Origin of the sequence: Gottfriedia solisilvae (genome assembly GCF_002128405.1) — a bacterium.
GTDB lineage: Bacteria > Bacillota > Bacilli > Bacillales > Bacillaceae_G > Gottfriedia > Gottfriedia solisilvae.
The window spans coordinates 1-52844 of the sequence record NZ_NETJ01000011.1 but is presented as its reverse complement, the minus strand read 5'-3'; the positions used below and the strand labels follow the sequence as shown (position 1 = coordinate 52844).

54 protein-coding genes, 2 tRNA genes and 1 rRNA gene are annotated in these 52844 nt (G+C 34.3%); 1 reads left to right on the top strand and 56 read right to left on the bottom strand.

Annotated elements, in window-relative coordinates:
• Positions 1 to 402: 402 nt before the first annotated feature.
• The 45 genes from lysS to metG form a co-directional block, all read right to left on the bottom strand.
• Positions 403 to 1884, bottom strand: a complete 1482-nt coding sequence (lysS, locus tag CAB05_RS21250; RefSeq protein ID WP_088004100.1) for a lysine--tRNA ligase — start codon at positions 1882 to 1884, stop codon at positions 403 to 405.
• Between the two features lie 132 nt (positions 1885 to 2016).
• Positions 2017 to 3015 (bottom strand): tRNA dihydrouridine synthase DusB, encoded by a 999-nt coding sequence (gene dusB, locus CAB05_RS21245; RefSeq protein WP_088004098.1) that lies wholly within the window; start codon positions 3013 to 3015, stop codon positions 2017 to 2019.
• Positions 3016 to 3052: 37 nt separating this feature from the next.
• Positions 3053 to 3253, bottom strand: a complete 201-nt coding sequence (locus CAB05_RS21240; RefSeq protein WP_088004095.1) for a helix-turn-helix domain-containing protein — start codon at positions 3251 to 3253, stop codon at positions 3053 to 3055.
• Positions 3205 to 3702, bottom strand: coding sequence for a 2-amino-4-hydroxy-6-hydroxymethyldihydropteridine diphosphokinase (gene folK, locus CAB05_RS21235; RefSeq protein WP_088004093.1), 498 nt, complete (start codon positions 3700 to 3702; stop codon positions 3205 to 3207). The genes CAB05_RS21240 and folK overlap by 49 nt, the downstream gene beginning before the upstream one ends.
• Entirely contained in the window at positions 3695 to 4060 is a 366-nt protein-coding gene (folB, locus tag CAB05_RS21230; RefSeq protein ID WP_088004091.1) for a dihydroneopterin aldolase, read from the bottom strand. The genes folK and folB overlap by 8 nt, the downstream gene beginning before the upstream one ends.
• Positions 4060 to 4896: a dihydropteroate synthase gene (gene folP / locus CAB05_RS21225; RefSeq protein WP_088004089.1), complete on the bottom strand. Its 837-nt coding sequence runs from the start codon at positions 4894 to 4896 to the stop codon at positions 4060 to 4062. Before folP ends, folB begins: the two co-directional genes overlap by 1 nt.
• A 2-nt stretch (positions 4897 to 4898) precedes the next feature.
• Positions 4899 to 5765 (bottom strand): aminodeoxychorismate lyase, encoded by an 867-nt coding sequence (gene pabC, locus CAB05_RS21220; RefSeq protein WP_088004087.1) that lies wholly within the window; start codon positions 5763 to 5765, stop codon positions 4899 to 4901.
• Positions 5762 to 6349, bottom strand: a complete 588-nt coding sequence (gene pabA / locus CAB05_RS21215; protein WP_088004085.1) for an aminodeoxychorismate/anthranilate synthase component II — start codon at positions 6347 to 6349, stop codon at positions 5762 to 5764. Before pabA ends, pabC begins: the two co-directional genes overlap by 4 nt.
• Positions 6346 to 7761: an anthranilate synthase component I family protein gene (locus CAB05_RS21210; protein ID WP_088004083.1), complete on the bottom strand. Its 1416-nt coding sequence runs from the start codon at positions 7759 to 7761 to the stop codon at positions 6346 to 6348. The genes pabA and CAB05_RS21210 overlap by 4 nt, the downstream gene beginning before the upstream one ends.
• A 137-nt stretch (positions 7762 to 7898) precedes the next feature.
• The gene (gene cysK, locus CAB05_RS21205) at positions 7899 to 8819 is read right to left on the bottom strand and encodes a cysteine synthase A (RefSeq protein WP_088004081.1); all 921 of its coding nucleotides are present in this window, start codon (positions 8817 to 8819) and stop codon (positions 7899 to 7901) included.
• Positions 8820 to 8974: 155 nt separating this feature from the next.
• Positions 8975 to 9850 carry an Hsp33 family molecular chaperone HslO gene (hslO, locus tag CAB05_RS21200; protein ID WP_088004079.1) on the bottom strand — a complete coding sequence of 292 codons (876 nt, stop codon included), beginning with the start codon at positions 9848 to 9850 and terminating at the stop codon, positions 8975 to 8977.
• 13 nt (positions 9851 to 9863) lie between these two features.
• Positions 9864 to 10628 (bottom strand): type III pantothenate kinase, encoded by a 765-nt coding sequence (locus tag CAB05_RS21195; protein ID WP_088004077.1) that lies wholly within the window; start codon positions 10626 to 10628, stop codon positions 9864 to 9866.
• Between the two features lie 172 nt (positions 10629 to 10800).
• Positions 10801 to 12723: an ATP-dependent zinc metalloprotease FtsH gene (gene ftsH, locus CAB05_RS21190; protein ID WP_088004074.1), complete on the bottom strand. Its 1923-nt coding sequence runs from the start codon at positions 12721 to 12723 to the stop codon at positions 10801 to 10803.
• A gap of 80 nt (positions 12724 to 12803) precedes the next feature.
• Positions 12804 to 13343: a hypoxanthine phosphoribosyltransferase gene (hpt, locus tag CAB05_RS21185; RefSeq protein WP_088004071.1), complete on the bottom strand. Its 540-nt coding sequence runs from the start codon at positions 13341 to 13343 to the stop codon at positions 12804 to 12806.
• Positions 13344 to 13352: 9 nt separating this feature from the next.
• Positions 13353 to 14741: a tRNA lysidine(34) synthetase TilS gene (tilS, locus tag CAB05_RS21180; RefSeq protein WP_088004069.1), complete on the bottom strand. Its 1389-nt coding sequence runs from the start codon at positions 14739 to 14741 to the stop codon at positions 13353 to 13355.
• Between the two features lie 70 nt (positions 14742 to 14811).
• The gene (gene prkT, locus CAB05_RS21175; RefSeq protein ID WP_158093327.1) at positions 14812 to 15828 is read right to left on the bottom strand and encodes a serine/threonine protein kinase PrkT; all 1017 of its coding nucleotides are present in this window, start codon (positions 15826 to 15828) and stop codon (positions 14812 to 14814) included.
• Positions 15791 to 16546, bottom strand: coding sequence for a VWA domain-containing protein (locus CAB05_RS21170; RefSeq protein WP_488168254.1), 756 nt, complete (start codon positions 16544 to 16546; stop codon positions 15791 to 15793). Before CAB05_RS21170 ends, prkT begins: the two co-directional genes overlap by 38 nt.
• 60 nt (positions 16547 to 16606) lie before the next feature.
• Entirely contained in the window at positions 16607 to 19081 is a 2475-nt protein-coding gene (gene spoIIE, locus CAB05_RS21165; protein ID WP_088004061.1) for a stage II sporulation protein E, read from the bottom strand.
• 403 nt (positions 19082 to 19484) lie between these two features.
• Positions 19485 to 19556 (bottom strand) — tRNA-Glu (locus tag CAB05_RS21160).
• Between the two features lie 10 nt (positions 19557 to 19566).
• Positions 19567 to 19643, bottom strand: a tRNA-Met gene (locus tag CAB05_RS21155).
• A 190-nt stretch (positions 19644 to 19833) separates the two neighbouring features.
• A complete protein-coding gene (locus CAB05_RS21150) occupies positions 19834 to 20304 on the bottom strand; it encodes a S1 domain-containing RNA-binding protein (protein ID WP_088004059.1) in 471 nt (156 codons plus the stop codon).
• Between the two features lie 84 nt (positions 20305 to 20388).
• On the bottom strand, positions 20389 to 20766 hold the full coding sequence (locus tag CAB05_RS21145; RefSeq protein WP_088004057.1) for an FtsB family cell division protein: 378 nt from the start codon (positions 20764 to 20766) through the stop codon (positions 20389 to 20391).
• Positions 20767 to 21378, bottom strand: coding sequence for a spore cortex biosynthesis protein YabQ (yabQ, locus tag CAB05_RS21140; RefSeq protein ID WP_088004054.1), 612 nt, complete (start codon positions 21376 to 21378; stop codon positions 20767 to 20769).
• On the bottom strand, positions 21375 to 21683 hold the full coding sequence (yabP, locus tag CAB05_RS21135; protein ID WP_088004052.1) for a sporulation protein YabP: 309 nt from the start codon (positions 21681 to 21683) through the stop codon (positions 21375 to 21377). Before yabP ends, yabQ begins: the two co-directional genes overlap by 4 nt.
• A gap of 87 nt (positions 21684 to 21770) precedes the next feature.
• Positions 21771 to 22040 carry an RNA-binding S4 domain-containing protein gene (locus CAB05_RS21130; RefSeq protein ID WP_088004050.1) on the bottom strand — a complete coding sequence of 90 codons (270 nt, stop codon included), beginning with the start codon at positions 22038 to 22040 and terminating at the stop codon, positions 21771 to 21773.
• A gap of 23 nt (positions 22041 to 22063) precedes the next feature.
• Positions 22064 to 23518: a bifunctional methyltransferase/pyrophosphohydrolase YabN gene (gene yabN, locus CAB05_RS21125; RefSeq protein WP_088004048.1), complete on the bottom strand. Its 1455-nt coding sequence runs from the start codon at positions 23516 to 23518 to the stop codon at positions 22064 to 22066.
• Positions 23519 to 23536: 18 nt separating this feature from the next.
• Positions 23537 to 25126, bottom strand: a complete 1590-nt coding sequence (locus tag CAB05_RS21120) for a putative polysaccharide biosynthesis protein (protein ID WP_088004046.1) — start codon at positions 25124 to 25126, stop codon at positions 23537 to 23539.
• Between the two features lie 304 nt (positions 25127 to 25430).
• Entirely contained in the window at positions 25431 to 25967 is a 537-nt protein-coding gene (spoVT, locus tag CAB05_RS21115; RefSeq protein ID WP_088004044.1) for a stage V sporulation protein T, read from the bottom strand.
• 278 nt (positions 25968 to 26245) lie between these two features.
• Positions 26246 to 29776: a transcription-repair coupling factor gene (mfd, locus tag CAB05_RS21110; RefSeq protein ID WP_088004042.1), complete on the bottom strand. Its 3531-nt coding sequence runs from the start codon at positions 29774 to 29776 to the stop codon at positions 26246 to 26248.
• Positions 29777 to 29900: 124 nt separating this feature from the next.
• Positions 29901 to 30134, bottom strand: coding sequence for an anti-sigma-F factor Fin (locus tag CAB05_RS21105; protein ID WP_158093326.1), 234 nt, complete (start codon positions 30132 to 30134; stop codon positions 29901 to 29903).
• 94 nt (positions 30135 to 30228) lie between these two features.
• Positions 30229 to 30792: an aminoacyl-tRNA hydrolase gene (pth, locus tag CAB05_RS21100; RefSeq protein WP_088004037.1), complete on the bottom strand. Its 564-nt coding sequence runs from the start codon at positions 30790 to 30792 to the stop codon at positions 30229 to 30231.
• A gap of 97 nt (positions 30793 to 30889) precedes the next feature.
• A complete protein-coding gene (locus tag CAB05_RS21095; protein ID WP_088004035.1) occupies positions 30890 to 31843 on the bottom strand; it encodes a ribose-phosphate diphosphokinase in 954 nt (317 codons plus the stop codon).
• A gap of 39 nt (positions 31844 to 31882) precedes the next feature.
• Positions 31883 to 33241, bottom strand: coding sequence for a bifunctional UDP-N-acetylglucosamine diphosphorylase/glucosamine-1-phosphate N-acetyltransferase GlmU (gene glmU / locus CAB05_RS21090; protein ID WP_088004033.1), 1359 nt, complete (start codon positions 33239 to 33241; stop codon positions 31883 to 31885).
• Positions 33242 to 33373: 132 nt separating this feature from the next.
• Positions 33374 to 33664, bottom strand: a complete 291-nt coding sequence (gene spoVG / locus CAB05_RS21085) for a septation regulator SpoVG (RefSeq protein ID WP_056474486.1) — start codon at positions 33662 to 33664, stop codon at positions 33374 to 33376.
• 217 nt (positions 33665 to 33881) lie between these two features.
• Complete coding sequence (locus tag CAB05_RS21080; protein ID WP_088004030.1) at positions 33882 to 34253, bottom strand: RidA family protein; 372 nt, start codon at positions 34251 to 34253, stop codon at positions 33882 to 33884.
• A 51-nt stretch (positions 34254 to 34304) separates the two neighbouring features.
• Positions 34305 to 35141, bottom strand: coding sequence for a pur operon repressor (gene purR, locus CAB05_RS21075; protein ID WP_088004028.1), 837 nt, complete (start codon positions 35139 to 35141; stop codon positions 34305 to 34307).
• 53 nt (positions 35142 to 35194) lie between these two features.
• Complete coding sequence (gene ispE, locus CAB05_RS21070; RefSeq protein ID WP_088004026.1) at positions 35195 to 36064, bottom strand: 4-(cytidine 5'-diphospho)-2-C-methyl-D-erythritol kinase; 870 nt, start codon at positions 36062 to 36064, stop codon at positions 35195 to 35197.
• 164 nt (positions 36065 to 36228) lie between these two features.
• The gene (locus CAB05_RS21065) at positions 36229 to 36408 is read right to left on the bottom strand and encodes a small, acid-soluble spore protein, alpha/beta type (protein ID WP_088004024.1); all 180 of its coding nucleotides are present in this window, start codon (positions 36406 to 36408) and stop codon (positions 36229 to 36231) included.
• 92 nt (positions 36409 to 36500) lie between these two features.
• The gene (veg, locus tag CAB05_RS21060) at positions 36501 to 36770 is read right to left on the bottom strand and encodes a biofilm formation stimulator Veg (RefSeq protein ID WP_069033953.1); all 270 of its coding nucleotides are present in this window, start codon (positions 36768 to 36770) and stop codon (positions 36501 to 36503) included.
• A gap of 206 nt (positions 36771 to 36976) precedes the next feature.
• Positions 36977 to 37852: a sporulation peptidase YabG gene (yabG, locus tag CAB05_RS21055; protein ID WP_088004022.1), complete on the bottom strand. Its 876-nt coding sequence runs from the start codon at positions 37850 to 37852 to the stop codon at positions 36977 to 36979.
• A gap of 221 nt (positions 37853 to 38073) precedes the next feature.
• Positions 38074 to 38949 carry a 16S rRNA (adenine(1518)-N(6)/adenine(1519)-N(6))-dimethyltransferase RsmA gene (gene rsmA, locus CAB05_RS21050; RefSeq protein ID WP_088004019.1) on the bottom strand — a complete coding sequence of 292 codons (876 nt, stop codon included), beginning with the start codon at positions 38947 to 38949 and terminating at the stop codon, positions 38074 to 38076.
• A complete protein-coding gene (rnmV, locus tag CAB05_RS21045; protein WP_088004017.1) occupies positions 38949 to 39503 on the bottom strand; it encodes a ribonuclease M5 in 555 nt (184 codons plus the stop codon). Before rnmV ends, rsmA begins: the two co-directional genes overlap by 1 nt.
• 276 nt (positions 39504 to 39779) lie before the next feature.
• On the bottom strand, positions 39780 to 40988 hold the full coding sequence (locus CAB05_RS21040; RefSeq protein ID WP_088004015.1) for a resuscitation-promoting factor: 1209 nt from the start codon (positions 40986 to 40988) through the stop codon (positions 39780 to 39782).
• A 183-nt stretch (positions 40989 to 41171) separates the two neighbouring features.
• Positions 41172 to 41942, bottom strand: a complete 771-nt coding sequence (locus CAB05_RS21035) for a TatD family hydrolase (protein WP_088004013.1) — start codon at positions 41940 to 41942, stop codon at positions 41172 to 41174.
• A 423-nt stretch (positions 41943 to 42365) separates the two neighbouring features.
• On the bottom strand, positions 42366 to 44345 hold the full coding sequence (gene metG / locus CAB05_RS21030) for a methionine--tRNA ligase (protein ID WP_088004011.1): 1980 nt from the start codon (positions 44343 to 44345) through the stop codon (positions 42366 to 42368).
• A gap of 314 nt (positions 44346 to 44659) precedes the next feature.
• Here metG and CAB05_RS21025 point away from each other — a divergent pair, with 314 nt between their 5' ends.
• A complete protein-coding gene (locus CAB05_RS21025; protein WP_088004009.1) occupies positions 44660 to 44947 on the top strand; it encodes an AbrB/MazE/SpoVT family DNA-binding domain-containing protein in 288 nt (95 codons plus the stop codon).
• Between the two features lie 129 nt (positions 44948 to 45076).
• Here CAB05_RS21025 and rsmI read toward each other — a convergent pair whose 3' ends face one another.
• From rsmI to rrf, 11 genes are all read right to left on the bottom strand, one after another.
• Positions 45077 to 45955 carry a 16S rRNA (cytidine(1402)-2'-O)-methyltransferase gene (rsmI, locus tag CAB05_RS21020; protein ID WP_088004105.1) on the bottom strand — a complete coding sequence of 293 codons (879 nt, stop codon included), beginning with the start codon at positions 45953 to 45955 and terminating at the stop codon, positions 45077 to 45079.
• Positions 45955 to 46218: a GIY-YIG nuclease family protein gene (locus tag CAB05_RS21015; protein WP_088004006.1), complete on the bottom strand. Its 264-nt coding sequence runs from the start codon at positions 46216 to 46218 to the stop codon at positions 45955 to 45957. Before CAB05_RS21015 ends, rsmI begins: the two co-directional genes overlap by 1 nt.
• Complete coding sequence (locus CAB05_RS21010) at positions 46205 to 46942, bottom strand: tRNA1(Val) (adenine(37)-N6)-methyltransferase (RefSeq protein WP_088004004.1); 738 nt, start codon at positions 46940 to 46942, stop codon at positions 46205 to 46207. Before CAB05_RS21010 ends, CAB05_RS21015 begins: the two co-directional genes overlap by 14 nt.
• Before the next feature lie 198 nt (positions 46943 to 47140).
• Positions 47141 to 47500: a DNA replication initiation control protein YabA gene (gene yabA, locus CAB05_RS21005; RefSeq protein ID WP_142283146.1), complete on the bottom strand. Its 360-nt coding sequence runs from the start codon at positions 47498 to 47500 to the stop codon at positions 47141 to 47143.
• Between the two features lie 12 nt (positions 47501 to 47512).
• Positions 47513 to 48340, bottom strand: coding sequence for a PSP1 domain-containing protein (locus CAB05_RS21000; protein WP_088004002.1), 828 nt, complete (start codon positions 48338 to 48340; stop codon positions 47513 to 47515).
• A 3-nt stretch (positions 48341 to 48343) separates the two neighbouring features.
• Positions 48344 to 49339: a DNA polymerase III subunit delta' gene (gene holB / locus CAB05_RS20995; RefSeq protein ID WP_088004000.1), complete on the bottom strand. Its 996-nt coding sequence runs from the start codon at positions 49337 to 49339 to the stop codon at positions 48344 to 48346.
• A gap of 12 nt (positions 49340 to 49351) precedes the next feature.
• Positions 49352 to 49792: a YaaR family protein gene (locus tag CAB05_RS20990; protein ID WP_088003998.1), complete on the bottom strand. Its 441-nt coding sequence runs from the start codon at positions 49790 to 49792 to the stop codon at positions 49352 to 49354.
• 96 nt (positions 49793 to 49888) lie between these two features.
• A complete protein-coding gene (gene tmk, locus CAB05_RS20985; RefSeq protein ID WP_088003996.1) occupies positions 49889 to 50518 on the bottom strand; it encodes a dTMP kinase in 630 nt (209 codons plus the stop codon).
• 11 nt (positions 50519 to 50529) lie between these two features.
• The gene (locus tag CAB05_RS20980) at positions 50530 to 51948 is read right to left on the bottom strand and encodes an aminotransferase class I/II-fold pyridoxal phosphate-dependent enzyme (protein WP_088003994.1); all 1419 of its coding nucleotides are present in this window, start codon (positions 51946 to 51948) and stop codon (positions 50530 to 50532) included.
• A 375-nt stretch (positions 51949 to 52323) separates the two neighbouring features.
• A complete protein-coding gene (locus tag CAB05_RS20975; protein WP_088003991.1) occupies positions 52324 to 52512 on the bottom strand; it encodes a sigma factor G inhibitor Gin in 189 nt (62 codons plus the stop codon).
• Positions 52513 to 52767: 255 nt separating this feature from the next.
• Positions 52768 to 52844, bottom strand: a 5S ribosomal RNA gene (rrf, locus tag CAB05_RS22780); the annotation flags it as partial.

The window sequence follows — 52844 nt, the reverse complement described above, 5'->3', positions numbered from 1 at the left end:
TCAAACTCTCCATAATAGTTAAGTTTAAATCTTGTATTGCTCAAAAAACTAATAATTGACGTTTTACTTCATGTTTTGTTTAGTTTTCAAAGTTCACTTTGTCGCTTCAGAAGCGACTTAAACATCATAACATTTTCTTTCAAATGTTGTCAATGTATTTTTGAATTTTTTCTTTTGTTGTCTACATCGTTTTAATGTGACAACGTTTAATAATATAACATCAAAAAACTATAAACACAATACCTAAATTTAAATTCTTTTTTTTCAGAATCTATATTTTATTCTACGTGCGAATTGAGTTTAATTAAGTACGCTTTTCTTAACATCAATACGGTACTAAATGGACAGTCAGTATTAAAAAAGCTGACTAAACTGTATTCGTTTAGTCAGCCAAATTCTATATTATTTATGTCTCATAAGCGGGAATAATAATACGTCACGAATTGAAGGCGAGTTAGTTAACAACATAACTAGTCTGTCGATACCAATACCTAATCCTCCAGTTGGTGGCATACCATGTTCTAATGCTTCGATATAATCGTCATCCATCATATGCGCTTCATCATTTCCAAGCTCACGTTCTTTCAATTGTGCTTCAAAGCGTTGTTTTTGATCAATTGGATCATTTAGCTCTGTGAATGCATTTGCATGCTCACGAGCTACGATAAATAATTCAAAACGATCTGTGAAACGAGGATCATCTGCGTTCTTTTTCGCTAATGGTGAAATTTCAACCGGATGACCATAAATAAATGTAGGTTGAATTAATGTTTCTTCTACTTTTTGTTCAAAGAACTCATTAATGATATGTCCTACAGACATATTGTTATTAATCTCTACATTATGCTCTTTAGCAAAATCCCTTGCTTGTTCTACTGACATTTCAGGCCAGAAATCCACTCCACATGCTTCTTTAATAGCATCAACCATATGAAGTCTTGTCCATTTTGGCTCTAAGTTAACAGTATACTCACCATAAGGGATCGTTGTTGTACCTAAAACTTCTTTAGCAATATGAGCTATTAAGTTCTCAGTCAGTTCCATGATGTCTTGATAATCTGCATACGCTTCATATAATTCAATCATAGTAAACTCTGGATTATGACGAGTTGAAATACCTTCGTTACGGAATACACGTCCGATTTCATAAACTTTTTCAAGTCCACCTACGATTAATCGTTTTAAGTGTAACTCAATAGCGATACGCATATATAATTCCATATCCAGTGCGTTATGATGTGTGATAAACGGTCTAGCTGAAGCTCCACCTGCGATTGCATGTAACATAGGCGTTTCAACTTCTAAATAACCTTGGCTATCTAGGTAACGTCTCATTGATTGGATGATTTTACTACGAGAAATGAACGTTTGACGACTTTCCATGTTCATTAAATCTAAGTAACGTTGGCGATAACGTTGTTCCACATCTTGTAAACCATGGAACTTATCTGGAAGTGGTAATAATGCTTTCGCTAGGAAAGTATATTCCTTTACCTTAATAGATAATTCTCCAACATTTGTTTTAAATACTTCACCTTTAACACCAACAATGTCACCTAGGTCAGTAATGTCAAAGATTTCGTAGCTCTCTTCACCCACAGCATCTTTACGAACATAGATTTGAACTTGTCCATTTAAATCTTGTACGTGAGCAAATCCAGCTTTCCCTTTACCACGTTTCGTCATTACACGGCCTGCGAATGAAACTATAATTGCTTTTTCTTCTAATTCTTCTTTAGAAAATTGATCAAACTGTGCTAATAGTTCACTTGAAGAGTGTGAACGTATAAATTTTTTACCGAAAGGATCGATTCCTTTTTCTTCAAGAGTTTTCAATTTTTCCCTACGAATCAGGGCTTGGTCATTTAATTCTTCGTGACTCATCTTCTCATCTCCACGTTTTTATTAATAAGTATATAAATACAATTTGATTTTAATAGAAAAACTGCCAGGTATCTATCTGGCAGTTTTGTTTACTATATCATATTATATTTTGTCAAGGGAAACCTGTCAAACTTACAAAGCTTCAACAGCTTCCATTTTTGTTTCTACTTCATTAACATACGCCGTTAATAGATTAACCATTTCTTCTCGAGTATTCACTTCGTTGATTTGGTTACGAACTGTTGTAGTACCTTTCATACCTTTTAAATACCATGCAGCATGTTTTCTCATTTCCAATACAGCAACATGTTCATTTTTCAATTCAATTAATCGGTCCATATGCAATAGACATACATCAATTTTTTCACGTGGTGCTGGCTCTGGCATTAAAATGCCTGATTCCAGATACTTAACCGTGCGATAAATCATCCAAGGATTTCCTAGTGCCGCTCGTCCAATCATTACGCCATCACAGCCAGTTTCATCTAACATACGCTTAGCATCTTGAGGCGATTCTACATCACCATTTCCGATAACTGGAATTGAAACCTGATTTTTAACTTCTTTAATCCAGCTCCAATCAGATTTCCCCTCATACATTTGATAGCGTGTACGACCATGAATTGCAACAGCCTTTCCGCCAGCAGCTTCAACAGCTTTTGCATTTTCCACTACATATATATGATCATCATCCCAACCAAGTCGCATTTTAACAGTTACTGGTTTACTTACATTTCGAGATACTGCATAAACCATTTCATGAATCTTATTAGGGTCTAATAACCATTTTGCACCCGCATCAACTTTTGTTATTTTTGGTACAGGGCAACCCATATTAATATCAATAATATCTGCATTTGTATTTTGATCTACGTACTTAGCAGCTTCTACTAATGATGATTTTTCACCACCAAAGATTTGTAAGCTTAATGGTTTTTCACGTTCATCCATATAAAGCATATCTAACGTTCTTTTGTTATTGTGAAGAATCGCTTTATCACTTACCATTTCAGCGCAAACTAATCCTGCGCCAAATTCTTTTACAGTTAATCTAAAAGCCGAGTTACATACCCCGGCCATTGGTGCTAGTACGACGGGATTTTTCATCTCGATGTCACCAATTTTCAGCACATCCCATCCTCCTTCCAATTCACTTCAAATCTAAAATCTATATCGATAGTTCCTCTACACTTACTTTTAATTGTTTTGCACACTCATGCAAAAACTGTTCCGATGGCATACGATTCCCACGTTCTACTTCTCCTAGAACGGAAACGGATACGCCTAGATTTTTTGCAAAACCTTCTTGGGTATAGCCTTTTAACTTTCTAAAAGCCCTAATTCTTCTCCCCCATTTTTCTGCTTCCATAATCGTACCCCTTTGTCTTCTAACAATTTATTTTCAACCTTAAATGATGGGTTAATTTCTTTTAAAGGTATTAATACAAAGCTTCTTTCAAACATTCTAGGGTGAGGTATTCTTAGGTGCTCAACTTCTATATTTTCTTGATTATAGAGTAAAATGTCAAGGTCTATTGTTCTTGGACCCCATCGTATTTCTCTCTTTCTACCAAGATTTTTTTCTATATTCTGTGTTGCTTCAAGCAATTGTAACGGCGTTAAATTGGTAGAAATTTTAATGACTAAATTTAGAAATGGTTCTTGATCAACGTAACCTACTGGATCTGTTTCATAAATCGATGAAACTTGTTCAACAATTATACTTTCATGTTGTCCAATTTCTTGTATTGCTTTTTTAAGAAAACCTTCTCGATCTCCTATATTTGTACCTAGACTTATGTATGATTGATTATTCATGACGACCTCTTGTTATTTCTACTGCTACGTAATCATAATGACCTGGTATCGGCGGATCTGGTTTGATCACTTTCACTGTACATTGCTGTATTAAATCGTATGTATGTAATATTTGTGAAGCCACCTCTTCAGCCACTGCCTCAACTAAATCATACGGTTTACCTTGAACGACTTCTTCGCATGTCTTGAATAAATCTGCGTAACTTACTGAATACGCCAAATCATCCGTTTTTCCTGCTTTTTTTGTATCTAATTCGACAATTAAATCCACATTAAATCGTTGTCCAAGTGTTTTCTCTTCTTTGTAAACACCGTGGTACCCATAGAATTTCATCCCTGTTACATAAATTTTATCCATCATTGATCTCCTATCTGTAACATTGCATCCATCATTTTAGCCATTCGAGAAATCGGAAGAACATCATGAACTCGAACGATTTCACAACCCTTTGTTATACCAAGACAAACAGTCGCTCCTGTCCCTTCCAACCGTTCATCGACTTCAGTTCCAAGGACTTGTCCAATAAATCTTTTTTTCGAAGTACCAAGTAGAACTGGGTAATCTAGAGATTTAATTTGCTCTAATTGATTCATTACTTCTAAATTTTGTTTAGCTGTCTTTGCAAATCCGATTCCTGGATCGAGAATAATCATCTCATCTTTTACACCAGCACGTTTTGCAATTTGAATACTTTCAACTAAATCACATATCAAATCGCTCATCAAACTGTAATAATTTTCGCTTGTTCGATTATGCATTAAACAAATTGGAACATTGTAAGATGCTGCAACCTCTGCAATACGAGGATCTTTTTTCGCTCCCCAAACATCATTAATGATTGTTGCACCAGCTTCAACAGCTTGTTTTGCTACTTCAGATTTATACGTATCTATTGAAATCGGAACGTCTATTTCATTGGAAAGAGCTTTGATTATCGGAACAACCCGTTTAATTTCTTCTTCCTCACTGACCACTGCCGCTCCAGGTCTTGTAGATTCTCCGCCTACATCTATAATCTTCGCTCCATCAGCAATTAGTTTCTTTGCATGTTGAATCGCTAGTTCTACCTCGTTATATTTGCCACCATCGGAAAATGAGTCTGGCGTGGCATTTAAAATTCCCATAATAATTGTTTCATTGTGTATTGGTAATGAATAATTCCCGCAAAGCAAAGGTGTTCTTGCTCTTCTCATAATTATTCACTCCTTTCTATTTCATATCTGCTAAATAAACGTGATGTGTAGTTACGATAATTTTTTTGAAGTTTATAAATAAGACTGTCCTCATGTAAGGCATATTCATGTTTATCAATTATCGTAATTGGAATCATTTCTTGAATTGAGTTTGTAATAAAAATCTCATCACTATCAATCAACTCTGCTTCTGTATAGAAACCTTCTTCGCAAATAATACCGTTTATATTTGACCAATGAAGTACAAATTGTCTTGTAATCCCATTTAATATTCCAGTATCGATGTGAGGAGTATACATTCTACCATTCTTTATAAAAAAGATATTTGAAACGATCCCCTCGGAAATGTATCCTTCCTTCGTTAGAAAAATCCCTTCTAAACTAGGAGAGCCACCGATTTCTTTCTTACCAATAATATTATTTAGATAATGATGCGACTTTAATCTTTCTTTACCTTCAGGAGAATTTCTTGGTGTATGTAGAATGACCCCTTCCTTTTCAGTTATTTTTGAAGGGGGCATTGGTTTAACAAAGATGATCGTATTTGGTTTTTGATACATTCCCGTATATAGACCAATCTCTCCATCGCCTGCAGAAACATTTAAACGAATATAAGCATTGTTTAAATTGTTCATCTCAACTAATTGAATTAATATATCTCGTATTTCGTCATTTGACATATTCCACTCAATATTTAATTCATTTAAGGAATTTCTTAAACGATTAAGATGATCGAATAATAGGAATGGGTGTCCATCATAAATTCTAAATGTCTCAAACACACCTAATCCATATAAAAACCCATGATCAAATGGAGAAATCTTCACTTCAAAATCATTTAAGTAATCTCCATTGAAGTAAATCTTCATACTTTACTCCTAGATGGTTTATATAACACTAAAAAGTTCTTAAGCATCTCTTTTCCAAACTGAGACATAATTGATTCAGGATGGAATTGAACACCTTCAATAGGCAATGTTTTATGTTTTAAGGCCATTATTTCTCCATCACTTGTCCAAGCTGTAACTTGTAATTGATCTGGGAAGCTTTTCTCATCAACAATTAAAGAGTGATACCTCGTCACATCAATCGGTGATGGCAAGTCACTAAATAACCCCATGCCTTCGTGAGTAATAGAAGAAGTCTTACCATGCATAAGTGTTTTTGCACGGATTACTTCACCACCGAACACTTGAGCAATTGCCTGGTGACCTAAACATACACCTAAAATAGGAATTTTACCGGCGAAATATTCAATGGCTTTTAAACTAATACCTGCTTCATTTGGAGTACATGGTCCTGGTGAAATCATCAAATAAGTAGGGGCCATTGCTTCTATTTCCTCTAAAGTGATTTCATCGTTTCTTTTTACAGCCAGTTCTTCACCTAGTTCACCTAAATATTGTACAAGGTTGTAAGTAAAAGAATCGTAGTTATCAATCATTAAAATCATGCTTGTATACCACCTAACTTAGCTTTTTGTTCACTTACCTTCTTTGCTGTCCATAACGCTTGAGCTTTCTTTAAGCTTTCCAAATACTCGTGCTTAGGGTTTGAATCAATTACGATACCTGCTCCTGCTTGTACATATGCTTGTTGATCCTTCGTAATCATAGTTCGGATTGTAATATTTAACTCCATATCACCTGTAAAGCTAATCCATCCAACTGAACCTGTATAAATTCCTCGTTTTGTTGGCTCTAGCTCCTCAATAATCTCCATTGTACGGATTTTAGGTGCACCTGTAATTGTTCCTCCGGGAAATACTGCTTTTAGCAAATCGAATGAATCTTTATCTTCTTTTAATTCTCCTCGTACATTTGAAACCAAATGCATAACATGTGAGTATTTCTCAATTACTAATAACTCATCCACTTCGACTGAACCATATTTACATACTCGGCCTAAATCATTGCGCTCTAAATCAACTAACATAATATGTTCAGCCTGTTCTTTTTCATTCGAACGTAGTTCTTCCATTAATTGAGCTTCTTCCTCAGGTGTGTTACCACGAGACCTCGTACCAGCGATTGGTCTTGTCCAAACTTCTTGATCTCTCTTTGCTACAAGTAGCTCTGGTGAACAACTTACAATTTGAAATTCATCAAATTCTAAAAATGACATATATGGAGAAGGATTGATTTCTCTTAATTGCTCGTAAATATGAATCGGGTCTGTTACCAATGTTTCTGATTGAAGAACCGATAAATTCACTTGAAATACATCACCAGCACCAATATAATCCTTTACCTTCCCTACAGCCTCAGTAAAGATTTCCTCAGACATATAAACTGTTTTTTGAAGCTGATCGGTGCTTTTTGTATCTATGTTTATTTTTTCCACTTCTTTTATAAAGAATGCTTCTAGTAATTCTAACTTTTCTAATGCAGTCTCTTTATTTTCGATTTCATCAATCGCAATTAAATATAATAACTGGTCTTGGTGGTCGAAAATGATAACCTCATGAAATACAAGTAAATATACATCTGGTATGTTATATACGTCTTCTGCAAGACTTGGAATGTCCTCGATATAACGATTGCAGTCATATGTGAAATACCCAATCGCTCCACCTTGAAATGGAGGTAAATCATCGCGCTTTTTGATTGTGAATTTGGTTAAATACTTTTTCGCCAGATCAATCGGATTACCGTTCTCTTCTGATTTTCCTAAATGATCTTCTATTGTTAACTGATTATGTTTGCCATAAATTTTTGCAACGGGATTTGATGCCATAATTGAATATCTTCCATCACGTCCACTTTCAAGTAGTACGGCATTCTTTTTATCTTTGGCCATCTCTACAAAGTGATTGAAGAAAGATTTGTTAAAATTTAATACTTTTGAAAATATTTCATACTTCATGAGAAATCCCCCTCTGATTGCTTCCTTTTTTCATTTTACACAAAAATTAGGAACTAAGGAACTATACATCAAAGCATTTCATTGGATAACAAAAAATCCCTCCGCATTGAAGCAAAGGGATTGTTTAAAATTTTATTTTATTCGAATTGATATAAAGCTGTACTTAAGTAACGCTCACCATTACTTGGAATAATAGCTAGCACTTTTTTACCTTTTCCTAGCTTTTTAGCAACTTGTTGAGCTGCATTGATAGCTGCTCCAGAAGAAATACCAACTAAGATTCCTTCTTCTTTTGCTACTTTTCTTGCAGTCTCCATTGCTACATCATTTTTAATTTGGATAACTTCATCATAAATTTCGGTATTTAAGATGTCTGGAATAAATCCTGCACCTATTCCTTGAATTTTATGCGGTCCTGGTTTACCACCTGATAAAACCGGTGAATCTTCAGGCTCAACAGCTACAATTTTTATACCTGGATAAGCTTCTTTTAATACTGCCCCAGCTCCAGAAATTGTACCACCTGTACCAACACCTGAAACAAATGCATCTAATTGTTCGCCCATTTGATCAACTATCTCAGGACCCGTTGTTAAACGATGTACTTCAGGATTTGATAAATTTTTGAATTGCTGCGGAATAAAGTATCCATGTTCTTTTGCAAGCTCATCTGCTTTACGAATTGCTCCACCCATACCTTCTGGACCTGGTGTTAATACTAATTCTGCTCCATAAGCACGTAGAAGATTGCGTCTTTCAATACTCATCGTTTCTGGCATTACTAATATTGTTTTATAACCTTTAGCAGCAGCAACCATCGCTAGTCCAATCCCCGTGTTTCCACTAGTTGGTTCGATAATTGTGTCTCCTTGTTTTAATAAGCCTTTTTTCTCTGAATCCTCAATCATTGCTAAAGCAATACGATCCTTTACACTGCTACCTGGATTCATAAACTCCAGTTTTAAGTAAATTTCCGCACTGTCCTCTTCTACAAATCTGTTTAGTTTCACTATTGGAGTTTGACCGATTAATTCATAAACCGAATTTGCAACCTTCATTTCCCTTCACTCCTAATCCCAAGTATATTGACCTGTTTAATATACATTATTATAAAAAGAAAAGAATCTGTCAAACAATTTATACTATTCACAAACTTGTATGCCTACATAACAAATTATGAATGGTTTATCTGACAAATTCCTAAATTTTCACCTTACATTTGGCTGATTAATTCTTTTAATTGCTCTTCTGAAAAATGGTAAGCTTCGTTACAGAAATGACATTTAACTTCTGCCTCACCATCTTCTTCTAAAATTAGTTGTAGTTCCTGTTTACCTATACTAACTAATGCCCCTTCGATTCTTTCTCTAGAACATTGGCATTGGAATTTTACATCCATTGTTTCTAAGATTCGTACTTCTTCTTTCCCTAAAACTTCATATAGAATTTCTTCCGGAGTAAGTCCTTCTTCAATTAATTTAGAAACTGGTTTAATTGTCTTTAAGCGATTTTCAATTTTTGTAATACACTCATCGTTTGCACCAGGCAGGATTTGAATAATAAATCCTCCACTAGCCAAAATCGTATGATCAGGGTTTACTAGAACACCTACACCTACAGATGAAGGTGTTTGCTCTGATACAGCAAAATAGTATGTGAAATCTTCTCCTAGCTCACCAGATACAATTGGTACTTGACCAGTAAATGGCTCTTTCATGCCAATATCTTTTACTACTGATACTGTGCCTACTGTACCAACTGCTTTAGCAACATCAATTTTTCCAAATTGATTCAGTTCAGTTTGTACATGAGGATTTGCAACATAGCCACGAACCTCACCTTTTGCATTACTATCAACTAAAATATGTCCAAGTGGACCATTACCTTCAATCTTAAGTGTTAATTTTTCCTCACCTTTAAGCATAGCACCCATCATAGCTCCAGCAGTTAACGTACGACCTAAAGCTGCAGATGCATTTGACCATGTATCATGACGTTCTTGCGCTTCCCTTACGATGTTTGTTGATCTAACACTATATGCACGTACCTCACCATTAAAAGCTAATGCTTTTACTAAATAATCCTTCATGATGAACTCCTTTTTATGAATTTCTTTTATAAATTAAATGTAATCCTTTTAATGTTAAATATGGATCCATCACATCAATAATATCCGACTCTTTAGATATTAAAGATGCAAGACCACCAGTTGCTATGACAGTAGGTTCTACCTTTGCTTGTTCTTTCATTCGTTTCACAATACCTTCAACTTGACCAACATAACCATAGAGAATTCCAACCTGCATCGCCTCAACTGTTGTTCGGCCAACAATATTAGAAGGTCTAGTTAGTTCAATCCGTGGTAACTTAGAAGCTTTTGTATAAAGTGCTTCTGTGGAAATATTAATTCCGGGTGCAATCGCTCCACCAATATAATTTTTATTTTCATCAATATAACAATATGTCGTAGCTGTACCAAAATCTACAATAATTAGAGGACTACCATATTGCGCAATTCCAGCAACAGCATTTACAATACGATCTGCACCGACTTCTTTCGGATTATCATATTTAATATTTAAGCCTGTCTTAATTCCAGGACCGACTATTAATGGTTTTTGTTTAAAATATTTCGTAGCCATTCTTTCTAACGAAAACATGATAGGTGGGACAACTGATGAGATAATCACCGCGTGGAATTCTCTAAATTGAATTCCCGCATATTGTAATAATGAACCAATCACCATTCCATATTCATCTTCTGTTTTATATCGATTTGTTTCGATTCTCCAATGATGTATTAATTCATCTTCTTGATATACACCAAGAACAGTATTTGTATTTCCAACATCTATTACAAATAACATAATATCCACCGACTCTCCATTTCAGAAATAAAACCGATAATTTTTTATATTTTTCGTTTCAAACCTCATTTTTATCACTATAAAAAATATGATAACACAAGTTATTATTAGATTAAAAATAGTTGCTTTGAGAACAAAAAAGAAAGAGTGTCTGGATAGACACTCTCTATTTTTATTCTGTAATTTTTGGTTCAGTTGGTTCATCGTCCTTTTTAGGAGCAATGTTAACTTTAACCTCGTCAGTAGAAGCTGTTGATGTAGGAAGTGTACCTTGTTCCCAAAGACTCTTAATTCCTTTAGCATCTAACGTTTCTACTTCTAATAAAGTGTTAGCAAGTAAGTCTAATTTATCGCGGTGCTTCGTGATAATATCAGTTGCCTTTGCGTAACAGTCTTTAATAATTGTTTGAATTTCCACGTCAATTTCATAAGCAATCTTATCACTGTAATTTTGCTCATTATTAAAGTCTCTTCCAAGGAATACATTACCTCCTTGAGATTGACCGAACTGAAGTGGACCCAATTTATCACTCATACCAAATTCAGTAACCATACGACGAGCGATACCTGTTGCACGTTGGAAGTCATTATGAGCTCCTGTACTTACTTCACCAAATACTACTTCTTCAGCTACACGTCCACCAAGTAGACCTGTAATTTTATCTAGTAATTCTGGCTTCGTCATAAAGTATCGATCTTCTTTTGGTAACATAACTGCGTAACCACCAGCTTGACCACGAGGTACGATTGTTACTTTGTGTACCATTTCAGCTTCATCAAGCACTTGGCCAATTACTGTGTGACCAGCCTCGTGGAACGCAACAATTTTACGTTCTTTTTCAGATATGACTTTGTTTTTCTTAGCAGGACCAGCAATTACTCGGTCAGTTGCTTCGTCAATATCAAGCATATCAATTTTCTTTTTATCACGACGAGCTGCTACTAAAGCCGCTTCGTTTAATAAGTTTTCTAAGTCAGCACCAGAAAATCCAGGTGTTCTTTGCGCAATTGCTTTTAAATCTACTTCAGGATCTAATGGTTTGTTTCTTGAATGAACTTTTAATACTGCCTCACGTCCTACAACATCTGGACGGTCAACTGTAATTTGTCTATCAAAACGTCCTGGACGTAATAACGCTGGGTCTAATACATCAGCACGGTTTGTTGCAGCAATGATAATGATTCCTTCGTTTGCACCGAAACCATCCATTTCTACAAGTAATTGGTTAAGTGTTTGCTCACGCTCATCGTGACCTCCACCTAATCCAGCACCACGTTGACGACCTACTGCATCAATTTCATCAATGAAAATGATACATGGCGCATTTTTCTTCGCATTTTCAAATAAATCACGAACTCGAGAAGCACCTACCCCGACAAACATTTCAACAAAATCAGAACCACTGATTGAGAAGAATGGCACGCCAGCTTCTCCAGCTACAGCTCTCGCTAATAATGTTTTACCAGTACCTGGAGGTCCTACTAAAAGTACCCCTTTTGGTATTCTTGCGCCAAGTTCTGAGAATTTACGCGGATCTTTTAAGAATTCAACAACTTCGACAAGCTCTTGTTTCTCTTCATCTGCACCTGCAACATCTTTAAAACGCACTTTTTTCTTTTCATCATTATAAAGACGTGCTTTGCTCTTCCCAAAGTTCATTACACGGCTTCCGCCACCTTGAGCTTGATTCATCAAGAAGAAGAACAGAATGAAAATGATAACAAATGGAATAAGTGAAGTAAGGATTTGTACCCAAGCACTAGTAGTTTCAGCTTGATTTACTTCTACTTTACCCTTAATTCTTTCCTTTGCTATTGCCTCGTTAATTATTTTAGTTGTTTCATCACTAATTGGAACTTGAGTTTGGAATTGTTCACCTTTTTTCGCACCAACAAATTGACCTCTTACTATGTATACTCCATTTTTTGGTTGGGATGTTAATGACTCAACTTCACCTTGCTGAACAGCAGTATAAAATTTATCGTAACTTACTTTCTTTACTTGAGATTCGGACCCATTGAAATATGTAACAACGCCGATCACAACTAAGAAGATTAATATGTAAAAGACTGTATTACGGAAAATTCGATTCATTCCAAACCTCCTCTCTTTCGATTTGATTACTTTATATAGTAGCATAGTTATACTATGTAAACAAACGAATAAAACTTGACTTATTTCGTATAAACTTCAGGCTTTAAAACGCCAACATAAGGCAGATTTCGATAACGTTCGATATAATCTAAACCATATCCAACTACGAAAGCATCAGGTACTTCAAAACCTACAAGATCTGCTTCAATGTTTGCTTTACGACCGCTTGGCTTATCTAATAAAGTTACAATCTTTACTGTATTAGCTTTACGGTGTTTAAATAATTCAACTAAATAGTTTAATGTAAGACCACTATCAATAATATCTTCTAGAATAACGACATCTCTTCCTTCGACAGAAGTGTTTAAATCTTTGACGATTTTTACCTCACCAGAAGAAACTGTGCTATGTCCATAACTTGAAACGTCCATAAAATCGATTTCAATATATGTATCGATATGTTTAATTAAATCAGACATGAAAGGAAGAGCACCTTTTAAAACACCCACTACTAGTGGAAAGCGATCTTTGTATTCTTCTGTTAGGACTTTACCTAATTCTTTCACTTTTTCTTGAATTGCCTCTTCACTAACTAATACTTGTTGAATGTCTTGTTTCATTTTTTCCTCCTAGAAACTCTTTGAAACGACCTGTATTGCAATAAGTGGTTCATCAACCGGAAAATTTCTTTCAAAAGCAGATTTTTTTACGAATGGAATCCAAAGTATCTGATCTTGACTATCGGTAATAATCGGCCATTCATTGCGTAATGATAGTTTCATTTTTTCATCAATAAATATATCTTTTATCTTTTTTGACCCATTCATACCCTTTAATGACATTCTGTCACCATTCTTTCTATTTCGAACGATGAGTGGAAAAGATACATCTTTAACTGAGCAAATAAACATATCATTTTTTGAGTCATGATATTCGCTTATATATTCAATTTTAAACGTAAAACCGTTTGGGGTTTCATATATACCTGGCTCGTGAATTGAAATAGTATAATATTTCACATTCACATCCGTGAAAGCAAATGAACATTCATCATAAGAGCGTGTTACGATTAAACCTTCAGGTAAATGCTGTTCCCAAGCAGTTTTTCCGTCCTTCAACAAAGTCAGAATTGAATTTATATGACCTTGTGTCAAGCCATTAGGGATATGTAGGTAAACATATTCTAATATTAGTTGAATACATCTTCTTTGTAAAGATATAGGCATTTTTAATAACAGTTCTATATCAATAGTAACTGCTTGTTTTTGTTTATTTTTTATAACTGTATTCAAAGCTTCTACAGATAATTCCATTAAATAGTGCTCATCTTCAAGAAGTTGTCTACTAAACGTTTGAAATCGTTTATGAGCTATTGGGTTCTCCTCAAAAATAAATGGAAGTACTTGATGTCTAAAGCGGTTTCTCGTATAAACGTTTTTAGCGTTGCTCGGGTCTTGACGAGGAGTTATTTGATGGTCTTGACAATAAGAAATTAAATCGTGTTTTCTAAGCTCCAAAAAAGGACGTATAATCTCTCCTGTACTAAATGGACGTCTTTCTCTTATACCAGCATAACCTACTGTAGAACTTCCCCTAACAAGTCTCATTAATATCGTTTCAATCTGATCTTCACCATGATGACCGAGCGCTAAATAGTTTGCATGATACTTCGTCATGATTTTATCAAAAAATTGATATCGACAATCTCTTGCAGCTTGCTGAGAGCTTAAACCAGTTTCTTCTATAAATTGATTAACATTTAGCCTCTCGCCTTCAAATACAACATTGTTTAGGAGACACCAGTTTCTTACATATTCTAAATCGTCTAATGACTCTTGTCCCCTAAACATATGATCTACATGAGCAACGACTAATGAGAAATCATACTCTTCTCTTACTGATGAAAATGCATGAGCCAAAGCCATTGAATCTGGTCCGCCAGAAACACCGATGACAATACAACTTTTTGATGGAATTCTATTTTGTTTGATAAAATCATTCAATTGATTAATAACCATTTATTCCTACTCCTAATGAAAAGCAAAATTATATATATATGTTATCATTACTACACTTGGAGTACTATGATTAAAGCTGATAATAAAAATACAAGGCATAAGCTAAACCTAATAGTAAAACAATTGTTGAGGTTTCAAACCAATGGCTTCTTTTTTTCTTTTGCATCACTTTAACTTGAGTTCTAGTTGCCGCTTGACCGGATCTAGTTACATTTGGAGTCTTTGCATTTGATGTTTTAGATACTTTTTTCATTTGATGATTTCTTTTCGTAATCCTCTGTTCATGCATTAATAAATCCTGCTTCATTTGGTCGGCGCTTGTATATTTGCCTTCTAATCCCTTTAATAAAAATTCTTTATAAGGTTTTAGTGATGGCGTTTGATAAATAACTTGTTCAATTTGTTTAATGCCTTGTCCATTTTTCAAAAATTGCTTTTTAGAATGTAAATTAATAAAAATCATCGATACAGAAAATAAATCATAGGAGACCTCTGCTTTCCTAGAGCCTAATCCCCAATATCCTCGATCGAAAAACTCCGTAAATTCTTTTACTGCACGTCCCATTTGAGTTACGCCACCAAAATCAATCCACTGAATTTTATAGGGCTCTTTAGTGACTAGTAAATTGTCGGTCTTTAAATCTCCAAAAATATATCCCTTATCATGTAGTTTCGATAATAAAGATAGAAGTTGGATGATAAAAATACTGCTCCATTCCATTCCATTTCGTTCAATGAATTGAGGCAAGCTAACCCCGTTAACATATTCCATCACATAAAAATAATAACTTTCTTTCGTATATGGATCTATATAGTCATCCACATCTATAAAAGAAGGCCCGAGGAATGAACCTTGGACCTTTGTAATTTTTTTAAGTACATTTACTTCATTCGTTATATTTGTAGAATCTTTACTCAACTTTAATGCAATTTCACCGTTTTTAGATAAAGCCAGATATACGGTACCATTTGCCCCGTTTCCTAATAGACTCTTAATTTTATATTGATTTTTATTCCACTTACCAGTAATTAGAGTACCTGCCGCTAAATTAATCTGCCCATTCGATTGATTGTTCATCATCACCATCGTATTTACCCCTACTATAGCTTTGGTCATTAAAATAATTTAGAGCTTCTCGTAAAGCTGGACCAGTCGGTGTTAGTCCACCCATTGTTAACTTAGGAAAAATTGTATTTAGCTTTTCCAACTTAGGCGTCCAGTCGAGTATTTTATCAACATCATTATGTTTCCCTGGAAATATAAATAATGAAAATGCATTATCACCAGTTCGTGAATTTAAGCTGATTTGTAGATCAAACAATGATTCTTTAACAGTTTCTAACTTATCTTTCATACTAGCACTTGTATCTACTAAAATAATAACTTCTAAACTAACGGTTTCTCCAATATCTTCAACAACCTCATAAACCTCTTCACGCTTTGATGGAGGAAGTGATTCAATTGAATTACTTGAACCTAATATTTGTTTTAATTCCTTATTAACAAAACCTTGAATTGTCTGTGTCATTGCTTTTCTTGTAACCATTTGAACTGTTTGAGAGAGTTGCTTTGAATAAACGATTTGGCTAATCCCTCCACCAGCAATTGCAATATCTTCTATTTCTTTTAAACCATCCCCACTTTTAGATTGTTCATCTAAAATTCCGATAACATTTACTGTAATGCCATATTCTTTTGCTAAGCTAGCTACCGCTAATGGATCTTCCCCGTGGTTTGAATAACCATCAGTAATTAATAGAATTTGTTTTAACTTTCCCTTATACATACTAAATCCCCTCCGCATAAAAGTTGTTACCATTTTGTCCAAATATGGGAGGGGATAAACCTTATATAATTTTATTTACTACGCCATTGCACTATATGAAGCAATAGAAGACCATTTAGGCATATTTCGTTTAACAACTGCAACGACTACAGTCATATCATCATTGATATCTCCAGTATTTGATCGAATAACCTCCTCTAGTAGTAATTCAGCTACTGCTTGAGGGTCATCCGTTTCTAATTCACTTACTTTGCGTTTCATCCACATTTCATAATTTTCTACATGTCTAGGTCCTTCAAAAATTCCATCGCTCATCATGATTAATAAATCACCAGCTTTTAATTGTTCGCTAACAACTTCTACATCAAAGTCATCAATAATTCCAATAGGAAGATTACTTCCTTCTATTTTGATAACTTGTTTACCTCGCTTAACAAAGCTCGGCGATGAGCCAATTTTTAAGAATTTTGCTGATGCATCATGTAAATCAACCATCGCTAAATCTAATGTAGCAAATACCTCCTCCGTTGTACGTAAGGATAGTATTGAGTTAATTGATTTAATCGCAACTGTTTCTTCAATACCAGAGTTTAATATTTTTTGTAATAGCTTTAACGTTTCATTGCTTTCAATATGAGCCCGTTCGCCATTACCCATTCCATCACTAATTGCAATTGCATGTTTCCCTGCACCTACATCCATGATTTTAAAGGCATCTCCGGAAATGAATCCTCCACCTTTTGCAGCAGTGGCTACTCCTGTTTCAATGACATAGGCTTTGTCAGATCCAAATGTAACCAAGTAATGTCCACTATTCGGAATTGCAGCCGATTCTTCTTTTAACACGACAATCGTCTCTTTTAAAATATCTGATAAAATAGGCGCAATTAATTTTTGACATTCACCATACTCATTCTCAAAAGGTATAAGAATATCAATATCTATATTTCCTTGCTCTAAATTGTAAATTTCAACTTGGCTTACATCGATTCCAAAGTTTAGTAATGCTTGAAGAATTTGATCTTCTTGCAATTGGTGATTTTCTTTTTCACGTTGGATTTCTTGTGCAAAATCAACCATTACTTTCGAAACGCCTTTTAATTGTTCCGCTACTAGTCTTCTACTTTCTTGGACTTGCTTCTTTAGTCGTTGATTAGCTCGGAAATAAAACACTTCTTGCTTCATCAGGTCAGCCATTTTTGAAGAACGCTGACAATACTTTTCCCACTCTCTCATAAATTGACCATTTTTAATGAGCTTGTCCTTCTCAACAAGATCCATCATATTTTCCATGTATTGATATGTGCGATCACCATGATTTGACCAACAATGATCTTTCTTTAAACAACTATTACAGCATTTGTTTGAAATACTGCAAATAAACAACTCTTCATCCGTTAATTCATCTTCTATTTTAGAAAATTGACTTGGTTGAGAAAAACTTGCTGATAATGCTTCGAATACATTCGAAAACTGATTGATTCTATTAGCTGTTAAATCACGTATTTTGCGAAGGTATTGTTGTTGGTCTGTAGAATGTTCTTCTGTACCTGGAACTAACTTCGCTAATTGCTTTAACAAAATTGTAGGCGTTAAAATAAACAACAAAATTGCTATAACTGATTCTATGATTGAAAAGATGATATCAGATTGCTTTTCAGCATAGAAGCTAATTAAGCAAGTGCCTATTAGAAGTCCCGCTGATGCGCCAAGACGTTTGCCTTCTTTTAACAAACCCCCTAATAATCCAGAAAATGCTAACAAGCTCATTTGATATAAACTTGATACACTTGCAAGGCTTAAAATTAATCCAGTTACAACACCAACAGTACATCCAACCGTTCCGCCTGCAACAAACGCAAAAACTAAAACGATATATCTCGTAACGATATGCTGAATTGATAGGTCTTGGATATACCAGTCAGTTGTCCCCGTCACAACTGAAGCTAATAAAATCACAAGACAGACAATTTCCTCAACACCTAAAAGTTGTTTTCTTTTTGGTATGGCAAGTAAAGGTACACTTTGGAAAAATATCATCGTTAAGATAAAGCTTAGTCCAGCTTCAACCGATGCCATTAAGACATCATACATTAATACTTCTTGCTGGAAAGCATATGAAATTAGTAAGTGACTTAGAAATACTGATAAAAATACTTGAAATGGAACAAGTCCTACATAATGACGTTTAATTCTTGAAAAGAAAATATTGAGGATAAAGAACAATATGACTGTGGAAAACGCATAGCTAGCAGTTTCGAGCGAGACAGTTGCTGCTCCTGCCATTAGTGCGATAAAGGCTACACCAGTACGTTCGCGTTTCATCATATAAACAGAGGCAAAAAACGGTAAAACAAATGGGAGAATATTTGATAAAATCAACGCACGTCCTAATAGAAAACCAGTTATAAAGATTAATAGCCCCCAATCAAAAAGTGCTTTTTCTAACTTAGGCTTTATAGACTTAGAGGACTGCCGAAAAATAGATTGAAATCCGTTCATAGGGATCAAGCTTGGTGAAGTATTAGAAGATCCTCTTTGTAATTTAGACATGTTCCCACCCCATCCGATTTAGTTTATGTCCATATTTTAACTTGTCCCATTGCAAGATTATGTCAAAATGACAAAGGATAATAAAAGTTTCCTTCGACGCAAAAAGCTTTAACCTACAACTGTTTTACAAATTATGAGAAAACTTAGCATCAGAATTACTCTAATCAAGTAAAAGAAGCGCATTTCATAAATAATATGTCTATAAAAAAATAGAATAGGAATTAAAAAGTAAGGTTATGGGAATGTGAATTACTTAATAGATTTCACGGGCAGGCGCAAACCACCTGAACCAATACTAGAATTAGGATAATTATTTACCATCACAAGCAGTTACACTTAGCTAAGAATAAATAAAAAACGTCTAGCCTCTATTTGAGGCTAGACGTTTTATTTCTAGAAGATATGACCCGTACGGGATTCGAACCCGTGTTACCGCCGTGAAAGGGCGGTGTCTTAACCGCTTGACCAACGGGCCGTAAAATATATGGTAGCGGCGGAGGGAGTCGAACCCACGACCTCACGGGTATGAACCGTACGCTCTAGCCAGCTGAGCTACACCGCCATATTATTTAAACGACAAGATTTATAATAGCATGGGTAAATATACCCGTCAATATATTTTTTTCATAGATTACATGTTTTTTAACTTTCATTTCATCCCTTATAATAACTGATTCCTTACATACAAAAAACGCACTCAATTACTGAGTGCGTGTTCTATATAATCAATTATGTCCTGACAAGGTAGCAAATTAACCTCGACGAGCTCCACGACCACCGCGCTTAGATTCTGTGTTGCGTTTTAAAGAAGCTAGGCGATCTTCACTGTCTTTTAAAAATTTACTCATTTTTTGATCAAATGTTTCTTTAACTGGACGTTGATCTGAACGATTTTGGTTTTTACCACGGTTTCCACCGCCACCGCCACCATATGCAGGTCTACTTGTGCGAGGTCTTTGCTCACGCTCTCCCTCTTTCACTGGTGGACGTTCTTTTGCTTTTTTAATTGAAAGTCCAATTTTACCGTCCTTTTCAACATTGATAACTTTTACTTCGACTTCATCGCCAACTTTTAAATGTTCATTAATATCTTTAACATAGTTGTCAGCTACTTCACTAATGTGAACAAGTCCAGTTACTCCTTCTGGTAACTCTACGAAAGCACCAAAATTTGTAATTCCTGTAACTTTCCCACTTACTTTGCTGCCTACCTCAATTGACATAAAAAAAATGCTCCTCCTTAAGTTGTATAACTGGATTTACTATATTATATAAAATAATAAAATCAAGTGTCAATGAAACGATAATTACTTAATATTGGGAAAGATGATTTCTCCCTCTTTTGAAAAAAATAAATTTTTTCGTGCCATTTCAATAATGAACTCATCATCACTCAATTGGTTGATTAAATGATTAGAGTCCTCGATTTCACTTTTTGTATCTTTTAACTCTACTGATGCTTGTTGTAACTGATTCATTTTTGAAGAATAAAGCAGCTGTTGTGATTCAAAATGCGATTGTAATAATAAACATATAGGTATAGCAAACATAAAGAAACATGAAACACGCATGAAAAACTTCTTTATACTCCTTTTATTAGGAATATCGAATTGCTCCTCAACTAAAACAATTTTCTGTTTAACATATTCTTGTCTAGTTACATCCAACTTCCTAGCATGCTCCACTTATTTCTTCCTCCTATCTAAAAGGTTCTTTGCTTTTTTAATAGTAGTAAGGAAGATATTCTTTGATTTTTCTAAAATCCCTTTAAATCGTCCTAAATAGTTTTTGACTTGTTTTGGCACAAAAAACCAACATACTCTGACGAAAAACATTAAAATTGATAGGACAACGTTGTAAAGTAAATGGATTAGTCGAATAAGGACACCATAAATAAATAAAAGAATGACAATCACAAGCTGAATTAGCCACTTAATTGGTATGACAATCAATACATTAATAATCTTCACGATTATACGGTACAATCTAATCACAAGTTGTATCGCAAACTCAAGAATTTTTTTATAAATAGATTTTAGTAAGCTTTGATAAGCAGCAAAACCACATAATAACGCTAAAAGTAGATAAAAACGCAATGCTCCCTCATTCACCAAATATAACACATAAAAAACTAGTAATGACTGAAAGATCCAAAACAAAATATCCGTACCAAAAACAAGATATTTATTACTTCTACCTCGATATAAAAAACGATGGTATGTATCTAGCGCCATACCAAGGTAAGCACCCATACCAACCATCGCCACCATAGAGTAAAACTGAACGTTTAAGCTCATTTAAATAGCTTGCTAAAGATTCCTTTAGCTTTCCCCGAGTTATATTCATCGATATAACATAATTCGTTTATTTTCCCTTTTATTGCAACATGTCCTTTTTCTACATCGAGGTTTTTCATTTGTAGATTATGGCCTTTAATGTGCAAAAAACCTAATGTTGTTTCTAGTAAAAACTCTTCGCTATCGAAGCTTTCTACTTGTTTTACACCAGTAATTTCTAGATATCTTCTACTCTTTAGCGATAAATCCTGTTCAATTAACTGATTTGTATTTTTCGCATTCAACTCATACGGATTATTATTCATAACGTCCCTCCATATACGTAAACATACTTGTATGAATGTAAATTCAATACAGCTTTATTTGTACAAGTATATGAAGGGACAACTATTTTAGAACAAGCTATCAGTTAGTTTTTCTTCACTAATAATTGAATACATCGCATCCGCTTCTTCTTTGCGGACTGTTTCTTTTAATAAATTAATTTTTGCTGTAACAATTTTTTGTCCAAAGCGAATCTTCAACTCGTCTCCAACTTTTACTTCAGTAGAAGCTTTGGCAACCGTACCATTAATTGTAATTCTTCCTTGATCGGCTACTTCTTTTGCAAGTGTACGTCGCTTAATAATTCTTGACACTTTTAAAAATTTATCAAGTCTCATCTATCTCTCACCTTACTTTCAATTTACTCTAGCTCTTTTGCTTCATTCCAGAATTCATCCATTTCCTCAAGAGACACATCTGAAAATGTCTTATTTATTTCGTTCAGTTTTGTTTCGATAAACTGAAAACGTTTTGTAAATTTCATATTGGTTTTTAAAATTGCTTGCTCAGGATTTACATCAATAAATCTAGCTAAATTAACGATACTAAATAGTAAGTCACCTAATTCAGACTCTATTTTTGACTGTTCCTTTTGCTCAATTGCTGCAAGTACTTCGGCTAGCTCTTCTTTGATCTTATCTACAACTGGCGGTAACTCTTTCCAATCAAATCCTACTTTTGCTGCTTTGCTTTGTAGCTTCTCTGCCTTAAGTAAACCTGATAATTCTTTTGGAATACCAGATAGAATCGTTGTAACAGCTTCACCTTTTTCAGCTTGCTTTAATTCCTGCCAATTTTTTAATACTTCATCTTCATCTACTACATTCACATCTGAAAATACATGTGGATGACGGTAAATTAGCTTACTTACTAAGCCTTTAATGACATCTTGGATAGAGAAATAACCTTCATCCTCTCCAATTTGAGCATGTAACATCACTTGAAGTAGTACATCCCCAAGCTCTTCTATGATGTGATCATCATCTTCCTCATCAATTGCTTCAAGTAGTTCGTATGCCTCTTCTAATAAATATTTCTTTAAAGATTCATGCGTCTGCTTTTGATCCCACGGACACCCTTCAGGGCCCCTTAATGTTGCAATTACAGAACGAAGTGTTTCAAATTGATGATATAAATCTGCTTCATGCTTTACTGGCGGTACATACACGCTTGTTAAGTTATTGATTGATGTATCACGATCTAATTCGAATAAAGGCACTGTTCTAATTTGCTCAGATTCACTACCTGCTGCAGTCACAATCGTTACCTCATAATCATCAGGTAGTTGCTCCATTAGTTTTAATTTTGCATGAGAAGCTGTCATTTGATCATAAACCTGGCAAATAATTAAATGCTGTCTAAACGTTATGTATTCTTGCTCTAAATCAGTGGCATCAACGAATTGAAAGCCTTCAATTGGATCAATTTTCAAGCTAGTAAACATCGCATCTAAAAAGCTTTGTCCACCTTTAATATCTATTTCTACTTTTCCTTGATTAGATAATTCAATTAACAATTGAACTGTTTTCTCTGCTACAAGAGGGTGCCCAGGTACTGCATATGTAATTGGTTTTTCCTTAGATTCTGTTACTAAAGAGTTCACAATTTCTTGATATACTTCCTCAAACTGATCATGCTTTTCATATACAGCGTCATAAGACTGGTATGTAAGTCCCTCTGCCTCTAATTCTTGAATAACAGGATGGTCTTTTGTTCGTAAAAATAGATTTTCAGTCTTTTGTAGTATTTTATAAATCCCTAACGGCAACTGATCTAAATCACCTGCTCCTAGGCCTAAAACTGTAATCTTGTTCATTTTGCTCCTCCTGTTCTTTTAAGAGAGCCATTTTTGTAATTTTTTACTTTTTATTAACGAGCTCAGCTCTTCAACTGTAAATAGTTTTATTTTGATTAAGACGATTGTAAAAACAATTGCGCCAACGCCTGCTGATGTTAAAGCTTCAACTAGCATACGTAAACGAAGCGGATTGATAAATAATGAATACTTCTCATAAATATATTCATATCCAAGGACAATGTAATACATAATCACCAGGGAAATTAATAGCTTCAATATAAACTTTAATCCAAAGAATTTTACTTTTGAGAGTTTATATATATAAGCTAAATTTAAAATTGTTACAATGATTAAAGCAATAACTGTTGAATATGCCGCTCCTTTAGAACCAATTTGCTCCATTAAAATAACATTTCCGATGAATTTTACACATCCACCTGCGAATACATTTAATGCTGGAATCAAACTTTTACCTAGACCTTGTGCTATAGATGAAGTTGTAATTGAAATACCTGCAAAAAAGATTGATATACATAAAATCGACAGTACATCTGTACCTAAATCATTTCGATAAAGCATAATATTTGTCGGATGAATGATGGAAACCAGCCCAACAGTTGCAGCAGCTCCAACTACAATACTCACTCTAATTGCCGCTGAAATTCGGTTATTGATTGAAGAATGTTCTTTTCTAACTAACTCCCTCGATAAATACGGTATTAAAGCTAATGAAAATGAAGAAGCAATTACTGCCCCTAGTTGAATTAACGGAAATCCTCGATCATAAATACCTTTAACTAACTTGGCTCCTTCTACATGATATCCATATTGCACTAAAAGTGGATAAAAGGAGATTGAATCGATAAATTGTATAAATACGAGTACTAAGCTACTTAAGCTAAGTAGTATACCTTGATATAAGATTGTTTTCAGTTCAAAACGATATTTCTTTACTAAACTGAAAGATGGGATCGTTAAACCGGAACCTTTGAAAGATACCCAGTAAAAGAAGTACAATATTGCAGCGATACTTCCCAATATTGAGCCTGAAACTGCGCCAGCTCCTACAACATAAAGATTATCTGTAGTTTGCATTAAATAAATTGATAGTACTAAAATCGTTACTACACGAATTAATTGTTCAATTACTTGACTGATAGAAGTAGGTCCCATATCCCCTAAACCTTGATAGTAGCCTCGGAAGGCCGAGGTAATTGGAACAAATAAGAATCCAACACTCACAACTCGAATCAGCATAGCAAGATGTTCGTCACGCATAAACTGCGCTATGCTATTACTTCCTATGTAAAGAGTCAAAAAACATAAGGTACCAATTAATAAAAGCATCATAAAAGTCGCATACACTAGCTCTTTGGCACCCTTTTCATCTTTTTTTGCTAATCGTTCAGCTACATAAGATGATAAAACTAAAGGAAAACCATAAGTAGAAAAAGCTAAAGCAATTGCATAAACAGGATACACCTGTTGGTAAATATAGTAACCTAAATCACCAGCAATATTTTGATATGGAATTTTATAAAATGCACTTAATACCTTTGATAATAAAGATGCAATTGTAATAAATAAAGCTCCTTGTAAGGCTGCTTTTTGCTTAGCTTTTTGCAAAAGGATAACAACTCCTTTGATAGATGGTTCACCCTTTAATGTATTACATTATTGGGGTTTATGTAAAGAGTTGCCAAAAGAAAAACCATTCCTGTGCCAAATCCGGCAATAGAATGGTTTACTTTTTTGTTTTTTCTAGTATCGGCGACTAGCTAAGCAGTCGCTTCCACTTTTCGTACTGTCTAGTTCCGGCTCCTAACTCCTCTAGGTCATAAGCCAAGCTCCAATAAAGGTTAAAAACCAACCTTTATCAGACCTTGTCTTATGCTTGTCGGAGCTGAACAGTCGCCTCCACTTTTCTATTTCACTGCTCCATTTGTCTTGCTAAGAAGTTTGTTGCTGTGTCGATTGCTTTTTTCTCGACATCTGTAATCGTTTTGTCTTTGGAGAAGATAACTACTGCTCCAATAGGGTCACCGCTTGCGATGACAGCTCCTACGGCATAGGATTGGTATTTTTCAATTACACTTTCAATGAAAGAAGCTTCACCAGGCTCACTTATTACTTTTGAATTTCGTTCAGCCATGATTTTTTCAATAATATCACCAATATTTTTGTTTAAGTATTCTTTCTTAGAAGCCCCCGCAACTGCAACTACTGAATCACGGTCACTAATGATAACAGTGTGACCAAGTGTATCGTATAATGCATCTGCATACTCCTTAGCGAAATCACTTAATTCACTAATAGGTGAATATTTCTTTAAAATTACTTCTCCATCTCGGTCTACAAATATTTCTAATGGATCACCTTCACGGATTCGCAAAGTTCTCCTGATTTCCTTGGGTATTACTACTCGACCTAAGTCGTCAATACGTCGTACAATTCCTGTTGCCTTCATACTTACAAAGCGCCTCCTCACTTACTTGCTTGTCTACGTTTATGAAAGAGAGTGACAATGAGGTAAGGTCACCCTTAATTAATGATAGTATCCTTCACAACTTCCGTTCTATACAAAATAAGTGAGATTTTTTGACACCTTTACTAAATTTATAGTAGTGTAAGCACATTTTGGTAACTTTTCTTTATTTTTAGGATGTGTTGTTAGCAAGTTTTGGTTATAAGTCAGGACCAGAAACTACTTTTGTACGTGACTTACGAATATCAAAAAATATTTCGTTAAGCATTTACGCTTTCTTTTTTCACATTTTTAAGCCCTGTTATTAATCCTTCAAGTGTCGTTAACCAGTCCGCTGGTTTTTTCCCTTTAACATCTAGTGTAATTTTTAGTTTGGTACCATCCATGCCAAGTCCAATTCCTCTTCCGTAAGAATTGCAAAGCTTGAATAGTTTTCCGCCATCAATATTTGCACTTGCTGCTTCTGAGAAGTATATACTTACCTCTGATTTAACTTGCTTAATTAGTTCAATTTTCTCTGCATTTGCTAATAACTTAATATGTGCAACCTGACATAAGTAACCAACTTCTACAGGGAATTCTCCAAAGCGGTCCATCAGTTCATCTTGAACATCATTTAATTCATCAAAAGTCTCAACTCTTCTAAATTGCTTGTACATTTCAATTTTTTGCTTACTGTCTTGAATATAAGTATCAGGTAAATATGCGTCTACCTCGATATCAATTTCAACAGTAATTAAATCTTCCTTCTTAACGCCTCTACGTTGCTCAATTGCATCCTTCAGCATTTGTGAGTATAAGTCAAATCCGACAGAGTCGATAAAGCCGTGCTGTTGTGCCCCAAGAAGATTACCTGCTCCACGTATTGATAAGTCACGCATGGCTATCTTAAATCCTGAACCGAGCTCAGTAAATTCTTTAATTGCTTGTAGACGTTTTTCTGCAACCTCAGTTAAAACTTTATCTTGTTTGTAAGTAAAATACGCGTATGCAACACGGTTTGATCGTCCTACTCGACCTCTTAATTGGTAAAGTGTCGATAATCCCATTCGGTCGGCATCATATACGATTAACGTATTTACATTCGGTATATCTACACCAGTTTCAATGATCGTTGTACTTACAAGAACATCATATTGTCCATCTAAGAAGGCATACATAACTGATTCCAGTTCTCCTTCGTTCATTCGACCATGAGCCACGGCTACTTTCGCGTCAGGAACTAGCATTGAAATTTGTTCTGCCATACGCTCAATATCTTCTACACGGTTGTATAAGAAGTAGATTTGACCGTCTCGGGACAACTCTCTTTCTATTGCTTCTCTAACTAGTGCTGCATTGTATTCAACAACATAAGTTTGCACCGGGAAACGATTTTCTGGCGGTGTTTCAATAACAGATAAATCCCTAACACCTAGCATAGACATGTGTAGAGTACGTGGGATAGGTGTTGCTGTTAATGTTAATACGTCAATATTAGCTTTTAACTGTTTAATTTTTTCTTTATGTGAAACGCCAAATCGTTGCTCTTCATCAATTATCAATAAACCTAAATCTTTGTACACTATGTCCTTTGATAATAATCGATGTGTTCCAACTACAATATCAACAGAGCCTTCTTTTAACCCCTTCATTGTCTCAAGTTGTTGTTTACGAGAACGGAAACGATTTAGTAATCCAATATTAATTGGGAAATCTTGAAATCTTTCACGTAAAGTTTCAAAGTGCTGTTGTGCCAAAATAGTAGTTGGAACTAAAAATGCTACTTGTTTTCCTTCTACAATCGCTTTAAAGGCAGCACGAATTGCCACTTCAGTTTTTCCGTAACCTACGTCACCACATAATAAGCGATCCATAGGACGTTCTCTTTCCATGTCTTTCTTAATTTCATTAATAGATCGAATTTGATCGTCAGTCTCTTGATATGGGAATGAAGATTCAAACTCTTGTTGTTCTAGTCCATCTGGAGAGAAAGCATATCCTCTTGATGCTTCTCTTTCTGCGTATAATTTAATTAAATCGTCCGCTATATCTTGAACAGAGCCTTCAACTTTTTTCTTAACCTTTTTCCAATCTGACCCACCAAGCTTGTAAATCTTAGGTTCTTTACCTTCAGAACCTACATATTTTTGCACTTGATCAATTTGTTCAATTGGAACAAATAACTTATCATCACCATGGTACCTAACGTGTAAATAGTCTTTATGAATGCCATTTATCTCAAGTGTTTCAATTCCTAAAAACTTACCAATACCATGATTAACGTGTACAACATAATCCCCGACTTTAAGTTCAGAGTAATTTTTAATTCGTTCTGCATTTGATAGTTTTGTATTAACTCTTTTTTGTTTTTTCGCTTTCTTTGTAAAAAGTTCTCTCTCAGTAATTAAGACGAATTTTTCTAATGGGAGTTCAAAACCTGAAAGGAGTTCACCCTTCATAATATACACTTCGCCGCTCTTAATCTGCTCAATGGAAGATACAATTTTGCCTTCCATTTTATAATCTTCTAAAATATTTTCTATTTTAAAAGTTCTTTCGTCACTTTCGCCGAGCATAACAATTGTATATTTGTTTTTCTTCCAGCGATCTAATTCATTTTTTAACAAATTCATTTGCCCATGAAACTCTTGCGTTGACTTACATTGAATCGACACAACTTGTTCAGGGTGTGTATGAGGAACTCTTCTAGGAAATAGACTAGTATGTATTTGTTGGCGCTTTCTAGACTGAAGCAACTGGAAAAAATCATGAGAGAAAGTGACACCTTGTAGTGCATTTCCTTCAGCTAACAACGATGTATACCACTCAGCCTCATCTTTTTTCATTTGTTCTACTACTTCATGAACCCTTGATATCTCATCAACGATTACGATTGAGTCATTTGGTATATAATCTAGTAAACTAAATTGTTTTTCATAGATTAAGCCAAAATACTTATATATTTGGTCAATTAATTGACCTTGTTTTAACTGCTCAATATCATATGTCACTTTTTCAACTAAAGTCTCTTTTAATTGTTTGTCAGTAGTTTTTGAAAGTGTTGATTTAAACGCATCTTCAATACGCTGAACGCCTAATTGCAAGTCAGCTTTAGGGATAATTCTCTCTGTTGCTGGTCCAATCTGAACAGTTTCGTACTTATTGATTGACCTTTGGTTATCTGGAGAAAAAGATCGAATCGAATCTATTTCAGTATCAAATAATTCTATTCTGATAGGATCCTCATATGTTAGTGGATAAATATCTAAAATACCTCCACGTACGCTGAACTCACCTTTACTTTCTACCATTCCAACTCTTACATATCCCATTTGAACAAATTGAGATACTAGTGTCGTTAAATCTATTTCCTCACCTAGTTCAAAATGAAGCTGGTAGCTTGCCCATAGCTCTGGAGATGGCAAATAGCCTACTAAACCTGAAACAGGCGTTACGATGACTGATGCTTTATTAGCCATTAAACTATTTAATGCTATTAATCTTTGTGATCTTAATTCGGGACTCGAAACTGCGATTTCCGAAGCAATCAGTTCATTTGCTGGATACAAGAAAACCTGTTCTTCTCCCAATATAGACTTTATATCTTCGAACACTTTTTGAGCTTGTAGAAGATTATTCGTTACGATTAATTGGGTCTTTTTAGTTTCTTTATAAACTGCTCCAGCTAATATGGTTTTAGCAGAGCCAGTTAAATTGGTAACTAATTGCTCTCTTAGTCCGTTTCTTAGTCCGCTTATTATTTTTTTTATATCATTATACCGGTTAAATTGTTCAATTAAACCAATCACGAAGTCAATCTCCCCTAACAGTCAATCTAAGTCTATTTCAAAAAACATACCCTTAGTTGAAACATATTTGTCATTATTCGAAATAAAAAACAGAAAAACGCCTCAGGTAGGTACCAAAGGCAATTTAATGTATGAAATTTTTATATTGATGGTAATGTGGGTATTCTGAAAGTGTCATTTCACAATCCTCGCATACAATTTGAAAAACTTGGTTAGGAGATTGAATAAATTTTACAAAATCACTTAATTCCGCTTCAAATGAATGGCAATAATAAGAGGTTAATTGTAGTAATTGATTCTTTTCAAGTCTACCTATTACCGTGTTACAGTATCTACACTGACATTCTAATAATTCCAAGACATGATGCCTCCATACGTCAATAAAATTCATATATACAGTATGGATTGTACTTACTATACTTATTCAATACTAAGGCGCAAATTCCTGTTTTTTATTTTTTATTAAATTGATTCATCACTTCAACAAATGGATGCTTTAAAAAGTATTCACATGCGTCAGCAGCTCGCTTTACACCGTCAACTACATCTGCTACTTCCTCTTCATAAAAATTGGAGAGAACATGATTTACAACACTCATTCCATTACTTGGACGGTCTACGCCGATACGAATTCTTTGAAATTCCTGAGTACCCAAGTGTTGGATTAAAGACTTAATTCCGTTATGACCACCTGCGCTACCTTTCCCACGTAAACGAAGCTTACCCGTTGGAATATCCATTTCATCATAAAGTACTACTAAGTCTTCGATATCAATATCAAAGTAGTCCATAAACGGTCTAACACATTCTCCTGATAAGTTCATATATGTTAATGGTTTAAGTAGAAATACTTTTTCACCATTTATCATTCCTGATCCATAAATACCATTAAATTTTTGCTGATTTAATGGTATTCCATGACGATGTGCTAATTCGTCAATCGCAATAAAACCGATGTTATGTCTCGTTCTTTCATACTCTCTTCCTGGGTTTCCTAACCCTACAAAAAGTTTCATCTTTATACCTCCCTGAAACAAACTGTACTGATATTACGAAAAGACGTAACCACTTCTGGCTACGTCCCTCTTATACTTTCAAACAACATGCAAGATATTAATCAAATAATGTACTTACAGATTGCTCTTCATATACACGAATGATTGCTTCACCAAGTAGGCCAGCAACAGATAATTCAACAAGCTTTCCTGCTTTTTTCTCTTCAGCAAGACAGATTGAATTTGTTACGACTAATTCTTTAATGCAAGAGTTTTCAATACGATCAATTGCCGGTCCAGACAATACAGGGTGTGTACAACAAGCATATACTTCTTTCGCTCCATGCTCTACTAAAGCATTAGCAGCAAGTGTAATCGTACCAGCTGTATCAATGATATCATCGATTAAGATTGCTGTTTTGCCTTCAATGTTACCAATAATATTCATAACTTCAGCAACATTTGGTCTTGGTCGACGCTTGTCAATGATAGCAATAGGCGCTTTAAGACGATCAGCCATTTTACGCGCTCTTGTTACTCCACCATGATCTGGAGAAACGATTACGATATCATCAAGCTGTTTTTTTCTAAAATAGTCAGAAAGGATAGGTACACCTAATAAATGATCAATTGGAATATCGAAGAAACCTTGAATTTGTGGTGCATGTAAATCAAGTGTAATTACTCGAGTTGATCCAGCTGTTTCAAGTAGGTTTGCAACTAATTTAGATGTAATCGGCTCACGTGAACGAGCTTTACGATCTTGACGAGCATAACCATAATATGGAATTACAAGGTTAATTGTTTTTGCAGATGCACGTTTTAACGCATCAATCATAATTAATAATTCCATGATGCTCTCATTTACTGGGAAGCTAGTTGATTGAATGATAAATACATCACAACCACGGATACTTTCCTCTATATTAATTTGCACTTCTCCGTCACTAAAACGAGAAACAGAGCATTTACCAAGCTCTACGCCAATATGTTTTGCGATTTCTTCTGCTAATTTAGGATTCGAATTAAGAGTAAATACTTTTAAATGCTTGTCTGGATAATGATTAGGCATGTTTCGTGTACCCTCCGCTTTTTTTCTTTTTATCTATAATTAATTTTTATAGTATCCTTCTTTGTTCACTTGCCTTGCTCTTGCGATTGCAAGTGAATCTTCTGGAACCTCATCAGTAATTGTTGAGCCAGCCGCAATATATGAACCTTTTTTCACAGTTACAGGTGCAATTAAGTTAGAGTTACAACCAACAAAGACATTATCTTCAATAATTGTTTTAAACTTATTTTTTCCATCGTAATTAACAGTAATTGAACCACAACCAAGATTAACACCTTGGCCAACTTCTGCATCACCAATATAGCTTAAGTGAGACGCTTTACTGCCATTACCAAATGTAACTTTTTTCGTTTCTACGAAGTTACCAATACGAACTTCATTACCTAATGTTGTAGCTGGACGAATATGGGCAAATGGTCCAACTGTTGTTGAGTCACCAATTTTGCTTTCGTGTACAACTGATTGTTTAATACTTGTTTTATTACCGATTTCACTATCGATTATTTCAGTATTTGGTCCAATAACACAATCAGAACCAATTATACTATTTCCATAAATCATTGTGCTAGGATAAATAATTGTGTCTTCACCAATTACTGTATCAGCAGAAATATAAGTACTTGCTGGGTCAATGATTGTAACACCATTTAGCATATGTTTCTTATTAATAACTTTACGCATTAATGTTTCAGCCATTGATAATGCATATCTATCATTTACACCTAATGTTTCATCGAAATTTGGTGTTTTGTATGCTGCTACGATTTGATTTTGTTCTTTTAATATTTCAATAACGTCTGGTAAATAGTATTCACCTTGTGAGTTATCATTATTAACTGCGTTTAATGCTTCGAATAATGCTTTATTGTCAAAGCAATATGTTCCAGTATTAATTTCTTGAACCGTTAACTCTTCAGGAGATGCATCCTTGTGTTCAACAATTTTTTGTACTGATCCATCATTGCTCCTAATTATTCTACCATAACCTGTCGAATCCTCAAGGTGAGCAGTTAAAATGGTAGCTTTTGCCTTTAATCTTTCATGTTCTTCAAAAAGTGCTTGTATTGTTTCTGGTGTAATTAGTGGTGTATCCCCACAAATTACTAAAGTTGTTCCCTCTTTATCCTTTAAAAGTGGCGCCGCTTGAATAACTGCATGAGCAGTTCCTAACTGATCAGCCTGTAGAGCGTATTCACTATTTTCACCTAATTGTGTTTTCACTAATTCAGCACCGTGACCAACTACAGTGACAACATTTTGTACGCCTACTGATTTTACATGATCTACAACATGTTGTACCATTGGTTTACCACATACAGGATGAAGTACTTTATATAATTTTGATTTCATTCTAGTACCTTTACCTGCCGCTAGAACAATCGCATATTTATTTGACATTTTCGTCCTCCATCAATCTATATACATAAATTAAAATGTAATTATTAACATTTTTTAACGATATACATTCATGTTATTATACCATAAAAAAAGAACCCATTATACATTAACGGGTTCTTTTTAGTCATATTTTTAAGAAGCACCTGCTTCTTCAAAGTCTTCTTCTAACTCACCTACACGGTGATATTCAGCTAATACAGAATCTTGTATTTTGCTACGAGTTGAAGAGTTGATCGGATGAGCGATATCACGGAATTCTCCATCTGGAGTACGTTTACTTGGCATCGCTACAAATAAACCGTTATTACCATCAATAACTCGAATATCATGAACGACAAATTCATGATCTAGTGTGATTGATGCGATTGCTCTCATACGACCTTCCGTATTTACGCGGCGTAGTCTTACGTCTGTCACTTCCATCTTGTTCACCACCTTTATCATCTTTAAGCAATACTAGTTAGTTTCAACAGTTATCAAAAATTTCCTTCTTTTTGGAAAATTTTTTATGTAATAAATTTTTAGATTTTTTAAAAATATTTGTTAAATAAGAGGCCTCAAGTAATTTATCGGAATTTTTTATGTAAAATTTAGGAATTTAGAAAAAAATATAAAAAAAAACCTGAAAAAGTTTCAGGTTTTACACAATTGCTATACATTCTATCTCAACAAGCACATCTTTTGGTAATCTTGCTACCTCAACACAGCTTCTTGCAGGCTTATGTTCGTTAAAGTATTCTTCATAAACACCATTGAAATCCGTAAAAGTTGTTAAGTCTTTTAAAAATACAGTTGTTTTTACTACTTTTGATAAATTAGTACCAGCTTCTTCAAGTACCGCCTTTAAATTCGCAAAAACTTGTTTTGTTTGTTCTTCAATTCCGCCTTCAACAATTGTCCCATCAACACGTAATGGAATTTGTCCAGAAGTGTACAATAAACCATTAGCTATCAAAGCTTGTGAATATGGGCCAATAGCCTTTGGGGCATGATCAGTATGAATAATTTGCATGTTCTCTCTTCCCTTCTAATATTATGACAAATAGCTCGATTGCTCGAGTTACTATTCTGATTTCATAAATGATTCTTCAAGGAAATTGCCTTTTTCTACACGTATTAGTTGTTCTCTTTCATTCACTTCTGATAATTTCACAAGTGATATGTAATCTTCAACCAATCTCTCTTCAATATTAACCGCTTCTACTAAAACGCCAATCCCTGCAACATTAGCTTGGAATTCCTTCAATAAATTCTTCATTCCAGTAATTGTGCCGCCAGCTTTCATAAAATCATCAATGATTAATACATTTGAACCAGTTTCAATACTTCGTTTCGCCAAAGTCATCGTTTGAATACGTTTTGTAGAACCTGAAACATAATTGATACTAACCGTTGAACCCTCAGTTACTTTATTGTCATGACGAACAATAACTACAGGGACATTTAAGTAATTAGCAACTGCGTATGCTAAAGGAATACCTTTTGTAGCAACCGTCATAACTAAATCTACTTTTTTGTCACCAAATATTGAAGCAAACATACGGCCAACACTATTTACATAGTTTGGATTACTCAGTATATCTGTCATATAAAGGTATCCACCGGGTAACAATCTGTCTGGGGTTTGAATTAAGCTACAAAGTTCTTCTATTGTCGTATTTACTTCTTGAATACTAATACTAGGAATATATTTAACTCCACCAGCCGCTCCTGGAACCGTCACGAGTGTTCCAATACCTTGCTGTTCAAACGTTTGCTTTATAATACCCAAGTCTTCACTGACAGAAGATTTAGCAGAGGCATATAGTTCAGCAAAAAATGTCAATGATACTAACTGTTGTGGGTGATGTAATAAGTAATGGGTCATACCTACAAGACGAGAGCTTCTTCTAATTTTCATGGAGCACCTCAAATCACGAATATTTTATAAAAATTTTATAATAATATTCGTATTTAATCAAGTTTTTCACGTTCACCTAACATACGAACTGCATAAACCTGGTCACAAAATCCTTTTAATCCATTGTAAACCCGATTCATTCTTGAATCATGTCTAACCAATCCGAATACAGTTGGACCACTACCGCTCATTAGGACTGCATCTGCACCGAACCTTTTCATTTGTTCTTTAATCATTGCGACTTCCGGATGTAATTGTAATGTAACTGATTCTAGTACATTACCTAAAGAATCACAAATTTCGTCATAGTCTTTTTCAGATATAGCTTGAACCATTTTATCTACGTCTGGATGCTTCACATCATCTAGTTTTAACTTTTGATAAACTGTTGCAGTAGACACACCTTGAGCCGGTTTTGCTAAAATCACCCAACACGGTGGTGGTGTATCAATATGTTGGATCTTTTCACCACGTCCAGTTGCAATTGCGGTTCCACCATAAACACAAAAAGATACATCCGATCCGATTTTCGAACCAATTTCGGCTAATTCATCTAGTGAGCAATTGAGATTCCAAAGTTTATTTAATCCTCTTAATACTGCTGCAGCATCTGAGCTTCCTCCTGCTAAACCAGCAGCAACAGGAATGTTTTTTGTAATAAAAATATGAGCTCCTTGCTTAATTCCGAACATCTCTTTCAATATTACCGCTGCCTGGTACGCTAAATTACGTTGATCATCAGGCACATATCGATTATGTGATGTAACAACAATCTTATCTTCTTGAAGTAGCTCTAACTCGATTCGATCAGCTAAATCAATTGTCGTCATAATCATTTTTACATCATGATATCCGTCGTCTCTTTTACCAACAACATCTAATGAAAGGTTTATTTTTGCTGGAGCTTTTACCATTAACTTCATTATTTTCACCTTCTTATGAACACTACTTTTTTGCTATTGTATCATAATTAACTCATAAGAAAAATCTACCATTATGAAAGTACCATTTACCCCTTCTTTTTCTGATACGAAAGGGCACAAAAAACCGAAGCAAATAGCTTCGGTTTTATCGAAGTGAATATTCATTACTGTTGCTTATTTGATAATTGTAACTCAGCTAATTGGATTGCTCTTTTAACCATGTTGCCGGCATCCTTCGCTCGGATGCCTCCCCAGCCTTCTTTTTGAACAACGTCATAGAACCCCAAATCTTTTGCAAGCTCTTCTTTAAACTTCTCTGACATAATTCCTCTTCTTCTTCCCAAAAAAAGCAACCCCCTTTTCAACTTCGACAGGGTTAGTATATGTAAATTTTTTTATTTCATTAGTCATAAAAAGAAAAGAGACAGTAGATAGTCTACTGTCCGTTCGCCATTAGTCCACTTGTATGGTCATCACAGAAAAACAATTCAACTGTTTCTGTTAAAATATCTGCATAACTGAAAGATAAGCGTTCAAATGCGTTCTCTTCTTGATCTAGTTGTACTACAAATATGGATGGATATGTTTCTGCTAATACACCGGATCTTTCTACAGTTTTTCTGCGTCCGCTGTTTGCCTTTAATGTAAGTCGTTGTCCAACATGACTATCTAAAGTATCCTTTATTTCAGATAATTTTTTTGCCATTTCATACCACCTCACTCTGACAAGTATACCATCTTATGTAAAATAAGTCAACAAAACATAAAATTATACCAACGAGACAGGATACATGTCAATAAAAAATTTTCTTCACCACCATATTATTTGTTAGAATCCGTAATTTTATGTATGGAAATAAAAAAAGATTTTCTACAAACGAACTGTTTCGTTTAAGTAGAAAATCCTTCTTATTATTCTTCCATCGATTGAAAAGGTAATCCGGTCCTTAAAATCCCTTTGGTCTCTATACCACCAAGTCCTTTTTCACCTGTGATTGTATTTTGTACGACATCATATACATTTACTCGGTCCATAAAAGAAGTAAAGCTTATTTTCCCTACCACATAAACTGGATCTAAAGCATGAATATTGACCCTTGTTGGGGAACTAGCGAAATTTGCACCTGCTCTTATAATTGCCTCAAAGTGTGACTGACATGCTCCAGCAAAAATGACCAAGTGATCCAATGAAGGAACCTTCTTTCTTGCTTCCTTCACTGCTTCGACAAAAAACTTAGAATGTCGATATGCCTCTATATCTGTCACAAGACCTTTTGCTTTTGTATACGCATCATGACCTGTAATAACCAATATATCAGGACGATAATGATCTAAATAATAACCAATTTTTGAAGGAAGCTCTCTTTCTTTACAATAGATTCCTTCTACAGGTACACCCATTTTGTTGTACATCTCAATACATTTCTTTAAGTAAAGTGGATCTCCATCAATGTGCAGTACTCTTCCAGGTATTTGAAACAAATTTACTTCGGTACGAAATCCATTTGTGGCTTCAAATTTACGTTTCTCTTTTTGCTCTAATGCCTCTCTTTTAAATAACTTATAATTTTCATCTATTTGGACAGACGATCTTCTACCTTTTTCGCGATACTCGGACTCAATGATTACTCGCAGGTCGGATAAAGGCGCATCAGCAATTAAACGAAAATCGTCACCATATAAAATCGCGGTTACTTCATCTCCGTCTTGTTTTATCTCCACTACTCGAAAAAGTAAGTCATATTTATAAGATGCTCGCTCAACGATATCTCCTACATTAATATTCATGCCTTCCCCTCCAAAATGACTTAAATACACCACGAGTTGGCTCTCTTTTTTTAGGGTATGTGTCCACCTAGAAAAGGGTGATAAGTGGTTTTAAAAAGGAATAGAACCTTAAGGAGGGGTGTTATGTGCTTAATCATTACTAACGAACTTAAAAAATAGACGATAGACCTAAAAAAAGACAGTAAACAATGGATTCATTGATTACTGTCCTCTGCTACTACTTATTTTAAACTTTTATATAGGTTATTACTTAACGTTGCAAATTCTTGAATACTTAGTGTTTCGCCTCGTCTTGTCCCTTCAATTCCAGCTTCCTCTAAACAAGCTTCAAGTTTAGATTTGTCCTTTTTCAATAAAGGTAGGTTATTTAATAAATTATTATTTAAAGTCTTTCTTCGCTGCGCAAAACTAGCTCTAACTACTTCAAAGAAGAACGTTTCATCTATAACTTCCGCTGCTGGCTGATCTCTCTTGATTAGTTTAATAACAGCTGAATCTACATTTGGTTGTGGCATGAAAACCGTTCTAGGTACTGTCATGACTGTGGAAGCATGTGTATAGAATTGAATGGCAATCGAAAGTGAGCCATAATCCTTCGTTCCTGGTTTTGCAGAAATTCGATCTGCTACTTCCTTTTGAAGCATACAAACGATCCCTCGAATTGGTAATCCTTCAGTTAATAGCTTCATGATGATTGGCGTTGTTACATAATATGGTAGATTTGCAACCACCATAATATCCTTTTCATTTGGTAAATATTCTTCAATCGCTTTTTCTACATCTGCCTTCAATACATCCTCATTAATGACTTGAATATTATCATACGGAGATAATGTATCTTCTAATATTGGAATTAATCGATTATCAATCTCGAACGCCAATACTTTTTTTGCACGTTTCGCAATTTGCTCTGTCAGTGCCCCTATTCCAGGACCAATTTCAATTGCACAACTTTCTTCTGTTAAGTCTGCATAACTTACAATGTTCTCAAGTATATTTGTATCAATTAAGAAGTTTTGACCGTAATTTTTTTTAAAGAAAAAATCGTACTTAGCCAATATTTCTTTCGTACGACTAGGTGTTGCAATATCCTTCATCACTTTTCCTCCATTAAAACTTTTTTTACTGCTTGTCCAAATTCTTCTTTTGAGATTTGAAACATTTGCAGTCTTTTCTCTAATTGCTTGCCATTTGTATAGCCAATATTCAAGAGCTTTCCTAGCTTATCCCGTCTTTCGCTCGATTTTGGATGTCCAATAAAACCTGCATCTACTAAATCTTCCTTCGTTATGTCAGAGACCACTTCAACAAATTCTTGCTTTACATGGAGCAATGCATTTCGAATTGACTCACGCGTCGCATGTTCAATTCCTAATCCTTTTTTACCGGAACGAACTGCTTCTTCTTTTGATAAGAACGCATGCTTGCAACCAGGTATATTTTCTTTAATAATTGAACGGATTCGTTGTCCTGGATAATCAGGATCTGTAAATACGATAACGCCTCTCGTTTCTTGTGCATGTTTGATCAGTTTTAATGTTTCTTTATTGATAGCCGAGCCACTTGTTTCAATTGTATCAGCGTCTACAGCTCTCTTTATTGCCGCTGTATCATCTTTACCTTCGACAACAATGATTTCTTTAATCTTCATTTGTTCCTCCATACAGTTCAAGTATATGTAATCATACCATAAGGAAAAGAAAACTTCATATCATGTTAAATTTAGTATAAAAAAAAGCAGAAGGACTTATCCTTCTACTTTTCTAATCATCAATATTTATTTTAAAAATGATTGTTGATTTCCACTCTAGTAATCGAACATCCATAGTTTTCATCAAATTATTTAATAATTGTTTTATTTACCTAGAAACCCTACTAAAAAAGCCTTAAAACCAGACTATTAATAGGGAACCTATTTTAATCATAATCAATCAAGGATACGAATTTTAACAGTACGACGACCGAAATCAAAACACTCGTCTTTCGTAGGCATTAAAATATCAATTCGACGTCCGTCAATTGCACCACCAGTATCTCCAGCAATAGCAACGCCATAGCCTTCAACCCATACTTTTGATCCTAATGGAATAACATCAGGGTCAACTGCAATTAACTTGGTATTTGGATTTTTACGGATATTAATCCCAGTAGCCGTAATACCACTCATACCAGCGTCATAAGGAGAATATGCTGTAGCTTCTACATACATTTCTTTTACCTTACCTTTTACTTTTGGTGCACTAGACTTTACCAATGCACTAGAAGCTGGTACAGATTTTGTACCTACAGCTACTACTCGGTCAACGGGTTCTTTCAAAATTTCTTCATCGATAATCGTTTTAGAAACTACCTTACCATTTTCTTTAATGATTTCGAAGTTTCGTTTTACAAGACCTTTAACACCTTCAGTAATAACTGCTGATTCATCTTTAAACATTGAAGAATCATTTTTCTCTTTTTCTTTATAATCTACTTCCTCTTCAACTACATCGTTGACCTTTTCAACGCGTATTACTCTAACTGTATCGTTTTGTTCAACCGTTTCATCAATCGCTGGTTCAACTCGATCATATTCATTTAAAGTAATGTTTTGTTTATCTAAAAAGTCAGCGACAGTAGTCGAAGTTGAAAATACTTTTTTCGGTTTTCCACCATCATTAAGTACTAAAGGAAAAGCTTTTTCATAAGTAATTTCTTCATTTTCTTCTAATGGTGTTGTTAATGCAGGCATGATTACATCGTCCTGATTTACTTTAATTTTTTCTTCGCTTAATAATTCTTGGACAGTTTGAGCAGTTGTCATAATCACTTTTTCTTGCCCATTAATCGTAAGCTTTACAGGTTTTGCATGTTGGATAATGATATCCATATCATCTGTTATTTTTGAATTAGCAGATGGATACATTTCATCCTGGTTTGTGATTGTTACATTTTGTTCTTTTAATAATTCAGCCACAGTATTTGCATGTGTTTGAATAACCTGTTCTTTCCCGTCTACCTCAAGAGTTACCTGTTCTTTAAGTCCCTCATATGCTCCTGTACCTACTGATCCAGTGAAAACTAAAGCTCCTGCAAGTTGTACTGCTAGTTTTTTACTACTCCCAAGTCTAGAAAGTAACCTATTCGCGTCTATCACGATTTTACTCCTCCTTTACTATGAGAAAAAAGATTGACTAGCTCCAAACCTATTAACTAGCTTCTACTCTACTGAATGTATGTTTACTAGATTTAGAAGTAGAAGAGTTTTTTTTCGACAAATCCTTCAACTCTTCATACGTGAACTGTGACGAATGGTATCTATTCGTTAAAGTTCATAACATCATTTGTTAATCTGAAAAACTTTACACGCATTTTCAAACGTTCTCTTTTGAACTTCTTCAACTGGAATGTCTTTTAAACGCGCAATTTCTTCAGCAACAAGTGATACATAGCTAGGTTCGTTTCTTTTTCCTCTAAACGGGTGTGGGGTTAAGTATGGACAGTCCGTTTCGATTAATAAATTTTCTAACGGAATCTCAGTCGCTACTTCTTTTGGTTTTTTTGCATTTTTAAATGTAACAGGTCCTCCTAATGAAATATAGAAGTTCATATTGATACATTCTTTTGCAGTCTCCACACTACCGCCGAAGCAGTGCATTATGCCGCCTACTTCTGATGCATTTTCTTCTTTTAATATTGTAACAATATCTTCAGTTGCGTCTCGATTGTGTATTACAATGGGTAATTTCAGTTCTTTCGCTAGTCGAATTTGTTTACGAAAGACTTCTTGTTGAATTTCCTTAGGTGACTTATCCCAGTAATAATCCAAACCTGTTTCACCTATTGCTACTACTTTTGGATGTTTAGATAACTCTTTAATCCATTCAAAATCTTCTTCAGTTGCATCAATAGCATCAACAGGATGCCAGCCAATAGCTGCGTAAAGAAAATCGTATTCCTCTACCAACTCCATAGCCTTTGTAATTGTTGGTCTATCAAAGCCAACAACTACTTGATGAACAACTCCAGCTTCAAGAGATCGTTTAATTACTTCCTCAAGGTCTTCCTTGTATTGATCTGCATTTAAATGTACATGTGTATCGAAAAGCATTTTATATCTCCTTCGCTTATGAAATTTAGTCTAACATGCAATAAAATTTCTTACCTAACGCACAGTTAACAATTCCGTTACAAAAAGAAATGTCTTAAATTAACGATTTTCTAATGATTTTTTAATAGGTCTTTTAAGCTAATCCTATGAAATAGAAGGACTTTTCTAGTGCGCTATTCAAAATAAGACAATCTTTTTAATTTCATGATTGTAATCTATCTGTAACATTTTCCTCATATAATGACACATTCTAACAATCTGGCTACTGAATGATTCCAAAAACCTACAAAATATTGGATTATTCTAATTAACATAAATTTTTAGGCATAATTCTACATAGAATAACAATTATTTCAGGAAAATAACTCAATAAGAAAAAGTGTTCCATGTATAGTTTTACACGAAACACTTTTCTTAGTAACACTATTTAATAATCGTACCGTTTGGTAGAGATTGATCAATTGTTGCAAGAGAAAGCTTTCCTTCTATACTGCCTGCTAGGATCATACCTTCAGATAATTCTCCTCTTAACTTAGCTGGTTTTAAATTCGTTACACAGATAACTTTTCTACCAACTAAATCTGCTGGCTCATAGTGTTCCGCTATTCCTGAGATGACTTGTCTTGATTCATTTCCTAAATCTAATTGAAGTTTTAGAAGTTTTTTTGCACCTTTTACAGCACTTGCTTCTTTTACTTCTGCAACTTTTAATTGTACTTTAAAGAAATCATCAATTGTAATTTCAGGAGTAGTATCTTCAACTTCTACTTTTTCCTCTACAGGTTTTACAGTACCTTGCATTTGTTCCTTAATATAAGCAACCTCTGGCTCAGTTTCTAAACGAGGGAATATTGGCTCTGCTTTTTGTACCTTTATCCCTTCATTAATTGCACCAAACTCGCTTAGACTTTCCCAAGTTAAGATACTTTCATTAGTTAAACCTAATTGAGCAAATATCTTCGCTGGAGTCTGTGTTAAAAATGGTTTTAATAGAATACCCACTTGGCGTAATGATTCTGCTAAGTGTGCCATAACAGAAGCTAATTCTTCATTTCTACTTTCATCTTTAGCAAGTACCCATGGTTGTGTCTCATCAATATATTTATTCGTACGGCTAACATATTGCCAAATATGAGTTAATGCAACTGAAAACTCCATATTCTCCATTGCTTCTTCTACTGATGTTTTTGTATTTTTAGCAACTTGTTGAAGATTTTCATCAAACTCAGTAACTGTCCCTTTCACTGAAGGGATGTTTCCATCAAAATATTTTTCAATCATTGCAATTGTACGATTTAATAAATTACCTAAGTCGTTTGCTAGATCAAAATTAACACGATCAACAAAACCTTCAGGCGTAAATATTCCATCTGAACCAAATGGTACTTCACGTAATAAATAGTAACGTAGCGCATCTAATCCATAACGATCTATTAAAGTAACTGGATCGACAACATTTCCTTTTGATTTACTCATTTTACCGTCTTTCATTAATAACCAGCCGTGCGCAAAAACTTTCTTTGGTAATGGTAAATCTAATGCCATTAACATAATTGGCCAATAAATAGTATGGAAACGTACAATTTCTTTACCTACTAAATGTACATTTGCCGGCCAATATTTTTTATATAGTTCTTCGTTGTCAGTCCCATAACCTAGTGCTGTAATATAATTAGATAAAGCGTCAATCCAAACATAAATAACATGCTTTGCATTTCCTGGAACTTTTACACCCCAATCGAATGAAGTTCTAGAAACTGCTAAGTCTTCTAAGCCTGGCTTAATAAAGTTATTAATCATTTCATTTTTGCGTGATTCTGGTTGTATAAACTCTGGATTTTCTTCATAGTATTTTAACAGTCTGTCGGCATATTTGCTCATCTTAAAGAAATAAGACTCTTCTTTAACTAGCTCAACAGGATGACCGCTGTCAGGACTTTTTCCACCAACTACATTCCCGTCAGCGTCATGAATTGGATCAACAAGCTGCGTTTCTGTGTAATATGTTTCATCTGGTACCGAATACCAACCCTCATATTCATCTAAATAGATATCACCTTGATCAAGTAATTGTTTAAAAATTTTCTCAACAATATCCTTATGTCTCGTTTCTGTTGTACGGATAAAATCATCATAAGAGATGTCTAACTTCTTCCAAAGATCCTTAATCCCAACAACTATATCATCTAAGTATTTTTGAGGTGAGACGTTTAACTCTTCAGCTTTACGTTGAATTTTTTGACCATGCTCATCCGTCCCCGTTAAATAAAATACATCAAATCCTTGCAGTCTTTTGTATCTAGCCATTGCATCCCCAGCAACAGTTGTATATGCATGACCTATATGTAATTTTCCACTCGGATAATAAATCGGAGTAGTAATATAAAAAGTCTTTTTACTCATTCCTAAATCTCCTCCTTCAATAAATTCTAAATATTGACACTAAATTATTCGCATGATTTTGCATTTCATTATAAAATGAAAATTGAGTTGTCTGCATATTCCATCTTTTCGCATAATCATACTTATTTTTCTAAGTTAAATTTTACACAATAGTAACATCTATTTCTATTATTTCTCATAAATATACATATTTTTTATGCATCACTATTCGATTTAGACATATTTAATCATTATGTAACCATAAGTACTAAATTTCCTTATACCGTTACATTTTTTGATATATTACATTTAATATTATTTTAGGAGGGCTAATCATGAAATCAACAGGCATTGTTCGAAAAGTAGACGAATTAGGGCGTGTAGTCATACCAATCGAACTACGTAGAACACTTAACATCACAGAAAGAGATACTCTTGAAATATTTGTAGAAGAGGATCGTATTGTCCTAAAAAAATACCAACCAAATATGACTTGCTTGATGACTGGAGAAATCTCTAATCACAATCTTGAAATAGCAGAAGGTAAAATTGTACTAAGTAAAAAAGGTGCAGAATTACTGAAATTTGAAATTGAACAGTTTTTATCTGACATAAAAAATTAACTTTGAAGAGGCTGCCTGATTTAATTGCATTCTCCTCTACAAATCAATCATCTTACATGATTCATTCGTATAAATGATAAGAGAATTTACATTTAAATTAAGACAGCCTAACTTCATTTTACGCAAATATTATAAACCATGGTATTCCGCATAAACATCTCTTTTATGTAAAGCACGATCCTTCGCAACTAGCTTAATTGCTTCCTTGCTTGATTCGCCCTTTTCATTAATATACCAATCAACATGTTCATTTATGGACAGAGCTTCCCACCAAGATTCCCCATGATGATTAGCAACTTCCTCTTCAGAAGCACCCTCCAATACGATGACAAATTCACCACGTATTTCTTCATTAACCGCCCAATCAATTGCATCACTTACAGAGCCACGTAAAAACTCCTCGAACTTTTTAGTTAACTCTCTACACAATACAATTTTTCGATTACCTAAAACTTCAGATATAGATTGTAATGTTTCCTTCAATCTGTGTGGTGATTCATAGAGTAACACTGTACTGCGTTGTCCTTTTAATAACTCTAGGTGTTTTTTTTTGTCCTTTTTTTGACGAGGTAAAAAGCCTATGTATAAAAACGAATCAGTCGGTAGCCCCGAAGATATTAATGAAGTTAATGCAGCATTCGCACCTGGTAAAGGCACTACTGAAATTCCTTCTTCTAAACAAAGATTCACTAGCTCATAGCCAGGGTCTGATATACAAGGCATACCAGCATCGCTAACTAACCCTACTTTCATGCCTTTTTTTAAATCTTCGACGATTTTTGTACCAACCTTTTCTTTATTATGTTCATGGTAACTAATTAATGGTGTAGTTATTTCAAAGTGGTTGCAAAGCTTTTTAGAATTTCGAGTATCCTCAGCAGCTATGTAATTTACTTCCTTTAAGATACGAATTGCCCTAAAAGTCATATCTTCTAGATTCCCAATAGGCGTTGGTATTAAATATAAGCATCCTATTTCTTCATTTAAAAAGCTCTTTTGGCTTTTTATCATTGTTCTTTTCCTTCTCTCATATATCGTTCTTTATTCATCCTTGATAATTGTTTAAAAGCATATTCTGCTTGCAATGCTTCTCTTTTCGTTTTGTATTCTTCCTGATAAATACACTTTACTGGAACTCTACCTCGAGTATATTTAGCACCTTTTCCTTCATTGTGCTGCCTAAGTCGACGATCTATATCTGTTGTATACCCTGCGTATAATGTTGAATCACTACATTCTAATACGTATAAAAAATGCTTACTGTTGTCCATATAACATTTCCTTCATATTTGCAGTGTACTCATTATTTTCTTCGTATACATAAACTGGTGGCAAAATCTTTAAGTCTGCTTTTCCACCTTTAATCCCTTCAATGAGTAAAGTATTTGCTTCCTTCCCCATTTTTGGGTAAACAAATTGAACTCTTTTTGGCTCAATTCCATGATTTCTCATTGTCGTAACAATATCTAACAGGCGGCCTGGTCGATGAACCATAGCAAGCTTCCCACCATGTTTTAATAAAAGTTTACTAGCGTAAATTACTTCTTCTAGATTCGTTTTAATTTCATGTCTTGCAATTGCATAATGCTCATTTGTATTTTGTTCAGATGTTGGTACATCTTGAAAATATGGTGGATTACATGTAACAACGTCTACAAATTCCCTACCAATTAGGTTTGGCGCATTTTTCAAATCATCATGTATCATCTTAATTTTTTGCTCTAATTTGTTATATTCAATACTTCTCATCGCCATATCATATAATCGTTCTTGAATTTCCACGCCAATTATATTTGCATGAGACCTTCTATGTAACATTAATGGTATAACGCCGTTTCCTGAACACAAATCGACAATTGTACCTTTTTGAATTGGAACGTATGTAAAATTTGATAAAAGTACAGCGTCTAACGAAAATGAAAAAACGGAAGGACTTTGGATAATCCTCAAATCATCTTTTAATAAATAATCTAGTCGTTCGTCACCTTTAAGCATGTTTAATTCCTTTCAAAAATCACACAAAAGTTTATTTTTATATGATTTCCTTAATTTAAATAAATAAGTAGAAAACAATAAAAAAGAGGCTATTCCATGTGAAATTTCGTCAAATCACCATAGTAATCTTTCTTATGTCTAAATAAGAAATGTACATTATATATGGTAATCCTTCGCTTCTACTGGAATAGCCTACTATTACTTTTTGTCAAAGAAAGATAAACAAAACAGACAGTCCTCATCGTGACGTACACTCCCATAATGAAGATTACATATATGAAAGCCTTCTTGGTAAAGTCTTGCTAAATTATCGTAGCCTTCACCGACATCTTTGTCTTTTTGTACTTTTTTCTTCTTTGAGTCTTTTACTTGTTCTTCTTTTTCCACACGTTGATCTAAACCTAAGCGATGACGCAAATGGTCATTCTCGATTTTAGTGTAGTGGTTTTCTTCTAGAAGCTCAGCAATATACTGTTTTAACTCACTAAGCTGTTTTGATAAATCTTGAATTTGTTCTTCCATATTGGATAGAGATAAGAATATATTCTTCTTGTCCAATCTTACCACCTCTTAATCTGTGGTTTGTATTGAAACGACTCCCTCGTGAATTAAATCATCCAGGGTATACTCCACAACGCGTTCTTTTTTAATCAATTCTACTTGAATAACTCGTTCTAAGATGTTTAATCCTACTACTTTTCCAGGGCCTTCTAAAGTTTCAATGATATCTTCTAAATCTGGTAGCTGTTCTTTAGCTGCCTCATACTCATCATTTTCATACTTCAAGCAGCACATTAACCTACCGCATAGTCCTGAAATTTTTGCCGGGTTAAGAGATAGATTTTGGTCTTTAGCCATCTTAATAGAAACTGGCTCAAAGTCGCCTAAAAACGTAGAACAACATAGCATTCTTCCACATGGGCCAATTCCGCCAAGCATTTTAGCTTCATCACGAACACCAATTTGTCTTAATTCAATTCGCGTACGGAATACAGCTGCTAAATCCTTTACTAACTCTCTAAAGTCTATTCTACCATCTGCTGTAAAATAAAAGATGACTTTATTTCGGTCAAACGTATATTCTACATCAACTAGTTTCATATCTAGTTCATGTTGCATAACTTTGCTAGAACAAACCTCATAAGCTTCTTTAGCTGATTGTTTATTCTCTTCAACTATCATACGATCATGTTCATCTGCTAATCGCATAACTTTTTTTAATGGAAGGACTACGTCATTTTCTCCGACCTTTTTATTTGAAACAACTACTTTTCCAAATTCAATCCCTCTCACCGTTTCAACGATGACAAAAGTATCTTTAGGGATTGCTAATCCATTTGGGTCGAAATAATAGATTTTACCTGCTTTTTTAAACCGTACCCCAACTACTTCGTACACAACCTACAATCCCTCCTGTAGCTCTATAATCATTTGCTCTAAAACTAACACCATATTTGCATTAGATGTTAATCGTTTTTTAGCATCAAGAATTTTTTCTAAACAAGTAGTAATCTTTTCTAATGAATAGCGATTTAATGCTTGTGTCATTAATGCTTCTTCAGAGCGAAAAACTATATTATTATCTTGTTCAGCATATATATATAACATGTCTTTAAAGGCTAATACAAGCATATCAAGCATTAATTGTACTTGTTCTTTCGTATCAAAATGTTTAGAAACATTTTGTTGTATAATTAAAAGACTATCTTTTTTAGTTGTTACTAATGCTTCATATAATTCTATCACTAAAGCTCTTGCTTGTGCAAACCATTCTTCTTGTGCGATTTCAACAGCAACTTGTTCACTATTGGTGATTCTTGCTAGTAAAGGGATTAACGCAGGTTGTAAATCTTTTTGATGTAAATGTTCTTCAAAATATCTCACCGGTAGTGGATTAAAGTGTATCGATTGGCATCGTGACTGGATAGTTGGTAAGATTTGTTGTACCTGTTCTGTTAGTAAAAATGCCGTTGTAATAGAAACCGGTTCTTCTAAAAATTTCAATAAAGAGTTAGCTGCATTAGTGGTCATTTTGTCAGCATGATCGATTATATAAATTTTTCGATTCGATTCGACAGCCGTTTTTGCAAACTCTTCTTGAAGTTGTTGAATTTGATGCTTCTTTATAGAAGTTTCTTCTGGTTCGATTATATAAACGTTTGGATGATTACCTGAATCAACACGCTTGCAATTTCTACAGTTACCACATGGATTTGCATCTATTACATTTTCACATAATAATACTTTTGTATAATACAAAGCAAGTTCTCTTTTCCCAGTTCCTCTTGGGCCCTCGAATAAATAAGCGTGAGCCACTCTGTCTTTTAATACTGCATTCTTCAACATTTTAGTGGCAACTGGTTGTCGCTCGCTTAACTCCTCCCAAGACGTCTTCATCTTTACACCTACTCATGTATATAAATTAATTAATAGTCCCTTTATTTCACCAATTGTATTCAATAAATGGATACTATCACTTTCGTTCTTCATCATATCGTTCGTTAATTCAATCAATTTCTCATCGATTAATTTTACAATTTGTAGCGAAGACATAGAACCTCCTGCACCCCAGCTAATTTGCTCAGATACTTCCATGCCATAATCTACTGATTCTTTTAAGAAACGTTTTACTAATTGTTTAAAACGAGCCAAATCTCGTAAATTTTTTCCTTTTGCTAAACGTTCTCCTTGAACCTCAATCTCACCAATTAAACGATTCAATTGCTCTATCTGAAGCTTTGATTCATTCTTTTTAACTAAAGTATGAAAATTAGCAGAATTAGATTGAATTTGTTTTAAATCTTTTCTTTCATTATTTAATTTTGCTACTAAGTTTTGATCGATTTTCACTAAAGAACCTCCATTAAGTACAAAACTTACTTATACTCTATTATACCAGTTCAATAAATTTATGTTCATGTAATGATTTAACAAATTTATTTATTTTTAATGACCAATTTTTTCTAAAACCGCTTGTAAAGTCGCTTCATAAACTTCTTCAATTGATCTAGAAGCATCAATTACTTTGAAACGGTTTGGTTCTCTTTTTATGATTTCATAATACCCACTTTGTACTTTCAAATGAAAATCTAGTTCTTCTAGATCTAATCTATTTATTTCTCGTTCATCTGCTTGATGTACTCTTTGTAAACCTATTTTCGGGTCTAAGTCGAAGTAGATTGTTAAGTGTGGCATTAATCCATTAATTGCAAATTCATTTATCTGATATATTTCATCGATACCAATTCCTCGACCGACACCTTGATATGCAAGAGAGCTATCAATAAATCGGTCACAAAGTACAATCCTTCCTTCTTCTAAAGCAGGTAAGACCTTTTCTGCTAAATGTTGTCTACGAGCAGCTGCATATAAGAGAGCCTCAGTCCGTATATCCATCTCTGTATTTTCTGGGTCTAAAATAATATTTCTTATATTTTCCGCGATACGGATTCCGCCTGGCTCACGTGTAGAAATAAAATTTAATCCTATTTTGTGAAACTCTTCTGTAACCATATTTATAATCGTCGTTTTCCCAGCACCTTCAGGACCTTCAAACGTAATAAATAAAGATTCCAACCTATTTCCCCCTATATATAAACTTCAATTTGTAATTCTTCTTTTTCGATTAAATTATGAATCGTTAAGCCATACTGATGAATTTCTACAATATATTCAATATGCTCTTTTGTAATAGTTTCACCTTGTAATAAGACAGGAACACCAGGCGGGTATGGGACAATATTCTCTGCAGATATTTTACCTGTTGCTTCTATTAAATTAATAACTGTTTTTTTCATTCTTTTTAAAGAGGCATAACTATGTGACACAGCACTATTAATATTTGGTACTGATGTAGGGTAATATTTTTGATCAATCCTTGTTAATCTTTCGGAAGCATTTTTGATGCGTTTAAAATGCTCTTCAAATTTCCATTTCTCATCTAATGGTAAGATCAATAGAACATGGGCCCAGTCTGACAGTTCAACATATATGTCCTCCTCCTCAAAAACAGCTTGAAGTTGTTTTCCAGTATGACCTTCTGTACTCTTTAAAATCAGTTTTAACAAATCTTGCTTGTATAATAAGTTCTTCGTTTCTACTATTTGTAAAGCTGGTAACTCATGAATCAAATTCATAAAGGAATGAATTTGATTCTTTAATTCAATAACCTTATCGCTTCCAAAACTCTCTACAAAGCTTCTGGAATAATCAAGTGATGCCATGATTGGATATGAGGGACTACTGCTCTGTAGCATTCTAAGCATTTCCTTAATTTTATCAGAACAAATAATTGATGATTTAATATGTAAATATGACCCCATTGTCATTGCAGGAAGTGTTTTATGTGCCGATTGAATGACAATATCAGCCCCCATAGACAATGCATCTCTAGGAAATGGCTCACCTATCGTAAAGTGAGCACCATGTGCTTCATCAATCATAACGGGTATATCCAAAGTATGAGCTAAATTAATTAATCCATCTAAATCCTGAGACATCCCATAATAATTTGGATTGGTTAAAATGACAGCTTTCGCATTTGGGTATTTTTTTATGATTTCATTTGATTGGTCTATATTTACACCTAGTGGTTGGCCCAACTCTTGATCAATATCTAAAGGTAAAAAAATGGGTTTTGCCCCCGCAAGAGATAGACCATGAAAAATTGATTTATGGCAATTTCGTTGAACGATTACTTCATCATTTTCAGCACATAATGCTAATATTGATGCTAAATTTCCTACTGTGGATCCATTGACTAAAAAGTAGCTTTCATCAGATCCGTAAGCAGTTGAAAGAAGTTCTTCTGCCTCTTTAATCACTTCAGTAGGATAATGCAAATCATCTAAGCCATTTAATTCAGTTACATCAAATTGTAATAAATTGGGCATCCCTAATTCTTGTATAAATGAATGTTTCCCATTTTTATGTCCCGGGACATGAAAGGAAATAGGTTCCTTTTTTACAAATTGTTGTAGCGCATTCACAAGTGGCATTTCTTTCATCTTTAACGCTTCCTTTATACGATTCAGTAACATATATTTTTAATTACTAAATATAAATTTTCATAAACTTTAGAATGACAAATAATTTTTAAATTTATCTTTATTACTTAATTATTTTATCGTAATTTATTTAACCATTTCTTTCCAAATAAAAAACCGATTTACTATACTTGTACTCTCCAATTCTTGAAGTAAGATCTAATCGATAAGATCGCTTCTCCAGTAATAACATATGGTAGAGGTACCTTGTATTTTGTAATCGGTCCTTCATCTTGTATTCTTATTTTAACTTACTACTCCTGCTTAGACTACTATTAATCGTTAACCTTACTTGTTAACTGAAACATTTACATTTTAACTCCATTTACAACTCTTTTAGTTAACAATCTCTTCTATTCTTGTATTGATACTTTTTAATTTTTCAACGAACGTATTATACGTTGGAGCATTTGTTTCTGTCGTAACAATCTCTTTTTCACATTCGTCACAAATAAAAGCGTGAATGACCTGAATACCATTTTCTTTTTTCTCTTCACATATTACACACTTTAAAATTGTACTCACCCTTATTCCTCCTTAAAAAGTTTTTTCCGAAATAGTCATATTGATTAAACAATTTTGTCTATTACTTAGTTTTGCAAATTTAAAACTTTTTATACAATTAGAGGCCCATTTTGCAGTAATATATGATAATTCTTTTGAATTGGTGCTTTTTTATATGAATGTTCTTTACCCAACTTTGATAAAAAGGCATCATTTACAATATTTATGCCGATTAACACAAAAAAACATCAGCCTAATAGCTGATGTTTTTCATTTACCAGGCGACGTTCTACTCTCACAGGGGGAAACCCCCAACTACCATCGACGCTGAAGAGCTTAACTGCCGTGTTCGG

What these genes read in the sequence shown, in the direction of transcription:
- CAB05_RS21080 (WP_088004030.1), bottom strand. Translation starts at nt 34,253, where the DNA reads ATGCAAATTATTCATACTGATCATGCCCCAAAGGCTATTGGCCCATAT.
- CAB05_RS21170 (WP_488168254.1), bottom strand. Translation starts at nt 16,546, where the DNA reads ATGCGGAGGGGATTTAGTATGTATAAGGGAAAGTTAAAACAAATTCTA.
- folB (WP_088004091.1), bottom strand. Translation starts at nt 4,060, where the DNA reads ATGGATAAAATTTATGTAACAGGGATGAAATTCTATGGGTACCACGGT.
- pabA (WP_088004085.1), bottom strand. Translation starts at nt 6,349, where the DNA reads ATGATTTTAATGATTGATAACTACGATTCTTTTACTTACAACCTTGTA.
- CAB05_RS21025 (WP_088004009.1), top strand. Translation starts at nt 44,660, where the DNA reads ATGAAATCAACAGGCATTGTTCGAAAAGTAGACGAATTAGGGCGTGTA.
- CAB05_RS21195 (WP_088004077.1), bottom strand. Translation starts at nt 10,628, where the DNA reads ATGTTATTTGTAATAGATGTTGGAAATACAAATACTGTTCTTGGTGTA.
- pth (WP_088004037.1), bottom strand. Translation starts at nt 30,792, where the DNA reads ATGAAACTTTTTGTAGGGTTAGGAAACCCAGGAAGAGAGTATGAAAGA.
- folK (WP_088004093.1), bottom strand. Translation starts at nt 3,702, where the DNA reads ATGAATAATCAATCATACATAAGTCTAGGTACAAATATAGGAGATCGA.
- lysS (WP_088004100.1), bottom strand. Translation starts at nt 1,884, where the DNA reads ATGAGTCACGAAGAATTAAATGACCAAGCCCTGATTCGTAGGGAAAAA.
- ispE (WP_088004026.1), bottom strand. Translation starts at nt 36,064, where the DNA reads ATGAAGTTAATGGTAAAAGCTCCAGCAAAAATAAACCTTTCATTAGAT.
- pabC (WP_088004087.1), bottom strand. Translation starts at nt 5,765, where the DNA reads ATGAAGATTTACTTCAATGGAGATTACTTAAATGATTTTGAAGTGAAG.
- yabG (WP_088004022.1), bottom strand. Translation starts at nt 37,852, where the DNA reads ATGAATATTAATGTAGGAGATATCGTTGAGCGAGCATCTTATAAATAT.
- cysK (WP_088004081.1), bottom strand. Translation starts at nt 8,819, where the DNA reads ATGAAGGTTGCAAATTCGGTTTATGAATTAATCGGTCAAACTCCAATA.
- folP (WP_088004089.1), bottom strand. Translation starts at nt 4,896, where the DNA reads ATGAGAAGAGCAAGAACACCTTTGCTTTGCGGGAATTATTCATTACCA.
- metG (WP_088004011.1), bottom strand. Translation starts at nt 44,345, where the DNA reads ATGAGTAAAAAGACTTTTTATATTACTACTCCGATTTATTATCCGAGT.
- veg (WP_069033953.1), bottom strand. Translation starts at nt 36,770, where the DNA reads ATGGCAAAAAAATTATCTGAAATAAAGGATACTTTAGATAGTCATGTT.
- holB (WP_088004000.1), bottom strand. Translation starts at nt 49,339, where the DNA reads ATGAAGACGTCTTGGGAGGAGTTAAGCGAGCGACAACCAGTTGCCACT.
- CAB05_RS21035 (WP_088004013.1), bottom strand. Translation starts at nt 41,942, where the DNA reads ATGCTTTTCGATACACATGTACATTTAAATGCAGATCAATACAAGGAA.
- tilS (WP_088004069.1), bottom strand. Translation starts at nt 14,741, where the DNA reads ATGGTTATTAATCAATTGAATGATTTTATCAAACAAAATAGAATTCCA.
- prkT (WP_158093327.1), bottom strand. Translation starts at nt 15,828, where the DNA reads ATGGTGATGATGAACAATCAATCGAATGGGCAGATTAATTTAGCGGCA.
- rnmV (WP_088004017.1), bottom strand. Translation starts at nt 39,503, where the DNA reads ATGAAGATTAAAGAAATCATTGTTGTCGAAGGTAAAGATGATACAGCG.
- hpt (WP_088004071.1), bottom strand. Translation starts at nt 13,343, where the DNA reads ATGAAACAAGACATTCAACAAGTATTAGTTAGTGAAGAGGCAATTCAA.
- yabN (WP_088004048.1), bottom strand. Translation starts at nt 23,518, where the DNA reads ATGAACAAGATTACAGTTTTAGGCCTAGGAGCAGGTGATTTAGATCAG.
- CAB05_RS21095 (WP_088004035.1), bottom strand. Translation starts at nt 31,843, where the DNA reads ATGCCTAATCATTATCCAGACAAGCATTTAAAAGTATTTACTCTTAAT.
- ftsH (WP_088004074.1), bottom strand. Translation starts at nt 12,723, where the DNA reads ATGAATCGAATTTTCCGTAATACAGTCTTTTACATATTAATCTTCTTA.
- spoVG (WP_056474486.1), bottom strand. Translation starts at nt 33,664, where the DNA reads ATGGAAGTGACAGACGTAAGACTACGCCGCGTAAATACGGAAGGTCGT.
- glmU (WP_088004033.1), bottom strand. Translation starts at nt 33,241, where the DNA reads ATGTCAAATAAATATGCGATTGTTCTAGCGGCAGGTAAAGGTACTAGA.
- hslO (WP_088004079.1), bottom strand. Translation starts at nt 9,850, where the DNA reads ATGAAGGATTATTTAGTAAAAGCATTAGCTTTTAATGGTGAGGTACGT.
- yabQ (WP_088004054.1), bottom strand. Translation starts at nt 21,378, where the DNA reads ATGAGCTTAAACGTTCAGTTTTACTCTATGGTGGCGATGGTTGGTATG.
- purR (WP_088004028.1), bottom strand. Translation starts at nt 35,141, where the DNA reads ATGAAAATTAGAAGAAGCTCTCGTCTTGTAGGTATGACCCATTACTTA.
- CAB05_RS21130 (WP_088004050.1), bottom strand. Translation starts at nt 22,040, where the DNA reads ATGAGACTTGATAAATTTTTAAAAGTGTCAAGAATTATTAAGCGACGT.
- CAB05_RS21150 (WP_088004059.1), bottom strand. Translation starts at nt 20,304, where the DNA reads ATGTCAATTGAGGTAGGCAGCAAAGTAAGTGGGAAAGTTACAGGAATT.
- CAB05_RS21240 (WP_088004095.1), bottom strand. Translation starts at nt 3,253, where the DNA reads ATGGAAGCAGAAAAATGGGGGAGAAGAATTAGGGCTTTTAGAAAGTTA.
- CAB05_RS21010 (WP_088004004.1), bottom strand. Translation starts at nt 46,942, where the DNA reads ATGCTTAAAGGTGACGAACGACTAGATTATTTATTAAAAGATGATTTG.
- CAB05_RS21015 (WP_088004006.1), bottom strand. Translation starts at nt 46,218, where the DNA reads ATGGACAACAGTAAGCATTTTTTATACGTATTAGAATGTAGTGATTCA.
- CAB05_RS20980 (WP_088003994.1), bottom strand. Translation starts at nt 51,948, where the DNA reads ATGAAAGAAATGCCACTTGTGAATGCGCTACAACAATTTGTAAAAAAG.
- yabP (WP_088004052.1), bottom strand. Translation starts at nt 21,683, where the DNA reads ATGAATAATAATCCGTATGAGTTGAATGCGAAAAATACAAATCAGTTA.
- spoIIE (WP_088004061.1), bottom strand. Translation starts at nt 19,081, where the DNA reads ATGTCTAAATTACAAAGAGGATCTTCTAATACTTCACCAAGCTTGATC.
- rsmA (WP_088004019.1), bottom strand. Translation starts at nt 38,949, where the DNA reads ATGAAGGATATTGCAACACCTAGTCGTACGAAAGAAATATTGGCTAAG.
- CAB05_RS21210 (WP_088004083.1), bottom strand. Translation starts at nt 7,761, where the DNA reads ATGAAGTATGAAATATTTTCAAAAGTATTAAATTTTAACAAATCTTTC.
- spoVT (WP_088004044.1), bottom strand. Translation starts at nt 25,967, where the DNA reads ATGAAGGCAACAGGAATTGTACGACGTATTGACGACTTAGGTCGAGTA.